This is a genomic window from Terrabacter sp. GCM10028922 (assembly GCF_042666095.1).
Classification (GTDB): Bacteria; Actinomycetota; Actinomycetes; order Actinomycetales; family Dermatophilaceae; genus Terrabacter.
The window spans coordinates 170388-226756 of the sequence record NZ_JBHTFG010000001.1 but is presented as its reverse complement, the minus strand read 5'-3'; the positions used below and the strand labels follow the sequence as shown (position 1 = coordinate 226756).

Annotated in this window: 55 protein-coding genes and 1 tRNA gene (2 of these 56 cut by a window edge); 30 read left to right on the top strand and 26 right to left on the bottom strand. The window is 70.7% G+C overall.

The annotated features are described in order from the left end of the window. Nucleotides 1-49 carry the 5' end (the start) of an SURF1 family protein gene (locus ACFQU3_RS01060; RefSeq protein WP_385905181.1) on the bottom strand. 749 nt of this gene lie to the left of the window's left edge, so the window shows 49 of its 798 coding nt (coding positions 1-49); it begins with the start codon at nucleotides 47-49; its stop codon lies beyond the left edge, outside the window. Nucleotides 50-81: 32 nt separating this feature from the next. Here ACFQU3_RS01060 and moaA point away from each other — a divergent pair, with 32 nt between their 5' ends. Continuing rightward, on the top strand, nucleotides 82-1104 hold the full coding sequence (gene moaA / locus ACFQU3_RS01055; RefSeq protein WP_385905178.1) for a GTP 3',8-cyclase MoaA: 1023 nt from the start codon (nucleotides 82-84) through the stop codon (nucleotides 1102-1104). 22 nt (nucleotides 1105-1126) lie between these two features. On the opposite strand, the gene ACFQU3_RS01050 is transcribed toward moaA, so the two are convergent. Beyond that, entirely contained in the window at nucleotides 1127-1357 is a 231-nt protein-coding gene (locus ACFQU3_RS01050; protein WP_385905175.1) for a hypothetical protein, read from the bottom strand. After that, nucleotides 1354-1647, bottom strand: a complete 294-nt coding sequence (locus tag ACFQU3_RS01045) for a DUF3099 domain-containing protein (protein ID WP_385905172.1) — start codon at nucleotides 1645-1647, stop codon at nucleotides 1354-1356. Before ACFQU3_RS01045 ends, ACFQU3_RS01050 begins: the two co-directional genes overlap by 4 nt. Before the next feature lie 193 nt (nucleotides 1648-1840). Here ACFQU3_RS01045 and ACFQU3_RS01040 point away from each other — a divergent pair, with 193 nt between their 5' ends. The 3 genes from ACFQU3_RS01040 (at nucleotide 1841) to ACFQU3_RS01030 (ending at nucleotide 5708) form a co-directional block, all read left to right on the top strand. Next, nucleotides 1841-2575 carry a beta-ketoacyl-ACP reductase gene (locus ACFQU3_RS01040; RefSeq protein WP_385905169.1) on the top strand — a complete coding sequence of 245 codons (735 nt, stop codon included), beginning with the start codon at nucleotides 1841-1843 and terminating at the stop codon, nucleotides 2573-2575. A gap of 81 nt (nucleotides 2576-2656) precedes the next feature. Further along, entirely contained in the window at nucleotides 2657-3418 is a 762-nt protein-coding gene (gene fabI / locus ACFQU3_RS01035) for an enoyl-ACP reductase FabI (RefSeq protein WP_385905167.1), read from the top strand. A gap of 40 nt (nucleotides 3419-3458) precedes the next feature. Continuing rightward, nucleotides 3459-5708, top strand: coding sequence for a tetratricopeptide repeat protein (locus ACFQU3_RS01030; protein ID WP_385905164.1), 2250 nt, complete (start codon nucleotides 3459-3461; stop codon nucleotides 5706-5708). A gap of 222 nt (nucleotides 5709-5930) precedes the next feature. On the opposite strand, the gene cphA is transcribed toward ACFQU3_RS01030, so the two are convergent. The 5 genes from cphA to glgC form a co-directional block, all read right to left on the bottom strand. Next, a complete protein-coding gene (gene cphA / locus ACFQU3_RS01025) occupies nucleotides 5931-8822 on the bottom strand; it encodes a cyanophycin synthetase (protein WP_385905161.1) in 2892 nt (963 codons plus the stop codon). Nucleotides 8823-8904: 82 nt separating this feature from the next. After that, on the bottom strand, nucleotides 8905-9825 hold the full coding sequence (locus ACFQU3_RS01020) for a cyanophycinase (protein ID WP_385905158.1): 921 nt from the start codon (nucleotides 9823-9825) through the stop codon (nucleotides 8905-8907). Nucleotides 9826-9834: 9 nt separating this feature from the next. Next, nucleotides 9835-11079 (bottom strand): phosphoserine phosphatase SerB, encoded by a 1245-nt coding sequence (gene serB / locus ACFQU3_RS01015; protein ID WP_385905156.1) that lies wholly within the window; start codon nucleotides 11077-11079, stop codon nucleotides 9835-9837. Between the two features lie 66 nt (nucleotides 11080-11145). Continuing rightward, entirely contained in the window at nucleotides 11146-12024 is an 879-nt protein-coding gene (locus ACFQU3_RS01010; protein WP_385905153.1) for an LLM class F420-dependent oxidoreductase, read from the bottom strand. Nucleotides 12025-12170: 146 nt separating this feature from the next. Next, complete coding sequence (gene glgC, locus ACFQU3_RS01005) at nucleotides 12171-13427, bottom strand: glucose-1-phosphate adenylyltransferase (RefSeq protein ID WP_385905150.1); 1257 nt, start codon at nucleotides 13425-13427, stop codon at nucleotides 12171-12173. 110 nt (nucleotides 13428-13537) lie between these two features. Here glgC and glgA point away from each other — a divergent pair, with 110 nt between their 5' ends. Both glgA and ACFQU3_RS00995 read left to right on the top strand, forming a co-directional pair. Continuing rightward, on the top strand, nucleotides 13538-14740 hold the full coding sequence (gene glgA / locus ACFQU3_RS01000; RefSeq protein WP_385905147.1) for a glycogen synthase: 1203 nt from the start codon (nucleotides 13538-13540) through the stop codon (nucleotides 14738-14740). After that, the gene (locus ACFQU3_RS00995; protein WP_385905144.1) at nucleotides 14740-15666 is read left to right on the top strand and encodes a hypothetical protein; all 927 of its coding nucleotides are present in this window, start codon (nucleotides 14740-14742) and stop codon (nucleotides 15664-15666) included. The genes glgA and ACFQU3_RS00995 overlap by 1 nt, the downstream gene beginning before the upstream one ends. Here the strand turns inward: ACFQU3_RS00995 and ACFQU3_RS00990 are convergent. Next, nucleotides 15656-16384: a PIG-L deacetylase family protein gene (locus tag ACFQU3_RS00990; protein WP_385905141.1), complete on the bottom strand. Its 729-nt coding sequence runs from the start codon at nucleotides 16382-16384 to the stop codon at nucleotides 15656-15658. The genes ACFQU3_RS00995 and ACFQU3_RS00990 overlap by 11 nt on opposite strands. 52 nt (nucleotides 16385-16436) lie before the next feature. Here ACFQU3_RS00990 and ACFQU3_RS00985 point away from each other — a divergent pair, with 52 nt between their 5' ends. Further along, on the top strand, nucleotides 16437-16865 hold the full coding sequence (locus ACFQU3_RS00985) for a pilus assembly protein CpaE (protein WP_385905138.1): 429 nt from the start codon (nucleotides 16437-16439) through the stop codon (nucleotides 16863-16865). 19 nt (nucleotides 16866-16884) lie between these two features. Here ACFQU3_RS00985 and ACFQU3_RS00980 read toward each other — a convergent pair whose 3' ends face one another. After that, entirely contained in the window at nucleotides 16885-17649 is a 765-nt protein-coding gene (locus ACFQU3_RS00980; RefSeq protein WP_385905135.1) for a hypothetical protein, read from the bottom strand. Nucleotides 17650-17708: 59 nt separating this feature from the next. Between ACFQU3_RS00980 and ACFQU3_RS00975 the strand changes: the two genes are divergently transcribed. The 5 genes from ACFQU3_RS00975 (at nucleotide 17709) to ACFQU3_RS00955 (ending at nucleotide 22023) form a co-directional block, all read left to right on the top strand. Then, nucleotides 17709-18494 carry an ABC transporter ATP-binding protein gene (locus tag ACFQU3_RS00975; RefSeq protein WP_385905133.1) on the top strand — a complete coding sequence of 262 codons (786 nt, stop codon included), beginning with the start codon at nucleotides 17709-17711 and terminating at the stop codon, nucleotides 18492-18494. A 72-nt stretch (nucleotides 18495-18566) separates the two neighbouring features. Then, nucleotides 18567-19073 (top strand): NfeD family protein, encoded by a 507-nt coding sequence (locus ACFQU3_RS00970; protein ID WP_385905130.1) that lies wholly within the window; start codon nucleotides 18567-18569, stop codon nucleotides 19071-19073. A 78-nt stretch (nucleotides 19074-19151) separates the two neighbouring features. Continuing rightward, complete coding sequence (locus tag ACFQU3_RS00965; protein WP_385905127.1) at nucleotides 19152-20300, top strand: SPFH domain-containing protein; 1149 nt, start codon at nucleotides 19152-19154, stop codon at nucleotides 20298-20300. A 73-nt stretch (nucleotides 20301-20373) separates the two neighbouring features. Further along, complete coding sequence (locus ACFQU3_RS00960) at nucleotides 20374-21144, top strand: sulfite exporter TauE/SafE family protein (protein WP_385905124.1); 771 nt, start codon at nucleotides 20374-20376, stop codon at nucleotides 21142-21144. A 69-nt stretch (nucleotides 21145-21213) separates the two neighbouring features. Then, the gene (locus tag ACFQU3_RS00955) at nucleotides 21214-22023 is read left to right on the top strand and encodes a TrmH family RNA methyltransferase (RefSeq protein ID WP_385905121.1); all 810 of its coding nucleotides are present in this window, start codon (nucleotides 21214-21216) and stop codon (nucleotides 22021-22023) included. Between the two features lie 16 nt (nucleotides 22024-22039). Here the strand turns inward: ACFQU3_RS00955 and ACFQU3_RS00950 are convergent, their stop codons facing one another. The 7 genes from ACFQU3_RS00950 to ACFQU3_RS00920 form a co-directional block, all read right to left on the bottom strand. Beyond that, nucleotides 22040-22417: a DUF3037 domain-containing protein gene (locus ACFQU3_RS00950; protein ID WP_385905118.1), complete on the bottom strand. Its 378-nt coding sequence runs from the start codon at nucleotides 22415-22417 to the stop codon at nucleotides 22040-22042. Further along, complete coding sequence (locus ACFQU3_RS00945; RefSeq protein ID WP_385905115.1) at nucleotides 22414-23184, bottom strand: HipA family kinase; 771 nt, start codon at nucleotides 23182-23184, stop codon at nucleotides 22414-22416. Before ACFQU3_RS00945 ends, ACFQU3_RS00950 begins: the two co-directional genes overlap by 4 nt. Before the next feature lie 4 nt (nucleotides 23185-23188). Beyond that, nucleotides 23189-24457 (bottom strand): MFS transporter, encoded by a 1269-nt coding sequence (locus tag ACFQU3_RS00940; RefSeq protein WP_385905112.1) that lies wholly within the window; start codon nucleotides 24455-24457, stop codon nucleotides 23189-23191. A 44-nt stretch (nucleotides 24458-24501) separates the two neighbouring features. Further along, nucleotides 24502-25323: an ABC transporter permease gene (locus ACFQU3_RS00935; RefSeq protein WP_385905109.1), complete on the bottom strand. Its 822-nt coding sequence runs from the start codon at nucleotides 25321-25323 to the stop codon at nucleotides 24502-24504. Then, on the bottom strand, nucleotides 25283-26092 hold the full coding sequence (locus tag ACFQU3_RS00930) for an ABC transporter ATP-binding protein (protein ID WP_385905106.1): 810 nt from the start codon (nucleotides 26090-26092) through the stop codon (nucleotides 25283-25285). Before ACFQU3_RS00930 ends, ACFQU3_RS00935 begins: the two co-directional genes overlap by 41 nt. Continuing rightward, on the bottom strand, nucleotides 26089-26610 hold the full coding sequence (locus ACFQU3_RS00925) for a MarR family winged helix-turn-helix transcriptional regulator (protein WP_385905103.1): 522 nt from the start codon (nucleotides 26608-26610) through the stop codon (nucleotides 26089-26091). Before ACFQU3_RS00925 ends, ACFQU3_RS00930 begins: the two co-directional genes overlap by 4 nt. Before the next feature lie 145 nt (nucleotides 26611-26755). Then, nucleotides 26756-26842: transfer RNA gene (locus ACFQU3_RS00920), tRNA-Leu, on the bottom strand. Between the two features lie 155 nt (nucleotides 26843-26997). On the opposite strand from ACFQU3_RS00920, the gene ACFQU3_RS00915 reads away from it, so the two are divergent. Then, complete coding sequence (locus ACFQU3_RS00915) at nucleotides 26998-28344, top strand: M20/M25/M40 family metallo-hydrolase (RefSeq protein ID WP_385905100.1); 1347 nt, start codon at nucleotides 26998-27000, stop codon at nucleotides 28342-28344. 17 nt (nucleotides 28345-28361) lie between these two features. Here ACFQU3_RS00915 and ACFQU3_RS00910 read toward each other — a convergent pair whose 3' ends face one another. Then, complete coding sequence (locus ACFQU3_RS00910) at nucleotides 28362-28547, bottom strand: DUF5703 family protein (RefSeq protein ID WP_385905097.1); 186 nt, start codon at nucleotides 28545-28547, stop codon at nucleotides 28362-28364. 184 nt (nucleotides 28548-28731) lie between these two features. Here ACFQU3_RS00910 and ACFQU3_RS00905 point away from each other — a divergent pair, with 184 nt between their 5' ends. Then, nucleotides 28732-29526 carry an LppX_LprAFG lipoprotein gene (locus ACFQU3_RS00905; protein ID WP_385905094.1) on the top strand — a complete coding sequence of 265 codons (795 nt, stop codon included), beginning with the start codon at nucleotides 28732-28734 and terminating at the stop codon, nucleotides 29524-29526. A 151-nt stretch (nucleotides 29527-29677) separates the two neighbouring features. After that, nucleotides 29678-30130: a hypothetical protein gene (locus tag ACFQU3_RS00900; RefSeq protein ID WP_385905091.1), complete on the top strand. Its 453-nt coding sequence runs from the start codon at nucleotides 29678-29680 to the stop codon at nucleotides 30128-30130. Nucleotides 30131-30142: 12 nt separating this feature from the next. Here ACFQU3_RS00900 and ACFQU3_RS00895 read toward each other — a convergent pair whose 3' ends face one another. Beyond that, nucleotides 30143-31078 carry an aldo/keto reductase gene (locus tag ACFQU3_RS00895; protein WP_385905089.1) on the bottom strand — a complete coding sequence of 312 codons (936 nt, stop codon included), beginning with the start codon at nucleotides 31076-31078 and terminating at the stop codon, nucleotides 30143-30145. A gap of 75 nt (nucleotides 31079-31153) precedes the next feature. On the opposite strand from ACFQU3_RS00895, the gene ACFQU3_RS00890 reads away from it, so the two are divergent. Continuing rightward, a complete protein-coding gene (locus tag ACFQU3_RS00890) occupies nucleotides 31154-32233 on the top strand; it encodes an LLM class F420-dependent oxidoreductase (RefSeq protein WP_385905086.1) in 1080 nt (359 codons plus the stop codon). A gap of 82 nt (nucleotides 32234-32315) precedes the next feature. After that, a complete protein-coding gene (locus tag ACFQU3_RS00885; RefSeq protein ID WP_385905082.1) occupies nucleotides 32316-33176 on the top strand; it encodes an undecaprenyl-diphosphate phosphatase in 861 nt (286 codons plus the stop codon). A gap of 61 nt (nucleotides 33177-33237) precedes the next feature. Here ACFQU3_RS00885 and corA read toward each other — a convergent pair whose 3' ends face one another. Beyond that, nucleotides 33238-34239, bottom strand: a complete 1002-nt coding sequence (corA, locus tag ACFQU3_RS00880) for a magnesium/cobalt transporter CorA (RefSeq protein WP_385905080.1) — start codon at nucleotides 34237-34239, stop codon at nucleotides 33238-33240. Nucleotides 34240-34337: 98 nt separating this feature from the next. On the opposite strand from corA, the gene ACFQU3_RS00875 reads away from it, so the two are divergent. From ACFQU3_RS00875 to mshC, 4 genes are read left to right on the top strand one after another with little or no spacing between them, the layout of a single operon-like run. Further along, a complete protein-coding gene (locus tag ACFQU3_RS00875) occupies nucleotides 34338-35078 on the top strand; it encodes an MSMEG_4193 family putative phosphomutase (protein WP_385905077.1) in 741 nt (246 codons plus the stop codon). Nucleotides 35079-35087: 9 nt separating this feature from the next. After that, complete coding sequence (locus ACFQU3_RS00870) at nucleotides 35088-35630, top strand: DUF3090 domain-containing protein (RefSeq protein ID WP_385905074.1); 543 nt, start codon at nucleotides 35088-35090, stop codon at nucleotides 35628-35630. After that, nucleotides 35614-36423: an SCO1664 family protein gene (locus ACFQU3_RS00865; RefSeq protein ID WP_385905071.1), complete on the top strand. Its 810-nt coding sequence runs from the start codon at nucleotides 35614-35616 to the stop codon at nucleotides 36421-36423. The genes ACFQU3_RS00870 and ACFQU3_RS00865 overlap by 17 nt, the downstream gene beginning before the upstream one ends. A gap of 54 nt (nucleotides 36424-36477) precedes the next feature. Further along, nucleotides 36478-37734: a cysteine--1-D-myo-inosityl 2-amino-2-deoxy-alpha-D-glucopyranoside ligase gene (gene mshC, locus ACFQU3_RS00860; RefSeq protein WP_385905068.1), complete on the top strand. Its 1257-nt coding sequence runs from the start codon at nucleotides 36478-36480 to the stop codon at nucleotides 37732-37734. Nucleotides 37735-37824: 90 nt separating this feature from the next. On the opposite strand, the gene ACFQU3_RS00855 is transcribed toward mshC, so the two are convergent. Beyond that, nucleotides 37825-38679 carry a PAC2 family protein gene (locus ACFQU3_RS00855; protein WP_385905066.1) on the bottom strand — a complete coding sequence of 285 codons (855 nt, stop codon included), beginning with the start codon at nucleotides 38677-38679 and terminating at the stop codon, nucleotides 37825-37827. Nucleotides 38680-38880: 201 nt separating this feature from the next. On the opposite strand from ACFQU3_RS00855, the gene metH reads away from it, so the two are divergent. Next, nucleotides 38881-42660 carry a methionine synthase gene (metH, locus tag ACFQU3_RS00850; protein WP_385905375.1) on the top strand — a complete coding sequence of 1260 codons (3780 nt, stop codon included), beginning with the start codon at nucleotides 38881-38883 and terminating at the stop codon, nucleotides 42658-42660. 4 nt (nucleotides 42661-42664) lie between these two features. Continuing rightward, a complete protein-coding gene (locus tag ACFQU3_RS00845) occupies nucleotides 42665-43372 on the top strand; it encodes an HAD family hydrolase (RefSeq protein WP_385905063.1) in 708 nt (235 codons plus the stop codon). Nucleotides 43373-43380: 8 nt separating this feature from the next. On the opposite strand, the gene ACFQU3_RS00840 is transcribed toward ACFQU3_RS00845, so the two are convergent. Next, a complete protein-coding gene (locus tag ACFQU3_RS00840; protein ID WP_385905060.1) occupies nucleotides 43381-44163 on the bottom strand; it encodes a LysR substrate-binding domain-containing protein in 783 nt (260 codons plus the stop codon). Between the two features lie 156 nt (nucleotides 44164-44319). Here ACFQU3_RS00840 and ACFQU3_RS00835 point away from each other — a divergent pair, with 156 nt between their 5' ends. Beyond that, a complete protein-coding gene (locus ACFQU3_RS00835) occupies nucleotides 44320-44697 on the top strand; it encodes a DUF5997 family protein (RefSeq protein ID WP_385905057.1) in 378 nt (125 codons plus the stop codon). A 21-nt stretch (nucleotides 44698-44718) separates the two neighbouring features. On the opposite strand, the gene ACFQU3_RS00830 is transcribed toward ACFQU3_RS00835, so the two are convergent. Then, nucleotides 44719-46071 (bottom strand): PLP-dependent aminotransferase family protein, encoded by a 1353-nt coding sequence (locus ACFQU3_RS00830; protein ID WP_385905055.1) that lies wholly within the window; start codon nucleotides 46069-46071, stop codon nucleotides 44719-44721. Nucleotides 46072-46131: 60 nt separating this feature from the next. Between ACFQU3_RS00830 and ACFQU3_RS00825 the strand changes: the two genes are divergently transcribed. Together ACFQU3_RS00825 and ACFQU3_RS00820 are read left to right on the top strand one after the other, a co-directional pair. After that, nucleotides 46132-47634 (top strand): CoA-acylating methylmalonate-semialdehyde dehydrogenase, encoded by a 1503-nt coding sequence (locus tag ACFQU3_RS00825; protein ID WP_385905052.1) that lies wholly within the window; start codon nucleotides 46132-46134, stop codon nucleotides 47632-47634. A 14-nt stretch (nucleotides 47635-47648) separates the two neighbouring features. Then, complete coding sequence (locus ACFQU3_RS00820; protein WP_385905049.1) at nucleotides 47649-49031, top strand: aspartate aminotransferase family protein; 1383 nt, start codon at nucleotides 47649-47651, stop codon at nucleotides 49029-49031. An 85-nt stretch (nucleotides 49032-49116) separates the two neighbouring features. Here the strand turns inward: ACFQU3_RS00820 and ACFQU3_RS00815 are convergent, their stop codons facing one another. Further along, nucleotides 49117-49956: a RecB family exonuclease gene (locus ACFQU3_RS00815; protein WP_385905046.1), complete on the bottom strand. Its 840-nt coding sequence runs from the start codon at nucleotides 49954-49956 to the stop codon at nucleotides 49117-49119. Nucleotides 49957-50062: 106 nt separating this feature from the next. On the opposite strand from ACFQU3_RS00815, the gene ACFQU3_RS00810 reads away from it, so the two are divergent. The 4 genes from ACFQU3_RS00810 (at nucleotide 50063) to arc (ending at nucleotide 54721) form a co-directional block, all read left to right on the top strand. After that, entirely contained in the window at nucleotides 50063-51208 is a 1146-nt protein-coding gene (locus tag ACFQU3_RS00810) for a site-2 protease family protein (protein WP_385905043.1), read from the top strand. Between the two features lie 159 nt (nucleotides 51209-51367). Beyond that, the gene (locus ACFQU3_RS00805) at nucleotides 51368-51766 is read left to right on the top strand and encodes a single-stranded DNA-binding protein (protein WP_385905040.1); all 399 of its coding nucleotides are present in this window, start codon (nucleotides 51368-51370) and stop codon (nucleotides 51764-51766) included. An 11-nt stretch (nucleotides 51767-51777) separates the two neighbouring features. Further along, nucleotides 51778-52902: a tRNA (adenine-N1)-methyltransferase gene (locus ACFQU3_RS00800; protein WP_385905037.1), complete on the top strand. Its 1125-nt coding sequence runs from the start codon at nucleotides 51778-51780 to the stop codon at nucleotides 52900-52902. Between the two features lie 55 nt (nucleotides 52903-52957). Continuing rightward, nucleotides 52958-54721, top strand: a complete 1764-nt coding sequence (gene arc / locus ACFQU3_RS00795; protein ID WP_385905034.1) for a proteasome ATPase — start codon at nucleotides 52958-52960, stop codon at nucleotides 54719-54721. Between the two features lie 345 nt (nucleotides 54722-55066). Here arc and ACFQU3_RS00790 read toward each other — a convergent pair whose 3' ends face one another. Next, nucleotides 55067-55456: a DUF3054 domain-containing protein gene (locus tag ACFQU3_RS00790; protein WP_385905031.1), complete on the bottom strand. Its 390-nt coding sequence runs from the start codon at nucleotides 55454-55456 to the stop codon at nucleotides 55067-55069. Next, a protein-coding gene (locus ACFQU3_RS00785; protein ID WP_385905028.1) for a ribose-phosphate diphosphokinase crosses the window boundary here: on the bottom strand, nucleotides 55453-56369 show its 3' portion. It continues 73 nt past the right edge of the window; only the last 917 of its 990 coding nucleotides appear in the window; its start codon lies beyond the right edge, outside the window; its stop codon occupies nucleotides 55453-55455. The genes ACFQU3_RS00790 and ACFQU3_RS00785 overlap by 4 nt, the downstream gene beginning before the upstream one ends.

Here is a 56369-nt window from a genome sequence, read left to right as displayed (position 1 = left end):
CGACCAGGGTCCCGAGCAGCCAGCGCCGCGTCAGCCAGAGTCGAAGCACGGATCGACGGTACCCGGCTTAGAGTGGAGTCCATGACCCGCCTTCCCGACCCGAGCGTGCGACCGGCCGGCCTGGTCGACCAGTTCGGTCGAGCGGCGCGTGACCTGCGCGTCTCGGTGACCGACCGCTGCAACCTGCGCTGCACGTACTGCATGCCGGCCGAGGGTCTGCCGTGGCTGCCCAAGGCGGAGATGCTCACCGACGAGGAGATGCTCCGGCTCATCGGCCTCTTCGTGCGCGACGGCGTGACGCAGGTGCGGCTCACCGGTGGAGAGCCGCTGCTGCGCAGGTCGCTGGTCGACCTCGTGGCGGGCATCGCCGCGCTCGAGCCGCGGCCCAGGATCGCGATGACGACCAACGGCGTCGGCCTCGAGCGGGTGGCCCGCGGCCTCAAAGCCGCCGGGCTCGACCGGGTGAACGTCAGCCTCGACACCATCGACTCCGAGACGTTCACGCAGCTGACCCGTCGCGACCGCCTCGCCGATGTCGAGTCGGGCCTGCGGGCTGCCGCCGACGCAGGGCTGACCCCTGTCAAGGTCAACGCCGTGGCGATGCGCGGCATCAACGACGAGTCGGTTGCCGACGTGCTCGCCTGGTGCCTCGAGCGCGGCTACGAGCTGCGCTTCATCGAGCAGATGCCGCTCGACGCGCAGCACGCCTGGGACCGCAGCGACATGATCACCGCAGACGAGATCCGCGAGCGACTGTCCCGGCGCTGGGAGCTGACGCCGCTCCCCGCTGCTGAGCGAGGGAGTGCACCTGCCGAGCGGTTCCTCGTCGACGGCGGCCCTCAGACCGTCGGCATCATCGCGAGCGTCTCGTCCCCGTTCTGTGCCGCCTGCGACCGCACCCGGCTCACCGCCGACGGCCAGGTGCGCAACTGCCTCTTCTCCAACACCGAGACGGACCTGCGCGGCCCGATGCGAGCCGGCGCCACCGACGACGAGCTGCTCGACCTCATGCGCGGTGAGATGTGGCGCAAGCGTCGCGGGCACGGCATCGGCGAGCCTGACTTCGTCCAGCCCGACCGACCCATGTCCGCCATCGGCGGCTGACGGCTTCAATCGATCAACGGCCTCAGCCGTCGGCGTCGGTGAGCGACTCGACGGGGATGACCTCGATGAGGAAGCCGCGCAGGGCGACGAAGTCGGCGAGCGACTTCTGGTGGTCGTCACACGCGAGCCACACCTTGCGCCGGTCGGCGGTGTGCAGCTTCGGATTGCGCCAGATGACGGCGTGGGCTGCATACCGGCGACAGCCCTTGGCGCTGCAGATGTGCTCGGTGTGGGCCCTGCTCGCTTGGCTCACTGGTCGATGCGGTGGGTCTCGTCGGGCGCAGGTGTGACGGCCTGGATGCTCCCCACCTGGCTCGGCCGGACCGCGTTGGCGATGACCACGGCGAAGTACGGGATCACGACGGCCCCGATGATCGCCGCCCAGCGCATCCAGCCGGTGGTCACGAAGACGAGACCGAAGCACACGACGCGGATGCCCATCATGGTCAGGTAGCGCCTGACCCGCTGGTCCTGGTCGTCCGTGGTCGACGTCGCCGCCGAGGTGACGCTGTAGACGACGGGTTGGTTCTTCGGTCTTGCCACACCTCCACCTTAGGCCTGCGTCAGCCTTGGCAGTACAGCGTTGTCCAGCCTTGGGTGTGCGGTGTGGCCAGCTCTTCGACGACGCCGGATCGGGGTGTTGGCCGGCGTCCGGCGCGGCGACACGGTTCTGTGTACCCCTCGGTAGTCCGTTAGGTTTCGGGGCAGGCACCGACAGCCCGGCACCGCCGGAGGGATGGAGGAACGCAAGGTGGCAACGAGCGAGCAGCGCAACGTGCTGGTCACAGGTGGCAACCGCGGCATCGGCCTGGCGATCGCCCGGGCCTTTGCCGAGGCCGGCGACAACGTCGTCATCACCCACCGTTCCGGCGAGCCACCGGAGGGCCTGCGCGGCGTCAAGTGCGAGGTCACCGACTCGGCCTCCGTCGACGCGGCCTTCAAGGAGGCCGAGGAGATCTTCGGCGGGCCGGTTGAGGTGCTCGTCGCCAACGCCGGCATCACCAAGGACACCCTCCTCATGCGGATGAGCGACGAGGAGTTCGACTCCGTCATCGACACCAACCTGGCCGGCGCGTTCCGCTGCGCCCGACGCGCCGCCACCGGCATGATCCGCAAGCGCCGTGGCCGGATCGTCCTCATCTCCAGCGTCGTCGGCCTCTACGGCTCGCCGGGTCAGACGAACTACGCGGCGTCGAAGTCGGGCCTCGTCGGCCTCGCCCGCTCCATCACGCGCGAGCTGGGCGGACGCGGGATCACCGCGAACGTCGTGGCACCCGGCTTCATCGACACCGAGATGACCGCGGTGCTGCCCGAGGACCAGAGGAAGGCGTACCTCTCCAGCATCCCGGCGGGCCGCTTCGCCACACCCGAGGAGGTCGCGTCGGTCGTGCGGTTCGTCGCGAGCGACGACGCCGGCTACATCTCGGGCGCGGTGATCCCCGTCGACGGCGGGCTCGGCATGGGCCACTGAGCCCACCACACGGCATACGGCCGTATGCCGTCAACCTCCTTGCGCAGCAAGCATCCCCACCCACACGAGAAAGTCGCAGGCATGGGAATCCTCGAAGGCAAGAAGCTCCTCATCACCGGCGTCCTCATGGACAGCTCGATCGCGTTCCACGTCGCGAAGATCGCACAGCAGGAGGGCGCCACGGTCGTGCTCACCTCCTTCGGCCGTACGATGAAGATCACCCAGACCATCGCCAAGCGCCTGCCCGAGACGCCCGCGGTCATCGAGCTCGACGTGGCGAACCAGGAGCACCTCGACACGCTTGCCGAGCGCCTGCGCGAGCACGTCGACGGTCTCGACGGCGTGCTGCACTCCATCGGCTTCGCACCGCAGGGTGCGTTCAACTTCATGGAGGGCACCTGGGAGGACGTGTCGACGGCGCTGCAGATCTCGGCGTACAGCCTCAAGTCCCTCGCCGCCGCGACGCTGCCCCTCATGCCTGACGGCGGGAGCGTTGTGGGGCTCACCTTCGACGCGAAGTTCGCGTGGCCGGTCTACGACTGGATGGGCGTCGCCAAGGCGGCGTTCGAGTCGACGAACCGCTACCTCGCCCGCGACCTCGGGTCCAAGGACGTGCGGTGCAACCTCGTCGCGGCCGGCCCGATCCGCACGACCGCCGCGAAGTCGATCCCTGGCTTCGAGCAGTTCGAGAAGATCTGGGACGAGCGGGCCCCCCTCGGCTGGGACGTCAACGACCCGGTGCCGGCGGCGAAGGCCTGCGCGGCGCTCCTCTCCGACTGGTTCCCGGCCACGACGGGCGAGATCGTGCACGTCGACGGCGGCGTCCACGCCATGGGGCAGTGACCGCACGCAGACCACTGCTCGTCTCGCTAGAGTCCTGCCCATGCCTGACGCCGGGACCGAGTCCAGCACGCTGACGACGACCGACATCGAGACGGTACCGCCGGTCCGGGTCGAGGAGGTCCGGGTGCTCGACGGGCCCAACCTCTACTTCTCGCGCCCGGCGATCAAGGTGATCCTCCACCTGCCCGGCTTCCTCGATCTCAAGCGAACCGAGGCCGAGGCGCTGGCTCGACGGCTCGGCATGCGTTCGGCCCGTCCCGGGCGTCGCGGCACCGCCCTGCGGCAGCGGTTCGTGATGCGACTCATCCGCAACGTGGCCCGTCGGGTCGGCACCGAGATCGGCGCCGGCCGCCTCGGCGTACGCGTCCGGGCTGGCCAGACGGTCGAGGACGTCGTGCTCGCCTTCCCCTGGGTGCACCGCACGCGGGGCCGCGTCGCCGGAGAACAGTTCGGAGCGGTGATGGCCGGCCTGCTCGACCGGTCGCGCCGCCCCGACGACGTCATCGAGGAGGCGGCCGCCGTCATCATGGCCGCCCCGGACGGTCCGGGTCCGAGCGTCATCACTCCGAAGGTGCCGGTCGCCTCGGTCACCGGCACCAACGGCAAGACGACGACGACCCGGCTCATGGCCCACATGTGCATGACGGCCGGCCTGACGACCGCATGGAGCTCGACCGACGGCGTCGTCGTCATGGGCGAGACGAAGGAGGAGGGCGACTTCTCCGGACCGGCGGGTGCCCGTGCCGTCCTCGAGACCCCCGGCCTCGACATCGGCATCCTCGAGACCGCGCGCGGCGGCATGCTCCTCAAGGGCATGGGAATCACCGCCAACGACGTCAGCGTCGTCACGAACGTCAGTGCCGACCACCTCGGGCTCCAGGGCATCGACACCCTCGACCAGCTCGCCGAGGTCAAGGCGATCGTCACGACGGTGACCAAGCCTCAGGGCTGGGTCGTGCTCAACGGTGACGACCCGCGCGTCTGGGCCATGCGCTTCGGGATCAAGGCCAAGCCGTGGGCCTTCAGCCTCGACCCCGCCTCGCCCGCGCTGTGGGAGTCGATCAACACCGGTGGTCGCGGCATCACCGTGCTGGACGGCGAGATCGTCGTCCTCTCGCCCAACGGCGACCCCGACCGGCTCGTCAAGATCGTCGACGTCCCGATGACGCTGAGCGGCCTGTCCCGCAACAACATCGCGAACGCCCTGGCCGGTGCGGCGGCCGCGCTCGGTCTCGGTGTGCCGCGTTCGGCCGTGGTCGAAGGTCTACGGACGTTCGCCCCCGACCCGGAGCACAACTGGGGCCGCCTCAACACCTACTCCCTGCCGCTCGACGGTGGCGGCAAGACCACCGTCATCATGGACATGGCCCACAACGAGGCGGGTCTGGAGGCGCTCCTCGAGGTGTCTCGCGGGTTGGCCGCGCCCGGAGGGGCGGTTCGCCTGAGCCTCGGCTGTGCCGGTGACCGGGCCGACGAGGCCATCGTGGCGATGGGTGAGATCGCCGGCCGGGATGCCGACGAGGTCGTCCTCAAGCTCGCGCGCCACTACCTTCGTGGACGCCAGCCGGAGGAGCTGCTCGGCCTCTTCCGCCAGGGCCTCGACAAGGTCGGCGTGCTCGACGTTCCCGGCTACGACACCGAGTTCGAGTCCTTCGAGGCCCTCGTGCCGCACGCCCACGACGGGGACGTCATCGCGCTCATGTGCCACGCCGAGCGCACCGAGGTCGACGGCTGGATCCGCAACCACCGCGGCAAGGTCGACGATGCGCGAGCGATCAGGCGCAAGGTGGTCGCAGCTCGCGGCGAGCACGAGCTCGAGTCCGAGATCGCCGCGCTGTGGGACATGGACGACGAGTCGGCCCGCCTCGGCGCTGCGCAGAGGCTCGTCGACGACCACCCGGGCGATCCCCGCCTCGTCTTCGAGCTGGCGGGCGCCAAGGACGCGATGGGCGACGAGCAGGACGCGATCGGCCTCTACGAGGAAGCGCTCGCGGCCGGCCTGCGCGAGCCACACCGCCACCGGGCTCAGCTCCAGCTCGCCTCGAGCCTGCGCGTCGTGGGCCGGGCCGGGGAGGCGCGGCAGCTCATCGCCGACGTGCTCGAGGCGCGGCCGCACAACACCGCCGCCCTCATGCTGCGTGCTCTGGTGCAGGCCGATCTCGGTGAGGAGCGTCAGGCCGTCGCCGACCTCATCCGCGCGACCCTCGAGGCGACGACCGACGTCGACACGCAGTCCTACCGTCGTGCCCTACGCACGTACGCCGACGAGCTGGCCCCCGCCACCGAGTGACCACGGGTGAAAGTGCCCACTCGACCGGGTGATCACGTCGAGTGGGCACTTTGCACCACCCCGAGGCCGGTGCGAACGAAGTGCCCACTCGACTGGGTGATCACGTCGAGTGGGCACTTTGCACCACCCCGAGGCCGGTGCGAACTGCCCACTCGACTGGGTGATCACGTCGAGTGGGCACTTTGCACCCGCCGGGACCCGGGTGCGAAGTGCCCACTCGACTCAGATGGCGGTGTCGTCGGTCCGCCCGGACTGCGCATCCGAGGGCACGGCGCCCAGGGCCTCGCCCTCGGCCTCGTCGCCCTCGGCCTCTGCCGTCTCGGTCAGCGTGCTCGGGTCGAGGTCCGGGTCGCTCGTCGCCACCCCCGGCGCGCCGATGCGGGAGCCGGCCTGGGCGTGCTTCGTGCGCTCCTCGAGCTCGGCGACGACCATCGCATGCTGGTCGACACACATGACGACGAGATCACCGGGGTTGGTCCGGGCCAGGACGTGGCGCGTCGCCTCGAGCTCGTCGAGGACGATCTCGACCTGGCGGCAGCGCGCCCCATCCCTCATGGCCTCGCGCGCGCCCTCGGCGACCAGCTCTGCGGTCGCACCGGGCTTCCGCCCGCGCAGGCGTTCGTCCTCACGCACGACGAGGACGTCGAAGTGCTGGGCCGCGACGGCGCCGAGCTCACGCATGTCGTCGTCACGGCGGTCGCCGGCGGCGCCGATCATGCCGATGCGCGAGGTCTTGGCGAGATCGGACTGGCCCTGCTTCTGCGCCGCATACCGGTCGACGAATGCCCCGAGCTCCTTCATGCCCGCAGCGTTGTGGCAGTAGTCGACGAAGACGTCGGCGTTGCCGACGTGGACGAGGTTGAGGCGTCCGGGGGAGAGGTAGTACGTCGTCGCGAACGTGCGCAGACCCTGGCGGATGTCGTGCAGCGGAGCCCCGGCCGCGAACGCCGCCCCGGCTGCTGCGAGCGCGTTGGCGACGTTGAAGCGCGCCGCGCCGCCGAAGGTGGACGGCAGCAGGTGCGTCCAGGCGAGCTGCATGCTCCGTCGCCCGTGCTTGATGACGATCATCTCGCCACGGTCGCTCGGCTCGAGCACGACGGCGCGCCCGCCGCGGCGGCAGTAGTCGTCGACGAACTCGCGCACCTCGCTGCCGGGCTCCGACATCGAGAACCAGACGATGCCGCCGGAGCAGCGGCGGCGCATGTTGCGTACGTGGGGGTCGTCGGCGTTGAGGACCGCGAAGCCGTCGCGCGGCACGGCCTCGACGATGACCGCCTTCACGTCGGCCAGCTGGCGCAGCGTGTCGATTCCCTTGAGCCCCAGGTGGTCCGGAGCGACATTGGTCACGACGGCGATGTCGTTGCGGTCGTAGCCGAGCCCTTCGCGGAGTATGCCGCCGCGGGCGACCTCCATGACGGCGAAGTCGACGCGAGGGTTCTGCAGCACCATGCGCGCCGACCGGGGCCCAGAGGCGTCCGCCTTGATGACGAGGCGCTCGTCGATGACGACGCCGTCGGTCGACGTCATGCCGACCTTGCGGCCGAGACCCTTGAAGATGTGGGCGATCATCCGCGACGTCGTCGTCTTGCCGTTCGTGCCCGTGACGGCGACGATCGGCACCCGCGACTGCGCGCCGGGCGGGAAGAGCAGGTCGACGACGGGCTTGGCGATGAACTGCGGCTCGCCGACCGTGGGGTGGGTGTGCATGCGGAAGCCCGGCGCGGCGTTGACCTCGCAGATCGCGCCGCCGGTCTCGCGGACCGGGTAGGTGATGTCCGGGCAGATGAAGTCGATGCCTGCGACGTCGAGTCCGACGATGCGGGCGGCCTCCTCGGCGATCTCGACGTTGTCGGGATGCGCGTCGAAGGTGCGGTCGATGGAGATGCCGCCGGTCGACATGTTGCCGGTGAGGGCCAGCTTGACCATCTCGCCCTCGGGCGGAACCGACTCGAGCGTGTGACCCTGGCCGGCGAGGATCTCGAGGGCGTTGGCGTCGACCTTGATCTTGGTCAGCACCTTCTCGTGTCCCACGCCACGCCTCGGGTCGGCGTTCGTGATCTCGACGAGCTCGCCGACGGTGTGGCTGCCGTCGCCGACGACGTGTGCGGGCACGCGCTCGGCGATGGCCTGCATGCGGCCGCCGACGATGAGGCACCGGTAGTCGCGCCCGGTCACGAAGGACTCGACGATGATCGTGCCGCGGCGCGACTCGGCCTTGGCGATGTCGTAGGCCTTCTCGACCTCCTCGTCGCTCTGCAGGTTGAGGCAGACGCCGCGTCCGTGGTTGCCGTCGAGCGGCTTGATGACGACGGGGAAGCCGATCCGGCGGGCCGCCTCGAGGGTCCCTCGCAGCGTGCGGACCGCCTCCTGCTTCGGCACGGGCAGGCCCGCCGAGCCGAGCAGCTTTGTCGTGAGGTCCTTGTCGCTCGCGATGTCGACCGCGAGAGCGCCGGTCCGGGAGGTCATCGTGGCGCGGATGCGCTGTGCGTGGACGCCCTGGCCGAGCTGGACGAGGGACGCGGAGTTGAGGCGGATGAAGGGGATGTCGCGTGAAGCGGCCTCCTCCAGGATCGCCGCGGTCGACGGGCCGAACGCGACGCGGTCGGCCTGCCGGAGAAAGGCGTTGAACTCCGTCTCGAAGTCGAAGCCGTCCTCCGGCTCGACGAGGTGGTTGATGAGGCGCACCGCGAGCTTGCCGGCCGCGACGCCGACGGTCTCGTCGGTGTAGCTGTAGATGACGTTGTACTGCCCCGACCTGCCCTTGACGGCGCGCGTCTTGCCGCGACGCGAGTCGTGACCGGCGAGGGTCTGCAGCTGCAGCGCGACGTGCTCGGTGACGTGCCCGAGCCAAGTGCCCTCGCGCAGCCGCTCGACGAAGCCGCCCCGTCGGCCGAGCGAGCACGTGTGGCGCTCGAGCCCCGGGACCAGCTCGACGAGCCGGTCCGTGAAGCCCGGCAGGGACACCGTCGGGTACTCCTCGAGGCTGCCGAGGTCGACGACGAGGTGGATGGCCTGCTGGTAGGACCAGATGTTGGGTCCACGGTAGATCCGGGTCTCGAGGATCTTCAGGTCCGGTCGTGCAGGGCCTGTGGGTGTGGGTACCTCGACGGCCATGGATCTCCTCCTCGGGGTCGCGCGGGACGTGCCGTGACGGCATACCCGGGACCACCTGGCTTCTGGGTGGGATGAACGGGACTCAGTGAGCGGCGCTGCTCGTCGACGAGCGCGCCGCCCGGACCTTCGCCGGCACGACCGCACCCTCGATGTCGGGGTGACGTTCGACGAACGCGGTCAGCTCGACGTGGTCCAGGTCGAACGTACTGCCCGTGGGCAATGAGTGCACGACCGCTCCAGAAACGAGGAGCGGCGCCCCGCGGCGGGCGTCGGGCGCGTCGGTGATCGCGTTGCGCGCGTTGACGAGGAAGATCGCGCCGGCCCCGATGACCGACATGACCCGGCCGTTGCGGATCTCGGCCGCGGTGTTCTCGTCGATGCCCATGCCGAGGAGGTTCGGCGACACCGCGACCATCGACATGAGGCGGCCGTAGCGGCCCCGCTGGTCGAAGTGCTGGTCGATGATGACGTCCTCGACGAGCCCGAGCCCGGCGGAGATCTGGCTCGCGCGCTGACGCGGCGTCAGGCCCTCCTCGCCCAGCGAGATCATGTAGCGGCTCATGATCGACGCACCGGCCGACGTGCCGGCGATGACGGCCCCGCGCCCATAGGCCCGCACGATCGCGTCGCCGACAGGGGTCCCCACGATGTTCTGGGAGAGCTTGACCTGGCTGCCGCCCGTGATGAAGACCCCCGTGGCCGTGTCGAGCGTCTCGACCATTGCCGGGTCGTTGGCATCCCGACGCGTGAGCGGGTGCACGATCGAGACGTCGCCGCCGCGCAGGCGCGTGAAGACGTCGCGGTAGGCCTCGGAGACCTCCTCGGCGAACGACGACGCGGTCGGGACGACGACGATGTGCGAGCGACGGCCTCCTGCGAGCTTCACGAAACGCTTGAGGACGACGGACCTCCCGATCCGGTCCTCGGCGCCGCCGATGATGAGCAGCGTGCGACGGACGCCGTCCGGGTTCGGGGCTGCGGACGCAGTGGCCACGGTCTGCATCGCGCCAGCCTAGTGACCGGCGTGCGGGACGGGAGGAGCGTGGGTCGGCGTGCCGTCACCCAGATCGGCCTCCTCGATCTCCTCGCGTGAGATGCCGAGCAGGTACAGCACGGCGTCGAGGTAGGGCACGTTGACCGATGTCTGGGCCTTCTCCTGTACGAGCGGCTTGGCGTTGAAGGCGACTCCGAGCCCGGCGGCGTCGAGCATGTCGAGGTCGTTGGCGCCGTCGCCGATCGCGACCGTCCGGCTGAGCGGCAGCCCCTCCTGCTCGGCGAACTCACGGAGCGCACGCGCCTTGCCGGCACGGTCGACGACCTCGCCGACGACGCGCCCGGTGAGCACGCCGTCCACGATCTCGAGGCGGTTGGCGCGGGCGTGGTCGATCCCGAGGTCCTCGGCCAGCTCGCCGACGATCTCGATGAACCCGCCACTGACGAGGCCGACCGTGAAACCGAGCCGCTTGAGGGTGCGCACGAGCGTGCGCGCTCCCGGGGTCAGCTGGACGGCCTCGCGCACGTCGTCGAGGACGGATGCCGGCAGGCCGGCGAGGGTGGCCACGCGGGCTCGCAGGGACTCCTCGAAGTCGAGCTCACCCGCCATGGCGCGCGCCGTGACCTCGGCGACCTCGGCCTCGCGACCGCAGTGGCCCGCGAGCAGCTCGATGACCTCCTGCTGGATGAGCGTCGAGTCGACGTCCAGGACGACCAGTCGCCGGCCCCGGCGGGCCAGACCGCCCGGAGCGACGGCGATGTCGATGCCCTCGGAGGTGGCGACGAGCGCCAGCTCCGTGCGCAGCGACGGCACGTCGGCACCGGAGATGTCGAACTCGACGGTCGTGACCGGGTAGTGCGAGAGCCGTCGGATGCGGTCGATGTTGGCTCCGTGGTCGGCGATCCGGGTCGTGACGAGCGAGACGGCGTCGGCGCTCAGCGGCGCCCCGAGGACGACGACGGCGGCGCGACCCTGGCGCGGGCGGGCGTTGACGCCGGTGCCCTCGACGACCGTGAGGGTGAGACCGAGGCGGTGGGCGGCGACGGCAGCCGCGTCTCGCAGCTGGTCGACGTGGGGACCGGGTCGCAGCAGGATCGTCAGGGTGAGGTGCCCGTGCACGACGACCTGCTGGATGTCGAGCACCTCGGCGTCGACGCCGGAGAGGGCACCGAGCAGCGTTCCGGTGACTCCCGGACGGTCGCGACCCGTCACCGTCACGCTGAGGGTCTGGATGTCCGTTCCGTCGGTGTTCGCTGCGGTCACCGTGTCAGGGTAATGAGCAGGCCGTCGCGGGCGCGGCGCCATCCGGCATCCGGCCCGTGACGTCCGTCAGGATGTGGCCGGTGGCGCGTTGACCTCGTCGCGCCACTGGACCAGGTCACGGACACGCGCGAGGTCCGGCTTCGCCGCCGCGACGCTCGCGGTGAACAGTCGGGTCCCGATGTCGTGCAGCTCCTGCGCGTTGCCGGCGTAGTCGCCGCTCTGGTCGGGGTTGCGGCCGGGCACGAAGGCGACGCCGGCCGAGCGCTCGATCTCGAGCGGGTCGCGCCCTCGTCGCGCGCACCACTCGTCGAGGACGCGGTGCTTGTGCGCGATCTCCCCGGGGCCGCCGAAGCCGTGCCAGATGTTCGCGTGCTCGGCGACGATCCGGAGCGTCTTCTTCTCGCCGCCGCCGCCGATGAGGATCGGGATGTCGCGAGTCGGGGGCGGGTTGAGACGGGTCCAGCGATCGCGGATGATCGGCAGGTCGCGGGCCAGGTCGTCGAGTCGGCCACCCGCAGTACCGAACTCGTAGCCGTACTCGTCGTAGTCGAGCTGCTTCCAGCCGGAGCCGATGCCCAGGACGAGGCGCCCACCGCTGATGTGGTCGACGGTGCGAGCCATGTCGGCGAGCAGGCTGGGGTTGCGGTAGCTGTTGCACGTCACGAGGGCGCCGATCTCGACGCGCTCGGTCGACTCGGCCCACGCTCCGAGCATCGTCCAGCACTCGAAGTGCAGGCCGGCCGGGTCACCGCTGAGCGGGAAGAAGTGGTCCCAGTTGAGCAGCAGGTCGACGCCCATCTCCTCGAGGGTCTCAGCGGTCTGCCGGATCTGGGCCCACGTCGCGTGCTGCGGCGGGATCTGGATGCCGACGCGCGCCGGTCGCGGGTCGGAGGCGCTCGCAGGGGTGGGCAGCGCGTCGGTCAGGTTTCCCGTGTCAGCCGTCATGTCGTTCTCCAGCGGTCGGTGTCTCGGTCACGGTGGGTCTCCCGGCCGAGCATGTCACGAGGCGTGGTGGGGTCGACGAACCAGCCCCCACGTCGCCCCGCGTCGGTCGTCACTCCACGAGGTCGCCTCGTCATGAGGACACCTCGTCACCGTGTGACGGTCTGCCCCTTGCCGACGACGACGATGCCCGTGTCGGTGACGTGGAAGCCACGTGCCCGGTCGTGCTCGTGGTCGATGCCGATCTGGCAGCCCTCGGGGATGACGACGTTCTTGTCGATGATCGCCCGCCGGATCTGCGCGTGGCGACCCACCTCCACGCCGTCGAGCACCACCGAGCCCTGGATGCTGGCGTAAGAGTGGACGTGCACGAGCGGCGAGAGCACCGAGGAGTAGATGTGGGCGCCTGACACCACGACGCCGGGGGACACCGCCGAGTTGAGCGCCTCACCGATGCGGTCGCCGCTGCCGTGGACGAACTTCGCCGGCGGGTAGGGGCTGTGCTGGGTGTAGATCGGCCACTCGTAGTTGTAGAGGTTGAAGATCGGGTGGATCGAGATGAGGTCCATGTGGGCGTCGTAGTACGACTCGATCGTCCCCACGTCGCGCCAGTAGCCGCGGTCGCGCTCAGTCGCCCCTGGGACCTCGTTGTCCTTGAAGTCGTAGACGCCGGCCTCACCGCGACCGACGAAGTAGGGCACGATGTCGCCGCCCATGTCGTGGTTCGAGCTCGTCTCGTGGTCGGCCGTCACAGCGTCCTCGAGGGCCGATGCGGTGAAGACGTAGTTGCCCATCGAGGCGAGGATCTCGTCGGGGTTGTCGGGCAGGCCCTTGGGGTCGTTCGGCTTCTCGAGGAAGGCCGCGATCTTGGACGGGTCGGAGTCGTCGACCTCGATGACGCCGAACTGGTTGGCGTACGAGATGGGCTGCCGGATCGCCGCGACCGTGCAGCCGGCGCCGGACTCGATGTGCTGCTCGACCATGTCGCTGAAGTCCATGCGGTACACGTGGTCGGCGCCCACGACGACGACGATGTCGGGCCGCTCGTCGTGCATGAGGTTGAGGCTCTGGTAGATCGCGTCGGCGCTGCCGAGGTACCAGTTCTTGTCGACGCGCTGCTGCGCCGGGACCGTCGTCACGTAGTTGCCGAGCAGCGTCGACATCCGCCAGGTCTTCGTCACGTGCGCGTCGAGGCTGTGCGACTTGTATTGCGTCAGCACGACGACCTGGAGATAACCCGAGTTGACGACGTTGGACAGCGCGAGGTCGATGAGCCGGTAGATGCCCGCGAAGGGGACGGCCGGTTTGGCCCGGTCGGCGGTGAGCGGCATCAACCGCTTGCCTTCACCGCCGGCGAGCACGATCGCAAGGACTTTCGGACCAGCGGCTGGGCTTCGTCGGGCCATGGACGTCACCCTAGGGCCAACATCCGCGGATTCGACAGGTCTGCCCGCATGGCGTCGGAATGTCGCAGTCGGGACTGCAGCGAACCTCGTTGCACCACTAGGGTCGGAACGTGCGTGTCGACATCCTCAGCAAGGAGTACCCGCCAGCCGTCTACGGAGGCGCCGGCGTCCACGTGGCCGAGCTCGTGCGGGCCCTCAGGTCCCGCGGTGACCTCGACGTGCAGGTGAGGTGCTTCGGCGCGGCGCGCGACGAGCCCGGCACGACGGCCTACGCCGACCTGCCCGAGCTCGCCAGTGGCAACGCCGCGCTCCAGACCCTCGGCATCGACGTCGCCATGGCCGGTGACTGCGTCGGAGCAGAGCTCGTCCACTCCCACACGTGGTACGCCAACATGGCCGGCCACCTCGCCTCGATGCTGGGCGGTATGCCGCACGTCGTCACCGCGCACTCGCTCGAGCCGATGCGTCCGTGGAAGGCCGAGCAGCTCGGTGGCGGCTACCGGGTGTCGTCGTGGGCCGAGCGCACGGCGTACGAGTCGGCGGCGGCCGTCGTGGCCGTCAGTGCCGGCATGCGCGACGACATCCTCAAGAGCTACCCGTCCCTCGATCCGTCTCGAGTTCACGTGGTGCACAACGGAATCGACTCACAGCTGTGGCAGGCCGACCGCTCGCCGGAGGCCACGGAGATCGTCCGGCGCCACGGCGTCGACCCCGACAAGCGGTCCGTCGTCTTCGTCGGACGCATCACCCGTCAGAAGGGTCTTCCCTACCTGCTCCGCGCGTGCGCGCAGCTGCCGCCCGACGTGCAGCTCGTCCTGTGCGCCGGCGCACCTGACACCCCGGAGATCCTGGCCGAGGTCGAGGGTCTCATGAACGACCTCCGGTCGCAGCGCGAGGGCGTCGTCTGGATTCCCGACATGTTGCCGCGCAACGAGGTCGTCGCCCTGCTGAGCCACGGCACCGTCTTCGCCTGCCCTTCGGTCTACGAGCCGCTGGGCATCGTCAACCTCGAGGCCATGGCCTGCGAGCTCGCCGTCGTCGCGACCGCGACCGGTGGTATTCCAGAGGTCGTCGTCGACGGCGAGACCGGCTGGCTCGTGCCGATCGACCAGGTCCAGGACGGCACAGGCACGCCCGTCGATCCCGACCGGTTCGTCGCTGACCTCGCTGCGGCACTGACCGAGGGCGTCTCCGACGTCGACCGTGCGCGCGCTTTCGGTCGCGCCGGCCGCGACCGCGCCGTCGATGCGTTCTCGTGGGCGTCCATCGGCGACCGCACACTCGAGGTGTACCGGGCGGTCCTCGGGACCTGATGCCGTCCGGCTTCACGACGCGCCCGCCCTTCGAACAGGCGCCGGCGGACCTCCGCGCAGCCATCGAGGCGGCAGTAGGCTCGCGCATCGCCGGCACGGAGTCGATCCAGGACGGCATGTCGCCGGGTCCGGCAGCGCTTCTGACGTTGCGCGACGGACGTCAGGTCTTTGCGAAAGCCGTTGCGGCCTCGATCGACTCGACGTCGCACCTGTTGTACGCACGGGAGCTGGCGACGCTCAGGGTGCTCCCGCCGACCGTGCCGCACGCACCGCTCGTCGCGGGTGTGGAGCACCGCGACTGGATCGTCGTCGTCACGGAGGCGGCCGACGGTCCCGCGCTCGGGCCGCCCTGGCGGTCACAGGACGTCGCGATCGTCGCCGACGCCATCGCCACCTCCGCCGCTCTGACCGACGTCCCGACTCTTGGCCCCGCGATCGACCGGCTGCCCGACCTCGACGGGTGGCACACCCTTGCCCACGAGCACCCTGACCAGCTCGACGACTGGGAGCGCGCCCGGATCAACGGTCTCGTGGCGATCTCCGACGGATGGCGCACGTGGACGGCAGGCCGGCACCTGGTCCACCTTGACATCCGCTGCGACAACGCCGTGCCGCGCGGTGACGAGGTCTGGCTCGTCGACTGGGCCTCGGCGTGCCATGGGGCGGCGTGGATCGACACGGCGTCGCTTGCCGTGGACGTCGTGGCGTCCGGGCACGTGGGCGGGCAACACGTGGCCGTCAGCCTCTCGCAGGGCCTGCTTTCACAGCTGCCTTATGAGGCAACCAGATTCGTCGTGGCCGTCGCCGGGATGCTGCGCCGCGAGTCCCTGTCGCCGGCGTGGTCGGCGCTGCCCGGCTTCCGCGACTGGCAGCGGCACCGGGCCCTGTCGCTGCGGCCGCTCGTCGAGCGGCTGGTCAGCCGATGAGCCGCCCGGCCAACGCGTAGGTGACTCCCAGCCGCTCGGCCGGACCGCCGAGAACCATGCCGAGCAGGTCAGCCGGAGCGGGGTAGTCCGGTCCGAGGGCCGAGAGGTACTCGCGGTGCGAGGTCAGCGACGCGACGGCCGCGTCGAAGTGGTCAGAGACGTCGACACCGTGCGTCGAGTCCGGGTCGGCACAGACGAGCACCTGCTTCACCTGCCACGGCTCGTAGCCCTCCTCGACGAGCTCGGGGAAGATCCACCGGTTGCCGGCGTCGGCCTTCGCATCGACGACCGCGAGCCCGACGGCGCGGTGGTCGGCCTGGTTGACGAAGCCGCCCGGAAAGTGGTCGGCATAGGTGAGAGACACGATCAGGTCGGGCTTGCGCCTGCGGATCTCACGGGCGATGGCCCGGCGCAGCGGCAGGCCGTACTCGACGACGCCGTCATGGAAGTCGAGGAACTCGACGACGTCGACCCCAACCTCCGCGGCCCCGTCGCGCTCCTCCTGCTCGCGGACCGGACCGGCCTTGTCCGGATGCATCGTGTCGATGCCGGCCTCACCGCGCGTCGCCAGCAGGTAGGTGACCGTCTTGCCGGCCCTCACCCACTTGTCGACCGCTGCGGCGGTGCCGTACTCGAGGTCGTCGGGATGGGCCGCGACGCACAGCACGGTGTCGAAGGTGGTCTCGTCGAGGGGCTTCAGCTCTGGGTGCTCGGTCATGCAGCCAACCTACGGTTCTTGGCGAAGCCCCGGGCGGATGTGACGATGGAGCATGCTGACCATCGAGCTGGCCCGACGGCTCTCGGGTGCTGGCCTCGCCTGGGCGCCGGCGTCCGGAGACCGGTTCGTCGTCCCCGTCGACGGGATGGAGGAGGACGTCTTCGTCATCAGTGACCTCACGGTCGACGTCCACCATTTCAAGACCGGCGACGTCATCGGCTTCAACGGCACGACGGAGTGGGCACTGGACAGCGTCGAGCAGGCCAAGGTCGTGTGGCTGCCGCGCGAGGACCAGCTGCGGGAGGTCCTCGGCGCGAGCTTCGTCTCGCTCGAGCGGCTCGACGGCGGGTACGCCGTCTCCGCCGTGGGCGCCGAAGGCGAGATCGAACGGCACGCGGACATCGACGCCGAGCGTGCGTACGCCCGTGCGGTCATCGCCCGGCTCGAGTCCGCGTCACCCGAGGGGGAGCAGAGCGCCTAGCGGCCCTTCCGCGGGGCCGTCAGGCAGGGCGCCAGCCCGCGATCGACATGACCGCGACGTTCGTCGCGTCGGCGAGGGCCGTGTCGGCATCGGACGCGAGGTCGCGCAGCAACATGCCGCGGCTCGTGGCGGTGCCGGCATCGAGGCCCCCGGAACCCAGCGAGGTGAGGTTGGCCGTGCGGTGCGCGAGACGGGAGAGGTTCGCCGCGATGGCCATGATCCGCAGCGCCCGGGCCGAGGTGGCGGCCGGGATGCCCCAGAGCGCCGTGTCCATGTCGGCCTGCGCCTCGGCCCGCGCCTCGTGGCCCCACGGGTGGCCGCCGACCTGCTCGAAACGAACCGTGTGGTCACGCACCCGGGCCATCAGGTCACGCTCGATCTCGCGCAGGTCGAGCATCTCCATCCGATGCCGAGGCAGCGGATCAGCCTCGTAGGCGGTCCAGTCCGCGCGCACACCCACGTCGCCCTCCGGGCCGAACTCCGAGAGCGTGGGCACGAGCACGCCACCGATGCCGGCCACGAAGACGCACTCGCCGGTGTCTGCGGCGTGCGCGGTCGCCGCCGACGAACCACGCGGCATACGACTGACGTCGCCGGGCCTGGGCAGCGCGACGAACAACGCCCGCTCGCCCAGGTCGCGCCAGACGTCGAGGCGCGCGAGGTCACCGGCCACGTGGTCGAGGTCGGGGAAGGCTCGCTGCAGCGCGTCGGGGGTGCCGAGGTCGCCGCGCCATGACGCGGTCACCCACAGGGCGAGGCGTACGGAGGCGGGCAGCTCGGACACCACGCCATCGTAGGGTGAGCCGCGTCGGCAGCCCGCAGACCGTGCCATAAGGTCGAGCCATGAGCGACGTCCTCGCCTTCGCCGGAGTCACCGTACGCCGCGGTGTCTCGACGCTCCTCGACGACGTCTCGTGGGAGGTGGAGGAGGGCGAGCGCTGGGTCGTGCTCGGCGCCAACGGGGCGGGCAAGACGACGCTCCTGCAGGTCGCCGCCGCGCGGATGCACCCCACGACAGGGGTCGCCGGCATCCTCGGCGAGGTGCTCGGGGCGGTCGACGTCTTCGAGCTGCGCCCGCGAATCGGTCTAGCGAGCTCGTCGATGGCCGAGCGCATCCCCGGCGACGAGCTCGTCGGCAACGTCGTCGTCACCGCGTCCTACGGCATCATCGGCCGCTGGCGTGAGAGCTACGACCACATGGACTACGTGCGGGCGATGGAGCTGCTCAAGGCGCTCGGCGCCGACCATCTGGCCGACCGTGCCTTCGGCACCCTGAGCGAGGGCGAGCGCAAGCGCGTCCAGATCGCCCGCGCCCTGATGACCGACCCCGAGCTCATGCTCCTCGACGAGCCCGCCGCCGGACTCGACCTCGGTGGCCGTGAGGACCTCGTACGCCGCCTGGGTGACCTCGCGGGTGACACGGAGGCTCCGGCGATGGTCCTCGTCACGCACCACGTCGAGGAGATCCCGCCGTCGTTCACCGACGTGCTCATGATCCGCGACGGCAAGGTCGTCGCCGCCGGCCCGATCCCGCTCACCCTCACCGCCGAGAACCTCAGCGCCACGTTCGGGCTCCCGCTCGTCCTGGAGCAGTACGGCGACCGCTGGTCCGCCCGCGCCGAGTCCTGACCGCAATCTCTCGCTGCCCGCGGTCCGTAGGTGCTCGAAGGGAACTGAGGCAGAATCGACATCGTCACAGGTGTGACGCACGAGACGTCGGTGTCCTCACGGCGCCGGCTCGACGAGACGGGGTTGACGGTGTTCGAGGGCTACGCGTGGATGGTCTGGCTGGGGGTGGCGCTCGTCCTCGTCGCCATCGAGGCCGCCACGGTCGACTTCACCTTCCTGATGCTCGCCGGGGGAGCGCTCGGTGCCTCCGTCGCGGCGGCCTTCGGGGCATCCGTGACCGTCCAGGCGGTCGTCGGTGCCCTCGTCTCCGTGGCTCTGCTCGCCGTCGTGCGTCCCTGGCTCAAGAACCGCTTCACCGTCAAGACGCCTGCCCAGCTGATGGGAGCCGCCGCGCACGTGGGCCGGTCCGCCGTCGCTCTCGACCGAGTGAGCCCGGCCGGTGGCACGGTCAAGCTCGCCGGCGAGACCTGGTCGGCACGCACTCTCGGGGACAGCATCGAGCCGGGTGAAGAGGTGGTCGTCGACTCGATCGACGGTGCCACCGCCGTCGTCAGCCGCGCTCGCCTCGTCGGCGACTGACGCCGACAACGTCCTGGCCGACCGGTCCGGACCAGACCACACGCGTCCTCGGGGGCGCGCCAGAGCAGGGAGTAGGCCGTGGACCCGGTACTCATCATCCCGATCCTCATCGTGATCGTGGCCATCATCGTCGTGCTCCGCACCGTGCGGATCGTCCCGCAGCAGACGGCCCAGATCGTCGAGCGGCTCGGCAGCTACAACAAGACCCTGACGGCCGGCATCCACTTCCTGGTGCCGTTCGTCGACAAGGTCAGGGCCAACATCGACCTGCGTGAACAGGTCGTGTCGTTCCCGCCCCAGCCGGTGATCACCTCCGACAACCTCGTCGTGAGCATCGACACCGTCATCTACTACTCCGTCATCGACGCCAAGTCCGCGGTCTACGAGATCGCCAACTTCATCCAGGGCATCGAGCAGCTGACGGTCACGACGCTGCGAAACGTCATCGGTTCGCTCGACCTCGAGCAGACGCTGACGAGCCGCGACCAGATCAACGGTCAGCTGCGCGGCGTCCTCGACGAGGCCACCGGCAAGTGGGGCATCCGCGTCAACCGCGTCGAGCTCAAGGCCATCGACCCGCCCCACTCCGTGCAGGACTCGATGGAGAAGCAGATGCGCGCCGAGCGTGACCGTCGTGCCGCGATCCTCACGGCCGAGGGCGTCAAGCAGTCCGCGATCCTCACGGCCGAGGGCGAGAAGCAGAGCCAGATCCTGCGTGCCGAGGGCTCGGCCCAGGCCCGCATCCTCGAGGCCCAGGGCCAGGCGCGCGCCATCCAGCAGGTCTTCTCGGCGATCCACCGGGGCAAGCCGACCCAGAAGCTTCTCGCCTACCAGTACCTCCAGGTCCTGCCCCAGATCGCACGGGGCGACTCCAACAAGATGTGGATCGTGCCGTCCGAGCTGACCGACGCGCTGAAGGGCATCGGCAACGCCCTCGGCGGCAACGACGCCCGCCCCAGCGATGACGACGAAGAGGCATGGGTGCAGACGACGGACGCCGAGGAGGACGCCTTCGCAGAGACGATCCTCGAGGACTCCGCCAAGGCTCTCGCAGAGGCGCGTGGTCAGGCGGCCGCCGCGAGCGCCGAGTCCACGGAGCACGCTGCGCCCATAGGACGCCAGCAGCCGGCGATCCGGCCCAGCGGCGCCGACGTGCCGCCGCCGCCTGCCGCCGCGCCACCGGCAGCTCCGGTCGACCTGCCGGACGCTCCGCCGGAGCAGCGCTGACGAACCGGCGCTGACGAACCGGCGCTGACGGACCACGGCATCGACACCCGGTCACCCTCTGTAGGGTGACCGGGTGTCGTTCTGGTCCGCCCTCGCCGTCGCGCTGGCCGGGACCGGGGCCGGCATCATCAACACCATCGTCGGGTCCGGAACGCTCATCACCTTCCCCACGCTGCTCTTCTTCGGGGTGAACCCGCTCGCGGCCAACGTCTCGAACAACATCGGCCTCGTGGCCGGCGGCGTCACGGGATCGTGGGGCTATCGCCACGAGCTCACCGGGCAGGCCCCGACCCTGCGTCGGCTCATGCCGCTGTCGTTCCTCGGGTCCGTCGCGGGCGCGGGTCTGCTGCTCGTCCTGCCGCCCAGCGCTTTCCGGGCGATCGTCCCCGTGCTCATCCTCGTCGCGCTCGTGCTCGTCGTGGCCGGGCCGCGCATCCTGGCCAGGGCCCACCCCGAGGGTGACGACGTGCCGGAGCCGGGATGGCACGTGCCGGCCATGGCGGTCGGCGTCTTCGTCGCGGGCATCTACGGTGGCTACTTCGGCGCGGCCCAGGGCGTACTGCTCATGGGCCTGTTCAGTGCCCTGAGCCTCGAGCCGCTGCAGCGACTCAACGGCTACAAGAACGTCCTGTCCCTGGTCGTGAACGTCGTCGCTGCGGGCGTCTTCCTGCTCTTCGCCCGCGAGCACATCGACTGGCTCATCGTGCTGCTCATCGGTGGTGGTTCCTTCCTCGGTGGCATCATCGGCGCCCGCATCGGGCGGCGCATCCCCCCGAACGCCCTCCGGGCCGTCATCATCGCGATCGGCCTGGTCGCGATCGTCAAGCTCGTCTGGTTCCCCTGACGCGACGGCGCTACCGCCGCGGACGGGACGGCGACGGACGACACTGCCGCCGGCACTACCCTGACGGACGTGCCGATCGAGATCACCGACCCCGCAGACCCGCGACTGGCCGACTACGTGTCGTTGACGGACGTGGTGCTGCGGCGGCGCACGGAGCCCGAGCGCGGCCTCTACATCGCCGAGAGCCAGAAGGTGATCCGGCGCGCGCTGCGGGCCGGGCACCGGCCGCGCTCCTATCTCATGGCCCGTCGGTGGCTGGACGACCTGGCCGACATCGTCGCCGACGCCGAGTTCGCCGGCATCCCTGTCTACTACGGCGAGCACGACGTCATCGAGCGGCTGACCGGTTTCCACCTCCACCGCGGCGCGCTGGCCGCGATGCAGCGCCCCGCGCTGCCGGAGGTGTGTTCCCTGCTCGAGGGCGCGCGCCGGGTCGTCGTCCTCGAGGACGTCGTGGACCACACGAACGTGGGCGCCATCTTCCGTAGCGCGGCCGCGCTCGGCGTCGACGCCGTTCTCATCACCCCACGGTGCGCCGACCCGCTCTACCGCCGCTCGATCCGAGTCTCGATGGGCACGGTGTTCCAGGTGCCGTGGACTCGGATCGACCCGTGGCCCAAGGGGATCGAGGTACTGCACGAGGCCGGCCTCACGGTTGCGGCGATGGCCCTGTCGGACGACTCCGTGTCGCTCGACGCGCTGGAGACCGAGCCGCCGGAGCGCCTCGCGCTCGTCGTCGGCACCGAGGGTGACGGCCTGTCGCACCGCACCGTTGCCGAGGCGGACCTGACGCTGCGCATCCCGATGGCCGGCGGCGTCGACTCGCTCAACGTCGCTGCGGCGAGTGCCGTCGCCATGTGGGCGCTGCGGGCGCGCTGAGCACCCGGAGTGCGCGTCAGGGCCGGACGAGCCGGTCGAGGAGCCGTTCCAGCTCGGCGGCGGGGTCCTCGCACAGTCCGCCGTGCACCGGGCCGGGTTGCACGACGGTCGACCGCGGGGCGATGATCCAGCCGAAGCGCTGACCGGGCTTGTCGAGGGTGGGCAGCCCCCGCCCGGTCTCGCCTCGGCACACGGCCCGTACGCGTTCGAGCATCGATCGCACACCGTCGAGGTCGCACGTCGGCGCCAGCGCCGCGGCGCGCGACTCGTCGAGCTCCCAGGCGGCGTCGAGGAAGTCGGCGTCCTGCGAGTAGAGCACGACGCCGACGTTGATGAACTCCTCACGGTCGACGCGCGGCACGAGTCGCAGGAGGACGTACTGGTAGCCGTTCACGCGGCGACCCCCGTGGGCACCCACGTGAGAGGTCCGTCGAGACGGGCGCGCAGCATCTCGGCGTATGCGGTCCGCACCGCTGGTGCGTCGGCGAGGAAGGGCGTCGGTTCGATCCACTCGTCCGGCACGTCTGCCAGGACCGTGCGGAGCGCGTCGGGCGTCACGCGGGCGGCGAGCTCGTCGTGGCGACGGCCGACGTCACCGGCGACGTCACGCAGGACGTGCCGGCTCGCGTCGAACGGCTGCGCCGCGAACCGCTCGGGCGTCGGTGCCTTGTTCGGCCACGTGTGGTGGAAGTAGAGCGCGGCGCCGTGGTCGATGGTCCAGGTGCGGCCGTGCCAGACCAGCAGGTTCGGGTTGGACCAGGTGCGGTCGACGTTGGCCGTCAGGGCGTCGAGCCAGATGATGCGTTCGGCGAGGTCGGCGTCCGGGGGGCGGGACCCGTCGTAACCGAGCGAGCCGGGCAGGAAGTCGACGCCGAGGTTGGTCCCGACCGAGGCCGTGAGCAGGTCCTGGACCTCCTCGTCGGCCTCGTACTTCGCGATGCGGGGGTCGAGCCGGACGACGGCGAGCTCGGGCACAGGGACCTCGAGCAGGCGGGCGATGCCGGCGACGACCACCTCCGCGACGAGGACCTTGAGCCCCTGGCCGGCGCCGCGGAACTTGAGGACGTAGGTCCCGTCGTCGTCAGCCTCGACGATGCCCGGCAGCGAGCCGCCCTCCTTGAGCGGCGTCACGTAGCGGGTGGCGGTCAGCTCGGGAAGCACGCGGTCAGCCTAGTGGCCGCTCCCGGTCGAGCACCGTTGCCCGGCCCCAGAGCCTGCCGAGCAGCGTTGCCGTCGCCCCGTAGATGCATGCGAACGCCACGAGCGGCCACCACGCCAACCCGGTCGCGGGCAGCACGACCGCGCCGAGCGCCGCCGCGGCCACCATGCCGGCGTTGTAGACGACGTCGTAGGCCGAGAAGGCGCGGCCGAGCAGGTGGTCGTCGACGTGAGCCTGCATGAGGGAGTCGACCGTGATCTTGACGCACTGCGACGTGAACGAGACGACGAACGCGACGACGACGATGCTCCACGGTGTCAGGAACGGACCCAGCACCGCGCAGACGAGCGCCCCGAACGCGAGCATGCGACCGGCATACGGCACGGCGGTGAGGCGCGGCGCGAGCCACGGCGTGACGAACGCGGCCGAGGCGAAGCCCACGGCGGAGGCCCCGGCGGCGATGCCGAAGCCCACCGGCCCGTGTCCGCCCTCGAAGGGACCACGGAAGAGGAGCAGCGTCTGGAGCAGCAGGAAGCCGAAGGGGATTCGCGTCACGAACACGAGCACGAGCAGCACTCGCGCCTTGCGCGGCAGTGTGCGGACGGCCTCGACGAGGCCCGCCATGACGGAACGGGAGATCTGGCCCAGCGATGGGGCCCCGCTCGTGTCGTCGGGGCCGATGAACGGCAGACGGGTCGCCGCCCAGGCGGCGACCAGTACGCCACACACCGCGAGGAGCACGTCGACGACGTCAGTGCCACCCAGGGCGCGCACGCCGGTGCCGACGGCGCCGCCCAGGAGGTAGGCGAGCGAACCGCACGTCGGCGCAACGGAGTTCGCGCTGACGAGCTGCTCACGCATCACGACGTGCGGCATCGCGGAGGCGAGTCCGGCGAGGATGAAGCGGTTGACGGAGAACACGAGCAGGACGAGGGCGAAGAACGCCGGGCCCGTCTCGGCCCCGGTGACCAGACCTGTGACGCCGAGGATCGCCGCGGCCCGGACGAGCTGGCTCACGACGAGGACCCGGCGACGGGGCCACCGGTCGAGCAGCACTCCGACGAAGGGGCCGAGCGCGGTGTAGGGGAGCAGGACGATCGCGAACGCGATGGCGATGCCGCGCGCATCAGCGGCTTTCTCCGGGTTGAACAGGACGTGGCTGGCCAGTGCGACCTGGAAGATGCCGTCGCTGAACGACGAGGTGACGCGGCTGACGAACAGGCGCCGGAACCCGCGGCCCCGGAGAAGGGTCCACAGGGCGCGCAGGAAGGTCACGCGGCACAGCGTACGGTCCGTGCCTCGTGCGGCGGAGGAGGCAGTCAGCGAGCCAGGCGACCAATGAGGGCCGCGGCGCAGACGATCCCGGCGACCGCACTGCCGACGAGGACGCCGACGTCGATCCAGTAGTTGGTCGGCGTGCCCAGCAACAGGCCGCGTAGGGCGGACACCTCGTAGGTCAGCGGGTTGACGTGGCTGATGACCTTGAGCCACCCCGGCATCATCTCGATGGGATAGAGCGCGTTCGAGGCGAAGAAGAGCGGCATGGTGATCGCCTGCCCGATGCCCATGAGCCGGTCGCGCCGCAGGGCGACGCCGGCGATGCTGAGCGACAGGCACGAGAAGAACGCCGCACCGAGCATGACGACGACGAACACACCGAGCAGGCGCAGCGGGTGCCACGTCAGCGCGACGCCCATGACGGCGGCGACGAGGATGACGATGACGGCCTGCGCGACCGACCGGACGCCCGCGGCAAAGGCCTTGCCGGCCACGAGGGCGGCCCGCGGCGTCGGCGTCACGAGCAGCTTCGTCAGCACGCCGGCATCGCGCTCCCAGATGATCTGGATGCCGTAGAAGATCGCGACGAACAGGGCGGACTGCGCGATGACCCCTGGCGCGAGGAAGTCGAGGTAAGGGATGTCGCCCGTCGGGATGGCCCTGATGCGACTGAAGGTCGTGCCGAAGATGACGAGCCAGAGGACCGGCTGGACGGCCCGGGTCACCAGCTCGCTGCGGTCGTGACGCAGCTTCTGCAGCTCGACGAGGCAGAACGTGCCGATGCGCGCGACGAGCAGCCCGGCCCGCGACCGGGTCTGCCGGTCAGCCCAGACGGCGGGCAGTTCGACGCGTGGCTCGGACACCGCGCAGGCCTCCCTTCTCGGCGTCGGCCTCGTCGAGGGTCTCGCCGGTGTGGTGCCGGAAGACGTCCTCCAGGGTTGCGCGGACGCCGGTGGCCGCCTTGAGGTCGTCGGGTGCACCGAGGGCGCGCAGGGCGCCCTTGTGCATGAGGGCCACGCGGTCGCAGAGCGCGTCGGCCTCCTCCATGTAGTGGGTCGTGAGCAGGACCGTCATGTCGTGGTCTCTCTGCATCTGCGCGACCCGACGCCACACGCTGTCGCGCGCGACGGGGTCGAGCCCCACCGTCGGCTCGTCGAGGACGAGCAGCGCCGGCCGGTTGACGAGGGCCTGCGCGAGCTCCAGACGGCGGACCATCCCGCCGGAGTACGTCGATGCCAGTCGCGACTCGTCGCTGCGCAGGTTGACCATGTCGAGCACCTCGTCGACGCGAGCCTTCCGCTCGCGGCGCGGCACGTCGAAGAGCCGGGCGAACCACTCGACGTTCTCGCGCCCGGTCAGGTCGCCCTCGATCGACAGCTGCTGCGGCACGTAGCCGATGAGTCGGCGCACCAGCATCGCGTGGGTGCGCACCGAGCGGCCGAAGATCGCGACGTCGCCGCGCTGGAGCGGCAGGAGGGTGTTGAGCAGGCGGATCGTGGTCGTCTTGCCGGCGCCGTTGGGCCCGAGCAGCCCGAAGCACTCGCCCGGCTCGATCGCGAGCGTCAGGTCGTCGACGGCCCGGTGCGAGCCGAAGCTGTAGGACAGCCCGCGGATGTCGACCGCCGGCGTCACGGCCGCATCACCGCCTCCTGCTCGGGCGGCGGCCCCAGCCCATCGGGCTCCCGGACGCCGGCGTCCGTCGGCTCCGGCAGGTCGGCAGCGATGCGGGCGATGGTCGGGAGGGCCGCCGCCAGTCGCGCACGCTCCGCGCTCGGGAGGCCCGACAGTGCGCTAGCGGTCGCCTGGACGCGACGGTCGCGCCATCGCTCGAGCGCAGTCCTGGCCCAAGCAGTGAGGTCGAGCCGGGCGACCCTGCGGTCCTGCTCGTCGCGCTCGCGCACGAGCACTCCAAGAGCGAGAAGCTGCCCGACGAGCGTCGAGACCGTGTTGGGCGCGAGCCCCAGCACGCGTGCCGCCTCGGCGACCGTGACGCCCGGGTTGCGGCGGACGACACGCACCAGCTCGAGCTGCGCGCCCGAGAGCCCGAGCTCGGGGAGCGGAGAGCCCACGAGACGCCGCGACCGGCGCCGGAGCAGCCCGATCACGTCGTAGAGGTCGTCGGCAAGGCCCGCCACGCTGTCGTCGTCCACGCTCGAAGATTACGTCTGTGGCAGAGGTGCGGCTAGGTGCGCGACGAGGGTTCACCACCGATCACGGCGCGCCGTGCGCGTGGGCCACGTCATCGTGAACGAGAAGACCCCCGGGCTCCTGACCTGCAGGAACCCGGGGGTCTCATGGTGTCGAGGGGGGGACTTGAACCCCCACGCCCGTTAAGGGCACTAGCACCTCAAGCTAGCGCGTCTGCCATTCCGCCACCCCGACAAGGTGTGCAAGGGACTCGTGGGAAACCCTTGCGGCGAGGCGAAACGTTAGCACGGAGGCCGACCAAAAGACCAAACGGCGGGTGCTGGTGACCCCACCCCTGAGACCGGCCCCGCACGGACGACGAACGGCCGTGGCGGCATACGCTGATCCGCATGAGCCACGACGACGCAGACCGCCCCGTGAACTCCGGCCCGACCCCCGAGGACGAGGTCGCGCGGATCTGCGCCGAGCTCATCCGTATCGACTCGTCCAACTACGGGGACGGGTCCGGCCCGGGGGAGCGCAAGGCCGCCGAGTACGTCATGAACGAGCTCGCCGATGTCGGTCTGGAGGGCACCCTGCTCGAGAGCGAGCCGGGCCGCGCCACGGTCCTCGTGCGACTCGAGGGAGAGGACTCGTCCCGCCCCGGGCTCGCCGTCCACGGTCACCTCGACGTCGTGCCGGCGAACGCGGCCGACTGGCAGGTCGACCCCTTCGCCGCCGAGGATCGCGACGGCTGCATCTGGGGACGCGGAGCGGTCGACATGAAGGACATGGACGCCATGATCCTGGCCAACATCCGACACTTCGCGCGGACCGGCACCAAACCTGCCCGCGACACGACGTTCGCCTTCTTCGCCGACGAGGAGGCCGGCGGGACCTTCGGCAGCCACTGGCTCGTCGACCACCACCCGCAGTGGTTCGAGGGCGTCACCGAGGCGATCAGCGAGGTCGGCGGCTACAGCGTCACGGTGCCGACCGCGAAGGGTGAGCAGCGCGCGTACCTGCTCCAGACCGCCGAGAAGGGCATCGCCTGGCTGCGCCTGCACGCCCACGGTCGTGCCGGGCACGGCTCGGTCCCGAACGACGAGAACGCCATCGTCCGCCTCGCAGCCGCGATCGGACGGATCGCTGCCCACGAGTGGCCACGCGAGTACATCGCGTCGGTGCGCGAGCTGCTCGACACGCTCGGCACCATGACCGGCATCTCCTCCGCGGGCGACGACCTCGAGCCCCTGCTGGCGAGCCTCGGCGGCGCCCAGGGCTTCGTGCGCGGCACGTTGCGCGACACCGCCAACGTGACGATGCTCGAGTCCGGGTACAAGCACAACGTCATCCCACAGACCGCGACGGCTGCCGTCGACTGCCGCTTCCTGCCGGGGCACGAGGACGGCCTCATGGACACGATCCGGCGGCTCGCCGGCGAGCACGTCGAGGTCGAGGTCGTCCACCGCGACGTCGCCCTGGAGGCGCCCTTCTCGGGCGAGCTCGTCGAGGCGATGAAGCAGGCGCTGCTGCGCGAGGACCCCACCGCGGCCGTCCTGCCCTACTGCCTGTCGGGCGGCACCGACAACAAGGCGCTCGGTCGTCTGGGCATCAGCGGCTACGGCTTCGCGCCGCTGCGGCTGCCGGCGGACCTGGACTTCGCGCCCATGTTCCACGGCATCGACGAGCGTGTGCCGGTCGAGTCCCTCCGCTTCGGGTCGCGGGTGCTCGGCGACCTCCTGCGAACCTGCTGACGAGCCCTACGAGTGCGTCAGGCCGTGCGTTCGATCCGCATGATCCTGCGGCGCAGCCACATCCGCCGCACCCCGCCCTCGTAGATCACGGTGCGGGCGAGCTCCCAGCGGCCGTACTCGGCGTGCTCACGCACCGCCTGCCGCGCCTGGGCCTTGGACGTGTGGCGGTCGAACGTCAGGACCCGGTACTCGTACTCCGTCATCGGCATCCATTCTGGCATCAACCGTGACAGCAAAGAGACCGTATGCCGTGTGTCGGCGTCAGGTCGTCACGGTAGCGTCGAGGCGTCATCCGACCGCCGGGCCCGACCGCCAGAGGCCGCGGCGCGTCGTGCAGGGGGAACCGCCTGGCCCAGCCCGGCGTCGAGGGCCCAGGAGGTCACGCACATGAAATGGAACATCCGCCGTACCACGGCAGCAGTCATCGTCCTTCCGGCAGTGCTCGGCATCGCCGCCTGCGGCAAGAGCGACACCCCGGCACCCGTGACGGGCCAGACCCAGCCGGGTGGTACCACCACGACGAGCGAGGCCCCGGCTGCTGGACAGCCCTACAAGGACAAGGCGTCGTTCGTCGACGCGATGAAGGCCGCAGGCAAGAACGCGACGACGGCGCACGTCACGATGGACATGGATGCCGCCGGGCAGAAGATCGCCATCACCGGTGACACCAAGGTCGACGCGAACAACCCGGCCATGAAGATGAGCATGGACATGGGCTCGTCGATGAAGCTCGACATGATCCTCGTCGACAAGAAGGTGTACATGAAGGGCTTCCCAGGCCTCGCCGCCGGGAAGTGGGCCGTCATCGACAGCGGCTCCGCAATGGGCAAGCAGCTCTCGCAGGCGCTCGACCAGGCCGACCCGACGAAGATGTACGACCAGTTCGGTGCAGCCGTCACCGACCTGAAGTACGTGGGCGAGGACAGCGTCGACGGGGTCAAGGCGCACAAGTACGACCTGACCCTCGACACCAAGGCGATGGCCGACCAGCTGCCCACCGACAGCGGCACGAAGCTCCCCGACACGATCCTCTACACCGCCTGGCTCGACGAGAAGGACCAGCTGCGCAAGGTCACCTTCGAGCTGTCGGGCGTCAAGGCGCAGATGAGGATGAGCAAGTACGGCGAACCCGTCGACATCACTGCTCCCGCGGCTGCCGACACCGTCAAGGCGCCCATGTGACGCATCCCGTCCAGGGCGGGTGAACGACCCGCCAACCACGCATGAACGGTCCCGCAGCGAGCTCGGCTCGCTGCGGGACCGTCATGTTCCGTGGGCGTTTCGCCGAGCACAATCGGTTCTCTGCGTCGCGCGGGTCGACTACGGTCGATACATGACCGTGGACCCGCGCTCCGCCCTCGAGCAGCTCTTCGCCGCCCTCGAGCGCCACTTCGAGGCCGCGAACGCGAGCCGAGACCCAGACCACCCGATGGTGATGGCGGCCGCGCAGGACCTGGCGGAGGCCTTCGACGACTACGACGAGGCTCTCTACGAGGCAACCGAGGTGGCGACGCCGCTCGCGATCTACGGCGACGACTTCGACGGCCACGAGGACGAGGACGGCACCGAGGGCCGCGTCTACGCCGGGCTCGACTCCGACGACTACGTCGAGGACGACGACGAGGACGACGACGAGGACGACGACGAGGACGACGACGAGGACGACGACGAGGACGACGACGACGAGGACGACGACGACGAGGACGACGACGAGGACTACGAGGACGACGAGGACGACATCGACTTCGACGACGACGTCCCCGACGGAGCCGGCGCCCGTACCTGAGAGCGGTCCTCGTCAGGCCGAGACGTCGTCGAGGGCCGCCACGATCTCCGCGGGCAGCGACAGATCGAGGCTCGCGAGGGCTGAGCGCAGGTGCGCCGAGGTGCGCGCTCCGACGATCGGGGCCGCCACCCCCGGGCGATCACGGACCCACGCGAGCGCGACCTCTGCGGGCTTGGCCCCGAGGCCGCGCGCGGCCATCGTCACGGCGTCGGTGACGCGCGCCGTGTGCTCGTCGAGGAAACGCTCGGCGAAGCCGGGGAAGTCGGGCGAGGCCGCGCGCGACCCCGACGGGATGCCGTTGCGGTACTTGCCGGTCAGCACGCCGCGTCCCAAGGGCGACCACGACAGCAGCCCGAAACCCAGGGCCGTCGCCGCCGGCGCGACCTCGTCCTCGGGGTCACGACGCACGAGTGAGTACTCGACCTCGTTGGCCACCAAGGGGATCCGCGCCGACTCGAGCAGGCTGAAGGCGCGCGCGGACTGCCAGCCGGAGTAGTTGGACACGCCCACGTAGCGGGCGCGACCCGACGTCGCCGCCCACTCGAGAGCAGAGAGCGTCTCGGACAGTGGAACGTCGTCGGACCAGGTGTGCACGAGCCACAGGTCGACGTGGTCGGTGCCGAGGCGGCGCAGCGACGTGTCGAGCTGGGCCATGAGCCCGCGTCGTGACACGTCGACCCGCCGCTCACCCCCGGCCCGGGAGATCCCGGCCTTGGTGCAGATGACGATGTCGTCCCGGGGGATGGTGCCGTCGAGCAGGCCGCCGAGGATCGTCTCGGCATCGCCGCCGCCGTAGCCGTACGCCGTGTCGACGAGGTTGCCGCCGGCCTGGACGAACGCGCGCAGGTGGTCACCGGCCTCGTGCCGGTCAACGGCGTTGCCCCACAACATGGTCCCGAGGGCGAGCGGTGTGACCGTGAGACCGGACGAGCCGAGACGCCTGCGCATGTCCCGAACGGTAGTGGGCCATGTCGCGTCCCGAGCCGCCGCCACGTCGGTCGGCGCGCCGATAGCCTGCGCTCCATGAGGATCGGCGTGAATCTCGGCTACTGGGGACGCGGAACGACGGGGCCCGACCAGGTGGCGGTGGCGCAGGCCGCCGACCGGCTCGGATACGACAGCGTCTGGGTGGCCGAGGCGTACGGCTCCGACAGCCCGTCGATGCTTGCCTGGGTCGGAGCGCTCACCGAGCACGTCGGTCTCGGCTCTGCGGTCATGCAGATCCCCGCCCGCACACCGGCGATGACGGCGATGACGGCCGTGACCATCGACACGATGTCCGGTGGCCGCTTCCGCCTCGGACTGGGGGTGTCGGGCCCGCAGGTCAGTGAGGGCTGGCACGGCGTGCCGTTCCGCAGCCCGCTGGCGCGCACGCGCGACTACGTCGAGATCGTGCGCGCGGCGGTCCGTCGCGACACCGTGAGCCATGCCGGTCCGCACTACCCGCTACCGCTGCCGGGCGGCCCCGGAAAGGCCCTCAAGCTGTCGGCGCGGCCGGTGCGGCCCGACATCCCGATCTACCTTGCCGCGGTGGGCCCCAAGAACCTCGAGCTCACCGGTGAGATCGCCGACGGCTGGCTCGCGATCTTCTTCAGCCCCGAGCACGCGGGAGACCTGCTCTCGACGCTCGAGACGGGTCGACGCCGCGGAGGGCGGGGACCTGCCGATGAGCCGATGGCCGGCTTCGACGTCGTCGCCACGACGCCGGTCGTCCTCGTCGAGGACGTCGAGGAGGCCGCGAACCACGTCCGTGACTACTGCGCCCTCTACATCGGCGGCATGGGCTCGCGTGAGCAGAACTTCTACAACCAGCTCGCGTGCCGCATGGGGTTCGAGGAGGACGCCGCGCGCATCCAGGACCTCTACCTGGCCGGACGGCACCGCGAGGCGGCGGCCGCGGTGCCGCTCGAGTTCATCGACGAGACGGCACTGCTCGGCTCGCCGGAGCGCGTCGCGAGGCGTGTCGCTCGCTACGCGGCCGCTGGTGTGACGACGCTCGCGGTCGCGGTCGGCGGCGGGATGAGCCGCGACCAGGCCCTCGCCACGCTGGAGGTGGTCGCGAGCATCGGGGGCCTCCGGCCTCCCAGCGAACAGTCCGGATAGGGTGCGACATTGTGCCGAGTGGCCGCGGACCCGTCGGGGGAGCGGCCGGTCCCGTCCCCCGCGCAGAAGGCTCACCTGACCCATGGCTGACCTCAGCTACCTCGACGCCGTCATCCTCGGCGTCGTCGAAGGCCTGACCGAGTACCTCCCGGTCTCGTCGACCGGCCACCTGACCATCACGGAGAAGCTGCTCGGGCTCGAGGTGAGCGACCTCGCAGTGACGGCGTACACGGCTGTCATCCAGCTGGGCGCCATCGCCGCGACGCTCATCTACTTCTTCAGGGACATCGTGCGCTTCGCCGTCGCGTGGTTCCGTGGGCTCGTGAGCCCCGACGCCAGGAAGGAGCCCGACTACGGCCTCGCCTGGGCTGTTGTCATCGGCTCCCTGCCGGTCGGCGTCGTCGGCTTCGTCGGGCGTGGCCTCATCTCGGGGCCGCTGCGCAGCCTGTGGGTCGTCGCCGCCGCGCTGGTCGTGTGGAGCGCCGTCATGGTGGCGGCCGAGCGGGTCCACACGCGCTACGAGCGCCGGGGCGAGCTGCGTGGCGAGCACTCGGTGACGCCCGTCGACGGGATCGTGCTCGGCCTGGTCCAGTGCTTCTCGCTCGTCCCCGGCGTGTCACGCTCGGGCGCGACGATCTCCGCCGGCATCGCCCGCGGCATCGACCGGGTCACCGCCACCCGCCTCAGCTTCTTCCTCGCCATCCCCGCGCTCACGGCCGCCGGGCTCTTCCAGGCGGCCGAGGAGAAGGACGGGCTCTCGGCCCTCGGCATCGGCCCGGTCGCCGTGGGTCTCGTCGTCGCCTTCGTCGTCGCGTACGCGTCGATCGCGTGGCTGCTGAGGTTCGTCGCCAGCAACAGCCTGCTGCCGTTCGTCTGGTACCGCGTCGTGCTGGGCGTCGTGCTCGCCGGCGTCCTCGCGGCCAACCTCATCACCGCGACCTGACCCCGGGCGCCCCCGGGGCCTCCCTCGGGCACCCAGGGACACCCACGGGCATGGGCCGCGGCTAGAGCCAGCCGGACCGCTTGAAGGCCCGGTAGAGCCCCACGCACGCCGAGGCCATGACGGCGAGCACGAGGAAGTAGCCGTACTGGAACTCGCCGTTGCCGACGTGGATGCTCGCCGTCAGCTCCGGCATGTGTTCGAAGTTCATCCCGTAGATGCCGGCGATCATCGTCGGCACCGCCGCGATGGCGACCCACGCCGAGATCCGGCGCATGTCGGCGTTCTGCTTGACCGACACGCTCGCCAGGTGCGCAGAGAGGACGTCGGTGAGCAGACGGTCGTAGGACTCGACGTGGTCGTTGATGAGGCGCAGGTGGTCGGCGACGTCGCGGAAGAACGGCATGATCTCGTCGGCCAGTGCTCGTCCGCGACCGCGCTCCATGAACTGGGCCAGCGTGTCGGCGAGCGGCTGGCTCGCCCGTCGGAACTCGAGCACCTCACGCTTGAGCCGGTAGATGGTGTTCGCGTCACCGCCGAGCTCCGACGCGAAGACCTCCTCCTCGATCTGCTCGAGGTCCTTGCGGACCTCACGGTCGACGACGAGGTAGTTGTCGACGACGGAGTCCATGACGGCGTGCAGCACCGTCATCGGGCCGTGGTCGAGCCGGGCGGCGTCGCCCTCGAGCCGCTGGCGGACGCCGGCGAGCGGGTTGCCCTCGCCGTGGCGCACCGTGACGACGAAGTGGTCGCCGATGAAGAGCATGAGCTCTCCCGTGACGATGTCGCTCGTGGCATCGACGTAGCGCAGCGTCTTGAGGACCACGAACGTCGACGTCTCGTACTGCTCGATCTTCGCGCGCTGGTGGCCGTTGACGGCGTCCTCGACGGCGAGCGGGTGCAGGTGCAGCTCCTCGTTGACGAGGTCGAACTCCTCGTCGGTGGGGTCCTTGAGGCCGATCCACAGGAACCCGTCGTGGGCAAGCCGCAGCACGTCGAGCTCGTCGCTGAGGTCGCCGCATCCCTGACGTCGGCCGTTCCGGTAGATGGCCTTGTCCACGATCACCCCCCTACTTCACCACGCCAGGCTGGGAGGCGTCCTTCCATGTCCGTCGACGCGGCCGTATGCCGTGGGCGCCGGGCTCCGCGTCTAGGCTGGCGGCCGTGCCCACCGTGATCTTCGTGCGCCACGGCCGCTCGAGCGCCAACACTGCCGGCACGCTCGCCGGCTGGATGCCCGGCGTGTTCCTCGACGGGACGGGCGAGGCGCAGGCCGCCGCCGTCGGCCAGCGGCTTGCCTCCGCCGTCCTGCCGATCGTCGAGGTCGTCAGCTCGCCGCTCGACCGGTGCCTGCAGACCGCCGACCTGCTCGCCGCCCCGCTCCCGGGGCACGTGCGCCGCAGCGTGCACGACGGGCTCGGGGAGTGCCACTACGGCGCGTGGACCGGGCGCCCGATCGCCGAGCTCGCCAAGGACGAGCTCTGGAAGGTCGTGCAGGACCGCCCCAGCGAGGCGCGCTTCCCCGACTCGGCGGCATACCCTGCGGAGTCGATGGTGGAGATGCAGGACCGCGCCCTGCGCGCTGTCCGCGAGATCGACGAGCGGGTCCTGGCGGCGCACGGCAAGGACGCCGTCTGGGTGGCCGTCTCGCACGGCGACGTCATCAAGTCGATCCTGTCGCACGCCACCGGAGCGCACCTCGACGACTTCCAGCGCATCAACGTCGACCCGGCCTCGGTCAGCGTCGTGCGCTACACGAGCCGCAAGCCGTTCGTGCTCCGGCTCAACGACGTCGGCGGCGACCTGCGCGGCCTTCGACCGCCCGAGAAGCCCGCGGCCGAGGAGGGTGACGCCGTCGTCGGCGGCGGCGCCGGCACGTCCGAGACGCCGGACGTCGTCGGATAGGGTCGACGCATGACGGTCCAGGACTTCGATCCCGCTGACCGGTTCGTCACCGGGACGGTCGGCCCGACGGGCCAGCGGGCCTTCTACCTCCAGGCGATCTCGGGCCCCCTCGTCGTCACCGTCGCGGTCGAGAAGCAGCAGGTCTCCATCCTCGCCGACCGCATCAACGACGTGCTCGACCAGCTCGCGCCCGCCGCAGCCATCGAGCCCGGCGAGCCCGGGGGAGCGCCGGAGGACACGGACCCGCTCCAGACGCCGTTCGACGAGGACTGGCGCGTGCAGACGTTGTCGCTCGCCTGGGACGAGGACCGACAGAAGCTCGTCATCGAGTGCCACGACCACGACCCCGACGAGGTGGACGAGGAGACCGACGAGGTCGGCCCGCTCGCACGCAACTCGATCCGCGTGACGCTGGGACCGGCCGATGCGCGCGCCTTCGCACGCCGCACGAACGCGCTCGTCGCCGCTGGGCGCCCGCCGTGCCCGTTCTGCGGCAACCCGCTCGACCCCACGGGCCACATCTGCCCGCGGGCCAATGGCTACAAGCGCTGATGCGACCCCGTCGCCGGTCGACCTGACCGGCGAGATCGAGATCCTCGGCCGCATCACCGACTCCTCGAACCTCGCGGTCGTCGCGCGGGTCTCGACGCTGCCCGGGGGCCACGTCATCTACAAGCCGGTTCGCGGCGAGCGGCCCCTCTGGGACTTCCCCGACGGCACGCTGGCCGGCCGCGAGGTGGCCGCCTGCGTCGTCTCGGAGCTGGGCGGCTGGGACGTCGTGCCTCCCACCGTGATGCGCGACGGCCCGCTCGGCCCGGGGTCCGTGCAGCTGTGGATCGGCGACCCGTTCGACCCCGTCGCCGACGACGTCGTCGTGGACCTCGTGCCCGAGGGGCGCGCGCCGGACGGTTGGCGGGCCGTCTTCGACGGAGAGACCCCGGGAGGGTCGGCCGTGACCGTCGTCCATTCCGACGCCGACGACGTGCGCTCGCTCGCCGTCCTCGACGCGGCCATCAACAACTCCGACCGCAAGGGGTCGCACTGCCTGCGCGACGGCAGCGGGCGACTGTGGGCCATCGACCACGGGGTCACCTTCTCGCCGACCCCGAAGCTGCGCACGGTGCTGTGGGGGTGGGCGGGGGAGCCCCTCGCCGACCCCGACGTCGCTCGCCTCGCGCGGCTGCGGCGCGCGCTGGCCCAGGAGGCGTCCCGCGACCGCCTGCTCGCGCTGCTTCCCGAGGCAGACGTCGACGCCCTCGAGGCGCGGGTCGCCCTGCTCCTCGACGAGCGCGTGCATCCCTTCCCCAGCCGCGACTGGCCCGCGGTGCCCTGGCCGCCGCTCTGACCACCTCGCTGACCGGTCGAACCCCGCATCCTTACGCCGGGATAGAGTCTGCGCGTGAGAAGTTGGCCGATGCCGTTCATCCCGCAGGTTCCCGGCAGTGCACCCGAGGTGCGGGTCCGTGACACGGCATCGGGCGAGCTCGTCCCCGCCGCGCGCAGCGAGGTCGTCAACCTCTACGTCTGCGGCATCACGCCCTACGACGCGACGCACCTCGGCCACGCCGCCACGTACGTCACCTTCGACCTGCTCGGGCGGGTCCTGCGCGACAGCGGCCACGTCGTCCGATACGTCCAGAACATCACCGACATCGACGACCCCCTGCTCGAGCGGGCCGACCGGGACGGCATCGACTGGCGTGACCTCGCGACGCGCGAGATCGCCCTCTTCCGCGAGGACATGACCGCCCTCGCCGTCATCCCGCCCGACGAGTACCTCGGTGCCGTCGAGAGCATCCCGACGTTCGTCGCACCCATCGAGAAGCTCGTCGTCGACGGCTTCGCGTATGCCGTGCCGGCTCCCGACGGGTCACGCGAGGGTGCGCAGGACTACTACTTCGACGTCGCCAGGGACCCGCGGTTCGGGTCCGTGAGCCACCTCGACGAGGCGGGCATGCTCGAGGTCTTCGAGGAGCGCGGTGGCGACCCCGACCGCGAGGGCAAGCGCAACCGGCTCGACGCCCTGCTCTGGCGCGCGCACCGGGCCGGCGAGCCCGAGTGGGAGGGCGGCTCCCTGGGGCCCGGGCGCCCCGGCTGGCACATCGAGTGTGCGTGCATCGCCCTCGACCACCTCGGGATCCCCGTCGACGTGCAGGGCGGCGGCACCGACCTCATCTTCCCGCACCATGAGATGAGCGCCGCCCACGGCCGAGCGGTCAGCGGCTCCCCGTCGTTCGCCGGTGCCTTCGTACACCAGGGCATGGTCGGCCTCGACGGCGAGAAGATGAGCAAGAGCAAGGGCAACCTCGTCCTCGTCTCGCAGCTGCGCCGCGAGGGCGTCGACCCGATGGCGATCCGCCTGGCCCTCCTCGCACGCCACCATTCCCAGGACTGGATCTGGGAGGACGACCAGCTCACGATCGCGCAGCAACGGCTCGAGACGTGGCGAAAGTCCTTGTCCGGCAACGGCGGCCCTGTCGCAGACCAGACCGTCGACGACATCCGCGCAGCCCTGGCCGACGACCTCGACAGCCCGCGGGCGCTCGAGGCCGTCGACCGGTGGGCGAGCCAGGCGTTGACGCGCGGCGGTGACGACCCGGGCGCGCCGGGCGTCCTGGGTCGCGCTCTCGACTCCCTGCTCGGCATCCGCATCTAGCTCGCGGCAGCCGGACGCGCCGTCGCAGCAGGGCAGCGGGGGCAGCGGCCCATCGGGGACGGACCGCACGGCATACGGAGTCGGTGCGGGTCAGCGACCGGTCTGGTCGTCGTCGCGGCCGCGCAGGTAGCGCTCGAACTCGCGCGCGATCGCGTCGCCGCTGGCCTCGGGCAGCTCGGCGGTGTCCTGGGCCTCCTCGAGCGACTGGACGTACTCGGCGACCTCCTCGTCGGACTGCGCGAGCTCGTCGACGCCGCGCTCCCAGGCGCGGGCGTTCTCCTCGAGGTCGCCGTGCGGCACGGTGACGCCGAGCAGCGACTCGATACGGCGCAGCAGGCTCAACGTCGCCTTCGGGGAGGGCGCCGCGCCGGCGTAGTGCGGAACCGCTGCCCACGCGGACACCGTCGGGATGCCGGCGTCGGTCGCGGTGTGGCTGAGCACGCCGACGATGCCCGTGGGGCCCTCGTAGCGTGACGCCTCGACGTCGAAGCGGTGGATCGCCGCCTCGTCGTCGGCCGTGGCGGTGACGGGGATCGGCCGCGTGTGCGGCACGTCGGCGAGCAGGGCGCCGATGGTGAGGACCGTCGTGACGCCGAGCTGCTCGGCGAGCTCGAGAAGCTCGATGGAGAAGGCGCGCCAGCGCATGGACGGCTCGATGCCCTGGACGAGGACGACATCGCGCTCGAAGCCGGTCTCGGTGGCCACGAGGATGCGGGTCGTCGGCCAGGTGAGCATGCGCCGACCGTCCTCGATCGACACGCGGGGGCGGTTGACCTGGAAGTCGTAGTACTCCTCGGGGTCGAAGGCGGCCACGACCTCTGCGTCCCAGACCTCCGCGAGGTGCCGGACGGCGCTCGTGGCGGCCTCGCCCGCGTCGTTCCAGCCCTCGAAGGCAGCGATGAGCACCGGGTCGTTCAGCTCCGGCACGTCCTCGAACTCCAGCACGTCGTCTCCTTCACCGTGGGTGCCCTCGCATCCACCCCTTCAGCCTAGGACCTGCGGGTCGCGACGCGTCGCAGTTGCCTCGCGGGACACCGCGACGTGACCGGAGTACGGGCGGCGACGCGCTCGGCCCGTCGGGTCCGTAGAATCGGGCCGGTCCCGTAACACGGCACCCCGGTGCCGCCGAGAGGAGCCACGTTGTCCCTGTCGCCGCAGCAGCGACCCGACGCCACCGAGAGCCTGACCGCGACCCTCGGTCAGCGCATCATGATCCTCGACGGCGCGATGGGCACGGCGATCCAGCGTGACCGTCCCGATGAGGCCGGCTACCGCGGCGAACGCTTCGCGGACTGGCCGACCGACGTCCAGGGCAACAACGACCTGCTGACGCTGACGGCGCCGGAGATCATCGCCGGCATCCACCGCGAGTACCTCGAGTCCGGCGCCGACATCATCGAGACCAACACGTTCAACTCCACCGCGATCTCCCTCGCCGACTACGGCATGGAGGAGCTGGCCTACGAGCTCAACTTCGAGGCGGCCGCGCTGGCCCGCCGTGAGGCCGACGCGATGACCGAGCGCACCCCCGACCGGCCGCGCTACGTCGCCGGCGCGCTCGGGCCGACCACGCGTACGGCCTCGATCTCGCCCGACGTCAACGACCCGGGCGCGCGCAACGTCACCTACGACCAGCTCGTGGCCGCCTACCTGGACGCGGCACGCGGCCTCGTCGACGGCGGCAGCGACCTCATCTTCATCGAGACCATCTTCGACACCCTCAACGCCAAGGCGGCGATCTTCGCGGTCGAGACGCTCTTCGAGGAGCAGGGCCGCCGCTGGCCCGTCGTCGTGTCGGGCACGATCACCGACGCGTCCGGGCGCACCCTGTCGGGCCAGGTGACCGAGGCGTTCTGGGACTCCATCCGCCACGTGTCGCCGCTCGCCGTGGGCCTCAACTGCGCGCTGGGCGCCAAGGAGATGCGGCCCTACATCGCCGAGATGGCCCGTCTCGCCGACTCGTTCGTCTCGTGCTACCCGAACGCCGGCCTGCCGAACGCGTTCGGTGAGTACGACGAGGCGCCGGAGGAGACGGCTGCCATCATCGCGGAGTTCGCCGACGCCGGTCTCGTCAACCTCGTCGGCGGCTGCTGCGGCACGACACCCGAGCACATCGCCGCGATCGCCAAGGCGGTCGACGGCAAGGAGCGGCGGACGTTCGGCGAGATCGCACCCGCCATGCGGCTCTCCGGCCTCGAGCCCTTCACGATCACCGACGACAGCCTCTTCGTCAACGTCGGCGAGCGAACGAACATCACCGGCTCGGCCAAGTTCCGCAAGCTCATCAAGGACGGCGACTACGACACCGCGCTCTCCGTGGCGGCCCAGCAGGTCGAGAGCGGCGCCCAGGTCATCGACGTCAACATGGACGAGGGCATGATCGACGGGGTCGCGGCCATGGACCGCTTCCTCAAGCTCGTCGCGAGCGAGCCGGACATCAGCCGGGTGCCAGTCATGGTCGACTCCTCGAAGTGGGAGGTCATCGAGGCCGGGCTCAAGTGCGTCCAGGGCAAGGCGATCGTCAACTCGATCTCGCTCAAGGAGGGTGAGGAGACGTTCCTCGAGCACGCCCGGCTCGTGCGCAAGTACGGCGCCGCCGCGGTCGTCATGGCCTTCGACGAGGACGGTCAGGCCGACTCGCTCGAGCGCCGCAAGGAGATCTGCTCACGCGCGTACCGCATCCTCACGCAGGACGTCGGCTTCCCGGCCGAGGACATCATCTTCGACCCCAACGTCTTCGCGGTCGCCACCGGCATCGAGGAGCACGCGTCGTACGGCCTCGACTTCATCGAGGCGACCCGGTGGATCAAGGAGAACCTCCCCGGCGCCAAGGTCTCGGGTGGCATCTCCAACGTGTCGTTCAGCTTCCGCGGCAACAACCCCGTGCGAGAGGCGATCCACGCCGTCTTCCTCTACCACGCGATCGCCGCTGGACTCGACATGGGCATCGTCAACGCCGGCGCGCTCGCTGTCTACGACGAGGTCGACCCCGAGCTGCGCGAGCGCATCGAGGACGTCGTGCTCAACCGTCGGCCCGATGCGGCCGAGCGTCTCCTCGAGATCGCCGAGGAGTACAACAAGACGGGGCAGGCCGCCGAGGTCAGCGAGGAGGAGTGGCGTGCCCTTCCCCTCGGCGAGCGCATCACGCACTCGCTCGTCAAGGGCGTCGACGCGCACATCGAGGCCGACACCGAGCTGCTGCGCGCCGAGATCGCAGACCGTGGTGGTCGGCCCATCGAGGTCATCGAGGGGCCGCTCATGGACGGCATGAACGTCGTCGGCGACCTCTTCGGCTCCGGCAAGATGTTCCTCCCGCAGGTCGTCAAGAGCGCCCGGGTCATGAAGAAGGCGGTCGCCTACCTCATCCCGTTCATCGAGGAGGAGAAGGCCAAGGACCCCGAGCTGGCGAAGCAGAAGGACACCAACGGCACGATCGTCATGGCGACGGTCAAGGGCGACGTGCACGACATCGGCAAGAACATCGTCGGCGTCGTGCTCCAGTGCAACAACTACGAGGTCATCGACCTCGGCGTCATGGTGCCCGCGCAGAAGATCCTCGACGCGGCCAGGGAGCACGACGCCGACATCATCGGGCTGTCCGGCCTCATCACGCCATCGCTCGACGAGATGGTCGGCTTCGCCGCGGAGATGCAGCGCCAGGGCCTCACCATCCCGCTCCTCATCGGCGGCGCGACGACGTCGCGGGCGCACACGGCCGTCAAGGTCGACCAGCGCTACGACGGCCCCGTGGTGTGGGTCAAGGACGCATCGCGTTCGGTGCCGACGGCGGCCGCGCTCCTCAGCGACGAGCTGCGCCCGAAGCTCATGGCCAAGGTCAAGGCGGACTTCGACGCCCTGCGGGCGCGCCACGCGACCAAGCACGACCGGCCGATGGTCTCGCTCGCGCAGGCGCGTGAGCGGCGTACCGAGATCGACTGGTCCGGCTACCGGCCGCCGCACCCGCACCTGCTCCTCCAGCAGGACCGGGACGTCTCGTCCATCACGCGGTCACGCCGGGCGTCCCAGCATGTCAAGGTGTTCCGGGACTACCCGCTCGGCGAGCTGCGCCGCTACATCGACTGGCAGCCGTTCTTCAACGCCTGGGAGATGAAGGGCAGCTTCCCGGACGTCCTCAACAACCCGGCCAGCGGCCAGGCGGCGCGCAAGCTCTACGACGACGCGCAGTCGATGCTCGACCGGATCGTCGACGAGCGGTGGCTGCAGGCCAACGGTGTCATCGGCTTCTTCCCGGCCAACTCCGTCGGCGACGACACCGAGGTCTACCTCGACGACGACCGCACCGAGACCATCGCGGTGCTCCACCACCTGCGTCAACAGGGCGACCACCGCGCCGGTGTGCCCAACCGCTCGCTCGCCGACTACGTCGCCCCCAAGGGCATGAAGGACTGGATCGGCGGTTTCGCCGTGACGGCCGGCCTCGGCGGGGGCGAGCGGGTCGCCGCGTTCAAGTCCGCCCTCGACGACTACAACGCGATCCTGCTCGAGTCCCTGGCCGACCGGCTCGCGGAGGCCTTCGCGGAGCGACTGCACGAGCGCGTCCGCAAGGAGTTCTGGGGTTACGCGCCCGACGAGCACCTCGACAACGTCGCGCTCATCAAGGAGCAGTACGCCGGCATCCGACCGGCGCCGGGCTACCCGGCGTGCCCCGAGCACACCGAGAAGCAGACACTCTGGCGCCTGCTCGACGTCGAGAACAACACCGGCATCACGCTGACCGAGAGCATGGCCATGTCGCCCGGAGCCTCGGTGTCGGGCTGGTACTTCTCGCACCCGCAGTCCCAGTACTTCGTCGTCGGCCGCCTCGGCCGCGACCAGGTGAAGGACTACGCCGAACGCAAGGGCTGGACTCTCGCCGAGGCCGAGCGCTGGCTGTCCGCGAACCTCGCCTACGACCCCGAGGACTGACCCGGTGACCCTCTCGCAGACCGCCCGCCCCGACAGGGCGGCGCCCGTCTACCCGGCAGCCGTGCTGTGGGACATGGACGGCACGCTCGTCGACACCGAGCCGTACTGGATCGAGGCGGAGCACGAGCTCGTCGCCGCGCACGGCGGAGTGTGGAACGACGAGTTCGCCCACCAGCTCGTCGGCAACGCGCTCGAGGTCTCGGCGCAGCTCATCATCGACAAGTCGGGCATCGAGCTGTCCGTGCCCGAGGTGATCGACGCGCTGCTGCTGCGCGTGATCGCGCAGGTCGAGAAGCGCATCCCCTGGCGTCCCGGCGCGCGCGAGCTGCTCGGCGAGCTCGGCGAGCTCGGCGTCCCCTCGCTGCTCGTGACGATGTCGTGGCGCTCGCTCGCGGACACCGTCGTGCGCCAGCTGCCGGAGGGGGCCTTCCACGCGCTCGTCACCGGTGACGAGGTGAGCCACGGCAAGCCCCACCCTGAGCCCTACCTCGCAGCGGCCCGCCTCGTCGGCGCCGAGCCCGGTGCGTGCATCGCGATCGAGGACTCTCCGGCCGGTGTCCGTTCAGCCACCGCGGCGGGCGTGCCGACCATCGCCATCCCGCACGTCGTGCCCGTCCCTCGGATCGAGGGCGCGGTGCACATCGACACGCTGGCGGGCGTGACCGCGGCCGACCTCACGACGATCGTGTCGAGCGTGCTGCCCTCTCGCTGAGCTGTCGTTCACCGACGACCGCGGCGGCCTCCTCGACCGGAGCTCGGGCTGCCCTTGCCTCCGGCACGCTGGGCCCGCGACTGACCTCCCTGTCGCGCAGTCCTCCTGGAACCACCTCCGGACCCGGGCCGCGCGGCTGCCGGTGAGCCGGGAGCCCGCGAGTCGGAGGGTGCGTCGTTGGACGCCCCGCGCGAGCTGCGCTCGGTGCGCCCGCGGACGATGCCGATGAACTCCTCGAGGCGCGGGTCGTCGTCATCGACGCGCCAGGCCAACCCGACACGCGTCGGTGCCACACCGGTCACCGGGCGGTGCACGACGTCCTTGCGGTGGTGCAGTCGGGCGACCGACAGAGGAACGATGACGATTCCCGACCCGCTCGCGACTACCGAGACGGCCTGCCTGGTCGTCATGGTGGGCATCGACGAGGACCGTTGCCGCGCCTCAGGCGTCGCGACCTGGGCCCACTCGGGCACCTCGGCAGGGTCCTGCAGCAGCACCTCGCCGGACAGGTCGGCGATCCCCACCTCGTCGAAGGCCGCGACGACGTGCTCCTTCGAGACGACGACGACAGGCACCTCCTCGTAGAGGGGGATCACGTGCAGCCCGTCCTTGTCGACCGGGAGGCGGAGCAGGGCCATCGACGCCGTGCCGTCGCGCAGGTGCCGTACGGCGTCCTGCTCGTCCACGGGGTTGGCCTCCAGGGGGGAGTCCGGCATCCGGCGCGCCCAGACGCGGAGCCACTTGTCGGGCGTCACGCCGGGCACGAACTCGATACGGAACGCATCCGTCATGGGTGGGCCTTCGCGGTCGGGGCGGGTCGCTCCGAGGCTAGTCCACGACCTTGGCCCCAGTCGTCGCGGCGAGCGGGGCCCACGGACGCCGGGCCGTGGAGGTGGAGGGGGACACCGCCCTGCGCGAGCACGGGACGGCACCCCTACCCTGATGGCATGAGCACGCCGAAGCCGCAGACCATGAAGCCCCAGACGGCCGCGAAGAAGCTCGGCGTACTCCTGTCCGAGACCCCCGAGGACTTCCGCGAGGGAGTCGTGAGCCGCGCCGAGCTCAACGCCCTGCAGGCGGACCCGCCGGAGTGGCTCGCGTCGCTGCGGCGCAACGGTCCGCACACGCGCCAGGAGACGGCTCGCCGGCTCGGCATCTCGGGCTCCGGGCTTGCGCGGGCCGGAGCGGGCGAGCACCTCACGACCGAGGAGATCCGGACGCTCCTCGACGAGATGCCGCCGTGGCTCGTGGCCGAGCGCGACATCTTCGCGCAGGTCCGCGCGGAGGAGGCGCGGCTCAAGGCACAGAAGGGCGAGCGCGACTGAGCCGCAAGGCAGCCCGCCGGCTCAGCGGTGCTGGGCCGTCCACGCCCCTGCAGACGCGGCAGCGGCGATGAGGTCGGCCACCTCGTCATGTCCGTCGCGCACGAGCCCGGTCGTGACCCGGACGTGCCCCTCGGAGCCCGGGACCGACTCGACCGAGAACGGTGAGCCGGGTGTCACCGCGATGCCCTGGCTCGCGAGGCGCAGCACCGCGGCGGCCTCGTCTCGGACGGGGACCCAGATGTTGAGCCCGTCGGTGCCGGCCACGTCGACGCCGTGCTCGGCCAGACGCGTCACGACGAGCTCTCGGCGCCGGGCGTACTCCGCTCGGGCCGATGTGATGCGCCGGCGGCACTCCGCGTCGCGCAGGAGCCCGGCCAGCACCCGCTGGAGCAGCCTGCTCGTCCACCCCTGACCGAGCGCACGGGCGTGGCGTACCGGCGCGATCAGCGCCGAGGGCCCGCTGAGGGCCGCGATGCGCAGGTCCGGTCCGTGGGACTTGCTGAAGCTGCGGATGTGCAGGACCTGGTCGGGGATCCAGGCTCCGAGGCTGAGCGGCGCCGAGGTCGAGATCGGTCCGCTGGAGTCGTCCTCGATGACGACGCAGTCATGGCCTCGGAGCAGACCGGCGAGACGTCGCGCACGAGTGGGTGACATCGACACACCAGTCGGGTTCTGCCCCCGGGGCTGGATGACGACAGCGGCCGGTCGGCGGGGCAGCAGGGCCTCGACCCGGTCGAGGTCCAGGCCGGTCTCGTCGAGGGGCACGCCGACCACATCGACCCCACGGTCCTCGAGAAGGTCGAGCAGCGGCGGAAACCCGGGATTCTCGACCACCACGAGGTCACCCGGCCGCAGGAGGGCGCGCGTCACGAGGTCGAGCGCATCCATGGCGCCGTCGACGACGAGCAGCTCCTCTGCGACGTAGGGCCAGTCTCTGGTCAGCTCCTCGCGAAGGTCATCGAGCACCGGGTCGTCGAGGTAGCTGGTGGGGGTTGCCGGTTCGTCGAGTCCTGACAGGACCGCTCCGAGCGGCGGTAGCAGCAGGCTGTCGGGGATGCCGGTCGACAGGTCGAGGCTGACGGGCGACTCGTGCCGCAGGGCCCGGGTGTAGCGCTCGCCCCCGCGAGTCGTCGGAGCCACGGTGGTGCCACGCCGTCCGTCGGACCGGATCGTGCCCGAACGGGCGAGCAGCTGCCACGCGGCGCTGACGGTCGTCGGCGACATCATCAGCTCCTCCGCCACCCGGCGGATCGGGGGAAGCTGGTCGCCCGGCAGCAGCGTCGCATCGCGGATGGCGCGGGACACCGCCTGGGCCAACCCCTTCGCGGTCGGCGCATCGAGGCGCTCTTCGATGGAGGAGATGACGGCGCGCATCTTCGTAACATAGCAATAGCGGCTTTGTACGGCATAGATGTGGCACGTAATCTGGTCCGCATGACGACGCCCTCCCCGACGCCCATCGACCACTGGATCTCCGGCACGCGCGTGCCCGGCACCTCTGGACGCACCGCGCCCGTGTACGACCCCGCCACCGGCACCCAGACCGGCGAGGTGCCCCTCGCGTCGAGAGGTGAGATCGACGACGCCGTCAAGACGGCCGTCGCCGCCGCGCGCGAGTGGCGGACCTCCTCGCTGTCCAAGCGAGCCGCGGTCCTCTTCGCGTTCCGCGAGCTGCTCCACGCCCGTTCGGGCGAGCTGGCCGCGATCATCACCGCCGAGCACGGCAAGGTGCTCTCCGACGCCGCCGGCGAGATCGCCCGTGGGCTCGAGAACGTCGAGTTCGCGACCGGTGTGCCCGCGCTGCTCAAGGGTGGCTTCTCCGAGCAGGCCGCGACGGGGGTCGACGTCTACAGCATCCGCCAGCCGCTCGGCGTCGTCGCGGGCATCACGCCCTTCAACTTCCCGGCCATGGTGCCGCTCTGGATGTGCGCCAACGCCATCGCCTGCGGCAACGCGTTCATCCTCAAGCCCAGCGAGAAGGACCCCTCCGCCGCGCTCTTCCTCGCCGAGCTGTGGAAGCAGGCCGGGCTGCCCGACGGCATCTTCACGGTCATCCACGGCGACAAGGAGGCCGTCGACGCGCTCCTCGACCACGACGACATCGCGGCCGTGAGCTTCGTGGGTTCGACGCCCATCGCGAAGTACATCTACGAGCGCGGAACCGCGAACGGCAAGCGCGTCCAGGCCCTCGGCGGTGCGAAGAACCACGCACTCGTGCTGCCCGACGCCGACGTCGACATGGCTGCCGACGCCATCGTCTCCGCGGCCTACGGCGCGGCCGGTGAGCGCTGCATGGCGCTGTCGGTGGCCGTCGCGGTCGGCGACGTCGGTGACGAGCTCGTCACCAAGATCTCCGAGCGTCTTCCGTCGCTCAAGGTCGGGCCGGGCGCCCAGGCCGACACCGACATGGGCCCGCTGATCACCCGAGAGCACCGCGACAAGGTCGCGGGATACGTCGACGCCGGCGCGGAGGCGGGAGCCCGCGTCGTCGTCGACGGACGCACCAGCGACGTCCCGGCCGACGGCTTCTTCCTCGGCATGACGCTGCTCGACGACGTGACTCCCGACATGTCGGTCTACCGCGACGAGATCTTCGGCCCCGTGCTCTCCGTCGTGCGGGTCGCCACCTACGAGGAGGGGCTGGCGCTCATCAACGGCAACCAGTACGCCAACGGCACCACGATCTTCACGCGCGACGGGGGCGCGGCTCGCCGCTTCCAGAACGAGGTCGAGGTCGGCATGGTCGGCATCAACGTGCCCATTCCGGTGCCGGTCGCCTACTACTCGTTCGGCGGCTGGAAGGACTCGCTCTTCGGCGACACGCACATGTACGGCCCCGAGGGCCTCAACTTCTACACGCGCGGGAAGGTTGTGACGCAGCGGTGGCCCGACCCCGCCACCTCCACCGTCGACCTCGGTTTCCCGCGGACGCGTTGAGGAAGGATGCACCCATGACCGACCTCGAGCACCGCACCGTCGTCAAGGACCAGCTCGACCAGATGAGCGAGGAGCAGGTCCGGGCGCTCGACCGCGCCCACGTCTTCCACTCGTGGTCCGCCCAGAACCTCATCGACCCGCTGCCCATCGCCCGGGCCGAGGGCTCCTACTTCTGGGACTACGCGGGCAAGCGCTACCTCGACTTCAGCAGCCAGCTGGTCAACGTCAACATCGGCTACAACCACCCGAAGGTCGTCGCGGCGATCCAGGAGCAGGCGGCGCGCCTCGCGACGATCGCGCCCTCGTTCGCCAACGACGCGCGCAGCGAGGCGGCGCGCCTCATCACGGAGATCGCCCCCGACGGGCTCTCCGCCGTCTTCTTCACCAACGGTGGGGCCGAGGCCAACGAGAACGCCCTCCGCATGGCGCGCCTGCACACCGGACGGCACAAGGTGCTCGCGACGTACCGCAGCTACCACGGGGCCACGGCGGGCTCGATCACCCTGACGGGTGACCCGCGGCGGTGGCCGTCCGAGCCGGGGCTCTCCGGCATCGTCCACTTCTGGGGGCCCTACACCTACCGCTCGGCCTTCCATGCGGAGGACGACGAGCAGGAGCGCGACCGCGCCCTGCAGCACCTGCGCGACACGATCATGGTCGAGGGCGCGCACACGATCGCGGCGATCATCCTCGAGACGGTCGTCGGCACGAACGGCATCCTCGTGCCGCCGGACGGCTACCTCCAGGGCGTGCGCGACCTCTGCGACGAGCATGGCATCATGCTCATCGCCGACGAGGTCATGGCCGGCTTCGGCCGCTGCGGCGAGTGGTTCGCCGTCGACCACTGGGCCGTGCGACCCGATCTGATCACCTTCGCCAAGGGCGTGAACTCCGGTTACGTGCCACTGGGTGGGGTCGTGATCTCCGACGAGATCCGGGCGACGTTCGACCAGCGGGCCTTTCCCGGCGGGCTCACGTACTCGGGCCACCCGCTGGCGTGCGCGTCGGCCGTCGCCTCGATCAACGCCTTCCGCGAGGAGGGCATCATCGAGAACGCCCGGATGCTCGGCTCAGACGTCATCGGGCCACGCCTGCGCGAGATCGCGCGCAGGCACCCGAGCGTCGGCGACGTGCGCGGACTCGGCGTCTTCTGGGCCGTCGAGCTCGTCCGTGACCGTGAGACGCGCGAGCCGCTCGTGCCGTACAACGCCGCGGGCGAGGCCGCGCAACCGATGGCGGCCTTCGCCGCAGCGTGCAAGCAGCGCGGGCTGTGGCCGTTCACGCACTTCAACCGCACGCACGTCGTGCCGCCGTGCACGACGACGGCAGCCGAGGTCGAGGAGGGGCTGGCCGTGCTCGACGAGGCGCTCGACGTCGCCGACGAGTTCACCTCCTGATCCGACGACGGATGTGTGCCGTATGCCGTCCGCCGGGCTCGTCGCGGGCCCGCCGGACGGCATACGGCGTCAGGGTGCCGTCCGCTCAGGCGTCGACCTCGACGAGCCCGGTGACCGCGGGGTCGACCGCCCGCTCGGCGGCGTCGTCAGGCAGCGGCGGCGGAGTGCCACCCCAGGCGGGGCACAGGGCACGGTGCTCGCACCAGTCGCAGAGGCGGCTGGGGCTGGGGCGCCAGTCACCGGTCGTGGCGGCCCGCTCGATGGCCTGCCAGAGCGCCTTGACCTTGCGCTCGGTGCCGAGGAGGTCCTGCTCGTCGGGCTCGTAGGCCACGATCTCGCTGTTGCCGAGATAGACCAGCTGTAGCCGTTTCGGGATCACGCCCCGCTGACGCCACAGCACGAGCGCGTAGAACTTCATCTGGAACAGCGCCTTGGCCTCGAAGTGCTCGGACGGCGACCGTCCGGTCTTGTAGTCGACCACGCGCATCGCGCCGCCCGGAGCGACGTCGAGGCGGTCGACGTAGCCCCGCAGGACCAGTCCGTCGATCTCGGTCTCGACGTACAGCTCGCGCTCCGCCGGCTCGAGACGGGTCGGGTCCTCGAGCCCGAACCACGTCTGGAGCAGGGTCGACGCGCCCGCGAACCACTCGTCGGTGCGGCCGTCGTGCTCGGCGAGCAGGTCGAGCATCGCGGGCTCCTGCTCGGCGAGGCGCTCCCACTCGTGCGGGACCAGCCCGACCGCCGCGTCGATGGTGCGCTCGGCCGCCGGGAGGTCGAAGAGCCGCTCGAGGACCGCGTGCACCAGCGTGCCGCGCGCCGTTGCTTGGGTGGGCGGCGAGGGCAGCTTGTCGATGACCCGGAAGCGGTAGAGCATCGGGCACGACATGAAGTCGGAGGCCCGACTCGGTGACAACGCGGAGACCATGAGGCGACTGTATGCCGCCGGGCCGACACCACCCGGACGCCACCCACAGGCCCCCCACACCGGACCGTCACGTCGGCGCCTCCGGCACAGGGCATAGGGTCGGCGGATGAGCACTCCCGCCCGCCCCTCCGCGGCCCACGGGTGGCGCATCGGCAGCCTCGCCGGGACCCCGGTCTACCTGGGCCGGTCGTGGCCGGTCATCGCGGCGCTCATCATCGTCGTCTTCGGTCCCAACCTCGCGCGCCCCGACCGCGGCCCGTCCTACGGCTACCTCCTGGCCGCCGGGTACGCCGTGCTCCTCCTCGTCTCGGTGCTCGTCCACGAGGCCGCGCACGCCGTCGCGGCCCGTTGGCGTGGTCACCCGGTGAGCCGGATCGTCGCGGACGTCTGGGGCGGCCACACGGTCTACGACGCGACGCGCACCTCGCCGACGACGACCGCGATCGTCGCGGTCGTGGGGCCGTTGTCGAACCTCGCGCTCGCGGCGGTCGTCTGGGGCGTGCACGGGCTGACCTCCAACGAGACGGCCCAGACCCTCCTCGGCATCGTCGCCGTGGCCAACCTCCTGGTCGGGCTCTTCAACCTGCTGCCCGGCCTGCCGCTCGACGGCGGCCAGATCGTCAGCGCCCTCGTGTGGCGCGCGACCGGCAGTCGAGGACGCGGCCTCGTCGCTGCCGGATGGCTCGGCCGGGTCGTCGCGGTCCTCACGGTGGCCTGGTTCGCCCTCCGGCCGCTGGTCGAGGGCAGGGCACCGGATCTCTTCGACGTCGTCTGGCCCGTCGCCATCGCCTTCTTCCTCTGGCAGGGTGCCACCGGCGCGGTCCGTGCCGGGCACATCCACGTCGCGACGGCGGGCCGTGCCCGCGACGTGCTCGAGCCGCTGTCGCTCATCGCGGGCACGACGCCGCTGTCCGACGTCGATGCGGCGCTGTCCGCGGGTGTGTGGGTCGCCGCAGCGGACCCTGCGGGATGGCCGCTCGGCGTCGTCGACGGTGATTCGGCGGCGGCGGTACCGGAGGAAGCCCGAGGACGCACCGCCATCGCCTCGGTCACCGTGGCGCAGCCGGCGGCCTGGGTCGTCTCGCTGCCCGCGGATGCCGTGCTCACCGACCTCATCCGGCTCATGAGCGAGCGCGAGCTGTCGCTCGCCGTCGTCGTCGACGAGCAGACCCGTGACGTGCAGGGGCTCGCGACCGCCGACCGGATCAATGCCGTCGTGGGCGCGGAGCTCGGGCGTCGAGGCCGCCGCTGAGGCTCGGCACTCGAGCCGGTCGGCAGACCCGAAGGCCTGTCCACACCCCCGCCGACGGCTGGGTGGTCGTCCACAGGTGACCCGCCTCCGGGTGCGGCCGCAGGCTGGCACGACGACCGTGGAAGCCGAGCCCGACGGACGGGCAGGAGGGGAGTCACCATGGGCACGAGCCGGACCGACACGACCAAGGAGGCCGACGCCGGCCGCAACGACGTGGCCCTGCGCGGTCGTCTGGCGGCCGCGGCCGACGCGCGCGAGCTGCCCAGCGGCGACCGCATCGCCCTGCTGCGGCTGGTCGTACGGCGTGACGAGCCGCAGCGGCGGCGCCGCGACGGCGTCGACACCGCCCGGCGGGCCACCGTCGACACGATCGACGTCGTGTGCTGGTCGGCCGCCACCCGCCGCACCGCCGCACGCCTGCGAGATGGTGACCAGGTCGAGGTCGAGGGGTCCCTGCGTCGGCGCTTCTTCGGAGGTCCCACTGGCCGGCAGAGCCGCTACGAGGTCGAGGCGAGGGTGCTCCGCAGGGTGTCCGGAGCAAACGCGGCCGGCACCTAGACTGTGCTCCCATGACCGACGCCGCCCAGTCCCACGTCACCGGTGCCGCCCACAACCGTCGCGGCGTCTTCGAGGTGGGGGAGCGGGTGCAGCTGACCGACCCGAAGGGTCGCCTGCACACGATCACGCTCGAGCCCGGCCGCGAGTTCCACACGCACCGTGGGTTCCTGCGTCACGACGACCTCATCGGCTCCCACGACGGCTCCGTCGTGACGAACACCGCGGGCGTCGAGTACCTCGCCCTGCGGCCCCTGCTCAGCGACTACGTCATGTCGATGCCGCGCGGCGCGGCCGTGGTCTATCCCAAGGACTCGGGCCAGATCGTCCAGATGGCCGACATCTTCCCGGGCGCGACGGTGGTCGAGGCGGGCGTCGGCAGCGGCGCCCTCTCCATGTCGCTCCTGCGCGCGATCGGTGAGAGCGGCCGGCTGCTCTCCTTCGAGCGGCGTGAGGACTTCGCTGACATCGCCCGCGGCAACGGCCGGGCGTTCTTCGGCGGCGACCACCCCGCGTGGACGGTGACGGTCGGTGACCTCGTCGAGTCGCTGCCCACCGTCGTCGAGCCGGGCACCGTCGACCGCGTCGTGCTCGACATGCTCGCGCCGTGGGAGTGCCTCGACGCGGTGTCCGACGCGCTGATCCCCGGTGGCGTGCTCATCTGCTACGTCGCCACGACGACGCAGCTGAGCCGCGTCGCGGAGGGCATCCGTGCGCACGGCGGGTTCACCGAGCCCTCTGCCTGGGAGTCCCTGGTGCGCGGCTGGCACCTCGAGGGTCTCGCGGTCCGTCCGCAGCACCGCATGCACGGGCACACGGGGTTCCTCATCACGACCCGCCGCCTCGCCCCGGGCGTCGGCGCACCCGAGCGCAAGCGGCGCCCTGCCAAGGGCGCCTACGGCGACACCGCAGGGGCGGCTCCCGGCACCGTTCCCGACGGCTCGGCGGGCAGTGGCGACCCGGCTGGCGCAGATGTCGACACGCTGGGGACGGTGCTGCCCGTCAGCGGGTCGACCGCCTCGACCGACATCCCTGCCGACGCGTGGACGCCCGAAGCGCTCGGCGAGAGGGTCAAGAGCGACAAGACAATCCGACGCGTCCGTCGATCAGTCACTGAAACGTCCGACAACAAGGGCTGACGCGGGGTTAGGGTCGAATCGTCACTATGTGCGAGTGACGGATGAGGAGGCCGAGATGTCTGATGACGTCCGCAACCCAGACCCTGATGGTGCCGCCGGCACCGGAGTCCCCGGAGCGGGGGACCGTGAGCTCTCCGCCCTGCGTGACGAGGTCGAGTCGCTCCGCGAGACGGCACGCAGCTCGCCACAGCGTACGCGCGAGCTCGAGGCACGGTTGGCCCATGTGCAGACGAGCCTGTCGACGTTGTCGTCCCAGAACGAGCGCCTCGTGCGCACGCTCAAGGACGCGCGAGAGCAGATCGTCACGCTGAAGAAGGAGGTCGACCGGCTCGCCCAGCCGCCGAGCACCTACGGGCTCGTCATCGACCCGCCCGACGACGGCGCGATCGACATCCTCACCGGCGGGCGCAAGATGCGCGTCGCGATCAGCCCCTCGGTCGACCAGGCCGATCTCGGGCTCGGTCGTGAGGTCATGCTCAACGAGGCCCTCAACGTCGTGTCCGTCCACGGCTACGAGCGCGTCGGGGAGGTCGTCACCGTCAAGGAGCGCATCGACTACGAGCGCGTCGTCGTCGTGACCCACGGCGACGAGGAGCGGGTCTGCCGCATCGCGACGCCCCTGCTCGTGGAGCGCATCCGCGTCGGCGACTCGCTGACGCTCGACCCGCGGTCCAACTTCGTCCACGAGCTGATCCCCAAGCTCGAGGTCGAGGAGCTCGTTCTCGAGGAGGTGCCCGACGTCGCCTACGAGGACATCGGCGGTCTCTCGGGCCAGATCGAGCAGATCCGCGACGCCATCGAACTGCCGTTCCTGCACCCCGAGCTGTTCAAGGAGCACGCGCTCAAGCCGCCGAAGGGCGTGCTGCTCTACGGTCCGCCCGGCTGCGGCAAGACGCTCATCGCCAAGGCGGTGGCAGCCTCGCTCGCCCGACAGGTCGCGGCGCGCTCCGGCAAGCAGACCGAGAAGAGCTACTTCCTCAACATCAAGGGCCCCGAGCTGCTCAACAAGTACGTCGGCGAGACGGAGCGGCACATCCGGCTGATCTTCCAGCGTGCGCGCGAGAAGGCATCGGACGGCACGCCGGTCGTCGTGTTCTTCGACGAGATGGACTCGCTCTTCCGCACGCGCGGCTCAGGGGTCTCGAGCGACGTCGAGACGACGATCGTCCCCCAGCTGCTCGCCGAGATCGACGGCGTGGAGCGGCTCGACAACGTCATCGTCATCGGGGCGTCCAACCGCGAGGACATGATCGACCCGGCCATCCTGCGGCCTGGCCGTCTGGACGCGAAGATCAAGATCGAGCGTCCCGACGCCGAGAGCGCTCGCGACATCTTCAGCAAGTACCTCACCGTGACGCTGCCCCTGCACGAGCACGACCTCGCGGTCAACGGCGGTGACCGCGACGCCACCGTCGAGGCGATGATCACGGCGGCGGTCGAGCGGATGTACGCAGAGATGGAGGAGAACCGCTTCCTCGAGGTCACCTACCAGGGCGGCGACAAGGAGATCCTCTACTTCAAGGACTTCAACTCCGGCGCGATGATCCAGAACATCGTCGACCGGGCGAAGAAGCTCGCGATCAAGGACTTCCTGTCCACCGGCCAGAAGGGCATCCGCGTCGAGCACCTCCTGGCCAGCTGTGTCGACGAGTTCAAGGAGAACGAGGACCTGCCCAACACGACCAACCCCGACGACTGGGCGCGGATCAGTGGCAAGAAGGGCGAGCGGATCGTCTACATCCGCACGCTCATCAAGGGCAAGGACGGCACCGAGCCCGGCCGGTCCATCGCCACCGCCAACACGGGTCAGTACCTCTGAACCACTGAGCCTCTGACGCGATCGAGTGCCCGGGACCACGCGGTCCCGGGCACTCGACGTTGGCCGCTGCAAAGTGCCCATTCGAATGCTCGGGGTCGTCGGTGCGAAGTGCCCACTCGACAGCGCGCGGGTGGCCGGTGCAAAGTGCCCACTCGACTGCGCGCGGGTGGCGGGTGCGAAGTGCCCACTCGACTGCTCGGGGTCTTTCGGTGCGAAGTGCCCACTCGACTGCTCGGGGTCTTTCGGTGCAAAGTGCCCACTCGACTGCGTGCGGGTGGCCGGTGCAAAGTGCCCACTCGACTGCGGAGGTCGAGTGGGCACTTTGCACCGCCCTGGCGTGCGAGGTCAGGTGCGGGCGCCGAAGCGGCGGACGGCATACGCCCCGAGGGCCCGCCACCCGAGCAGGAACGCCGCGAGCACGAGTGACGCCACGACGACGAAGCTGGCGGCGGTGCCCGCGCCGACCGTATGGCGCAGGACCATGCCGACGACCAGCGTCGCGAACCACACCGTCACGCCAGGGGCCACGCCGATCGGCCAGGTGCGCCGCATGACGCGCACGACGAGCCAGCCGGTCACGGTGCCGGCGAGAAACGGCAGGACTGTCGAAAGGACACCGACCAGAGCGTTCGACTCGCCGTGGTTCGCACGACCCGCCACGGCGAAGACGACGACGAGCAGCACGTCCGTCGCGAACGCGAGCACCGGGCTGCGCCACCACGGGATGGCGATCATGCGGGCGCGTCGAACGGGAGCTTCGCCTGCGGAGGTGCGTGTGTCGGGTCGACGCCCTCGAAGAGTGAGCTGACCGAACGGCCGTGGTGGATGCGGCTGATCGCCTCGGCGAACAGCGCCGACACCGAACGGACCTTCAGCTCGGGCCATCCCTGGGGCGCGGGCACCGTGTCGGTCGTGACGACCTCGGTGACGAACGGGTGGTCGCGCAGCCGCTCGACGGCCTTGCCGGCGAACAGGCCATGGGTGCACACGATCGCTGCCTCGGTGGATCCGGCGTCCTTGAGGCGGTCCATGAGCTCGAGCATCGAACCGCCGGTCGCGATCTCGTCGTCGAGGATGATCGCGCGCCGACCCGCCACGTCGCCGACGATCGAGTCGATGACGACGCGGTCGTCGGACACCCGCTGCTTCGAGCCCGCCGCGACCGGCAGGCCGAGCAGCCGGGCGAACTGGGTGGCGACCTTCGCGTTGCCGAGGTCGGGGCTGACCACGATCGAGTTGGTGAGGTCGCTGTCGCGGAAGTGGTCGGCGAGCACGCCGATGGCCGTGAGGTGGTCGACGGGGGTGGAGAAGAAGCCGTGCACCTGCGGTGCGTGCAGCGCCATGGTCAGGACGCGGTGGCACCCGGCGGTGGAGATCATGTCGGCGACCAGGCGGCCGCCGAGTGAGATGCGCGACGCGTCCTTCTTGTCGGAGCGGGCGTAGGCGTAGTGGGGCATGACGGCCGTGATCTGGGCCGCAGAGGCGCCGCGGGCCGCATCGATCATCAGGAGCAGCTCCATGAGGTGCTCCTGCGTCGGCGGGACGAGCGGCTGGACGATGTAGACGTCGCGCTGGCGGCAGTTCGCGAGAAGCTGCGCCTGGAGGCAGTCGTTGCTGAACCTCTTGATGTCGACGGGGGAGCGGGTCA

Excerpts from the sequence above, each read along its gene's own strand:
- moaA (WP_385905178.1), top strand. The coding sequence starts at position 82 with ATGACCCGCCTTCCCGACCCGAGCGTGCGACCGGCCGGCCTGGTCGAC.
- ACFQU3_RS01040 (WP_385905169.1), top strand. The coding sequence starts at position 1,841 with ATGGAGGAACGCAAGGTGGCAACGAGCGAGCAGCGCAACGTGCTGGTC.
- fabI (WP_385905167.1), top strand. The coding sequence starts at position 2,657 with ATGGGAATCCTCGAAGGCAAGAAGCTCCTCATCACCGGCGTCCTCATG.
- ACFQU3_RS01030 (WP_385905164.1), top strand. The coding sequence starts at position 3,459 with ATGCCTGACGCCGGGACCGAGTCCAGCACGCTGACGACGACCGACATC.
- cphA (WP_385905161.1), bottom strand. The coding sequence starts at position 8,822 with ATGGCCGTCGAGGTACCCACACCCACAGGCCCTGCACGACCGGACCTG.
- ACFQU3_RS01020 (WP_385905158.1), bottom strand. The coding sequence starts at position 9,825 with ATGCAGACCGTGGCCACTGCGTCCGCAGCCCCGAACCCGGACGGCGTC.
- ACFQU3_RS01010 (WP_385905153.1), bottom strand. The coding sequence starts at position 12,024 with ATGACGGCTGACACGGGAAACCTGACCGACGCGCTGCCCACCCCTGCG.
- glgC (WP_385905150.1), bottom strand. The coding sequence starts at position 13,427 with ATGGCCCGACGAAGCCCAGCCGCTGGTCCGAAAGTCCTTGCGATCGTG.
- ACFQU3_RS00995 (WP_385905144.1), top strand. The coding sequence starts at position 14,740 with ATGCCGTCCGGCTTCACGACGCGCCCGCCCTTCGAACAGGCGCCGGCG.
- ACFQU3_RS00990 (WP_385905141.1), bottom strand. The coding sequence starts at position 16,384 with ATGACCGAGCACCCAGAGCTGAAGCCCCTCGACGAGACCACCTTCGAC.
- ACFQU3_RS00985 (WP_385905138.1), top strand. The coding sequence starts at position 16,437 with ATGCTGACCATCGAGCTGGCCCGACGGCTCTCGGGTGCTGGCCTCGCC.
- ACFQU3_RS00975 (WP_385905133.1), top strand. The coding sequence starts at position 17,709 with ATGAGCGACGTCCTCGCCTTCGCCGGAGTCACCGTACGCCGCGGTGTC.
- ACFQU3_RS00915 (WP_385905100.1), top strand. The coding sequence starts at position 26,998 with ATGAGCCACGACGACGCAGACCGCCCCGTGAACTCCGGCCCGACCCCC.
- ACFQU3_RS00910 (WP_385905097.1), bottom strand. The coding sequence starts at position 28,547 with ATGACGGAGTACGAGTACCGGGTCCTGACGTTCGACCGCCACACGTCC.
- ACFQU3_RS00905 (WP_385905094.1), top strand. The coding sequence starts at position 28,732 with ATGAAATGGAACATCCGCCGTACCACGGCAGCAGTCATCGTCCTTCCG.
- ACFQU3_RS00900 (WP_385905091.1), top strand. The coding sequence starts at position 29,678 with ATGACCGTGGACCCGCGCTCCGCCCTCGAGCAGCTCTTCGCCGCCCTC.
- ACFQU3_RS00895 (WP_385905089.1), bottom strand. The coding sequence starts at position 31,078 with ATGCGCAGGCGTCTCGGCTCGTCCGGTCTCACGGTCACACCGCTCGCC.
- ACFQU3_RS00890 (WP_385905086.1), top strand. The coding sequence starts at position 31,154 with ATGAGGATCGGCGTGAATCTCGGCTACTGGGGACGCGGAACGACGGGG.
- ACFQU3_RS00885 (WP_385905082.1), top strand. The coding sequence starts at position 32,316 with ATGGCTGACCTCAGCTACCTCGACGCCGTCATCCTCGGCGTCGTCGAA.
- ACFQU3_RS00870 (WP_385905074.1), top strand. The coding sequence starts at position 35,088 with ATGACGGTCCAGGACTTCGATCCCGCTGACCGGTTCGTCACCGGGACG.
- ACFQU3_RS00865 (WP_385905071.1), top strand. The coding sequence starts at position 35,614 with ATGGCTACAAGCGCTGATGCGACCCCGTCGCCGGTCGACCTGACCGGC.
- ACFQU3_RS00840 (WP_385905060.1), bottom strand. The coding sequence starts at position 44,163 with ATGACGGATGCGTTCCGTATCGAGTTCGTGCCCGGCGTGACGCCCGAC.
- ACFQU3_RS00835 (WP_385905057.1), top strand. The coding sequence starts at position 44,320 with ATGAGCACGCCGAAGCCGCAGACCATGAAGCCCCAGACGGCCGCGAAG.
- ACFQU3_RS00830 (WP_385905055.1), bottom strand. The coding sequence starts at position 46,071 with ATGCGCGCCGTCATCTCCTCCATCGAAGAGCGCCTCGATGCGCCGACC.
- ACFQU3_RS00825 (WP_385905052.1), top strand. The coding sequence starts at position 46,132 with ATGACGACGCCCTCCCCGACGCCCATCGACCACTGGATCTCCGGCACG.
- ACFQU3_RS00820 (WP_385905049.1), top strand. The coding sequence starts at position 47,649 with ATGACCGACCTCGAGCACCGCACCGTCGTCAAGGACCAGCTCGACCAG.
- ACFQU3_RS00815 (WP_385905046.1), bottom strand. The coding sequence starts at position 49,956 with ATGGTCTCCGCGTTGTCACCGAGTCGGGCCTCCGACTTCATGTCGTGC.
- ACFQU3_RS00810 (WP_385905043.1), top strand. The coding sequence starts at position 50,063 with ATGAGCACTCCCGCCCGCCCCTCCGCGGCCCACGGGTGGCGCATCGGC.
- ACFQU3_RS00805 (WP_385905040.1), top strand. The coding sequence starts at position 51,368 with ATGGGCACGAGCCGGACCGACACGACCAAGGAGGCCGACGCCGGCCGC.
- ACFQU3_RS00800 (WP_385905037.1), top strand. The coding sequence starts at position 51,778 with ATGACCGACGCCGCCCAGTCCCACGTCACCGGTGCCGCCCACAACCGT.
- arc (WP_385905034.1), top strand. The coding sequence starts at position 52,958 with ATGTCTGATGACGTCCGCAACCCAGACCCTGATGGTGCCGCCGGCACC.
- ACFQU3_RS00790 (WP_385905031.1), bottom strand. The coding sequence starts at position 55,456 with ATGATCGCCATCCCGTGGTGGCGCAGCCCGGTGCTCGCGTTCGCGACG.